The organism is Pseudomonas sp. ok266 (genome assembly GCF_900110195.1).
GTDB classification, from domain to species: domain Bacteria; phylum Pseudomonadota; class Gammaproteobacteria; order Pseudomonadales; family Pseudomonadaceae; genus Aquipseudomonas; species Aquipseudomonas neuropathica.
Map to the genome: position 1 here is coordinate 55,087 of NZ_FOCU01000002.1, position 57,525 is coordinate 112,611.

At 59.4% G+C, this 57,525-nt stretch carries 50 protein-coding genes, 1 tRNA gene and 1 pseudogene (2 of these 52 cut by a window edge); 23 read left to right on the plus strand and 29 right to left on the minus strand.

Features of this window, described 5'->3' with window-relative positions; genetic code table 11:
• Together BMY54_RS03850 and BMY54_RS03855 are read right to left on the minus strand one after the other, a co-directional pair.
• On the minus strand, positions 1-21 hold the 5' end (the start) of the coding sequence (locus BMY54_RS03850; RefSeq protein ID WP_093430019.1) for an alpha/beta hydrolase family protein. Its footprint begins 954 nt before the window's first position; 21 of the gene's 975 nt are visible here — the first part of the coding sequence; the start codon lies at positions 19-21; its stop codon lies off the left edge, out of view.
• Between the two features lie 67 nt (positions 22-88).
• Positions 89-1,147, minus strand: a complete 1,059-nt coding sequence (locus BMY54_RS03855; protein WP_093430020.1) for a PDDEXK nuclease domain-containing protein — start codon at positions 1,145-1,147, stop codon at positions 89-91.
• 261 nt (positions 1,148-1,408) lie between these two features.
• Here BMY54_RS03855 and BMY54_RS03860 point away from each other — a divergent pair, with 261 nt between their 5' ends.
• Both BMY54_RS03860 and BMY54_RS03865 read left to right on the plus strand, forming a co-directional pair.
• Entirely contained in the window at positions 1,409-1,858 is a 450-nt protein-coding gene (locus BMY54_RS03860; RefSeq protein WP_093430021.1) for a hypothetical protein, read from the plus strand.
• 74 nt (positions 1,859-1,932) lie between these two features.
• Positions 1,933-2,223, plus strand: a complete 291-nt coding sequence (locus BMY54_RS03865; protein WP_175559548.1) for a YceK/YidQ family lipoprotein — start codon at positions 1,933-1,935, stop codon at positions 2,221-2,223.
• A gap of 14 nt (positions 2,224-2,237) precedes the next feature.
• On the opposite strand, the gene BMY54_RS03870 is transcribed toward BMY54_RS03865, so the two are convergent.
• The 12 genes from BMY54_RS03870 to BMY54_RS03920 all read right to left on the minus strand — a co-directional run bounded on the left by BMY54_RS03870 (position 2,238) and on the right by BMY54_RS03920 (position 14,600).
• Positions 2,238-2,585 carry a hypothetical protein gene (locus BMY54_RS03870; RefSeq protein ID WP_093430023.1) on the minus strand — a complete coding sequence of 116 codons (348 nt, stop codon included), beginning with the start codon at positions 2,583-2,585 and terminating at the stop codon, positions 2,238-2,240.
• Positions 2,586-2,614: 29 nt separating this feature from the next.
• Complete coding sequence (locus BMY54_RS03875; protein WP_093430024.1) at positions 2,615-4,093, minus strand: aminotransferase-like domain-containing protein; 1,479 nt, start codon at positions 4,091-4,093, stop codon at positions 2,615-2,617.
• Between the two features lie 27 nt (positions 4,094-4,120).
• Entirely contained in the window at positions 4,121-5,545 is a 1,425-nt protein-coding gene (locus tag BMY54_RS03880; RefSeq protein WP_093430025.1) for an L-lactate permease, read from the minus strand.
• Positions 5,546-5,562: 17 nt separating this feature from the next.
• Complete coding sequence (locus BMY54_RS03885) at positions 5,563-6,177, minus strand: glutathione S-transferase family protein (RefSeq protein WP_093430026.1); 615 nt, start codon at positions 6,175-6,177, stop codon at positions 5,563-5,565.
• A complete protein-coding gene (locus BMY54_RS03890; RefSeq protein WP_093430027.1) occupies positions 6,174-7,955 on the minus strand; it encodes an FAD/NAD(P)-binding protein in 1,782 nt (593 codons plus the stop codon). Before BMY54_RS03890 ends, BMY54_RS03885 begins: the two co-directional genes overlap by 4 nt.
• The gene (sbnB, locus tag BMY54_RS31170) at positions 7,949-8,980 is read right to left on the minus strand and encodes a 2,3-diaminopropionate biosynthesis protein SbnB (RefSeq protein ID WP_371914428.1); all 1,032 of its coding nucleotides are present in this window, start codon (positions 8,978-8,980) and stop codon (positions 7,949-7,951) included. Before sbnB ends, BMY54_RS03890 begins: the two co-directional genes overlap by 7 nt.
• Positions 8,981-8,985: 5 nt before the next feature.
• The gene (sbnA, locus tag BMY54_RS31175; protein WP_306674229.1) at positions 8,986-9,960 is read right to left on the minus strand and encodes a 2,3-diaminopropionate biosynthesis protein SbnA; all 975 of its coding nucleotides are present in this window, start codon (positions 9,958-9,960) and stop codon (positions 8,986-8,988) included.
• A 418-nt stretch (positions 9,961-10,378) separates the two neighbouring features.
• Positions 10,379-10,454: transfer RNA gene (locus BMY54_RS03900), tRNA-Phe, on the minus strand.
• 104 nt (positions 10,455-10,558) lie between these two features.
• Positions 10,559-10,831 (minus strand): oxidative damage protection protein, encoded by a 273-nt coding sequence (locus BMY54_RS03905; protein ID WP_016986336.1) that lies wholly within the window; start codon positions 10,829-10,831, stop codon positions 10,559-10,561.
• Positions 10,828-11,895, minus strand: a complete 1,068-nt coding sequence (gene mutY / locus BMY54_RS03910) for an A/G-specific adenine glycosylase (protein ID WP_093430028.1) — start codon at positions 11,893-11,895, stop codon at positions 10,828-10,830. Before mutY ends, BMY54_RS03905 begins: the two co-directional genes overlap by 4 nt.
• Positions 11,892-14,117 carry an AsmA family protein gene (locus BMY54_RS03915; protein ID WP_093430029.1) on the minus strand — a complete coding sequence of 742 codons (2,226 nt, stop codon included), beginning with the start codon at positions 14,115-14,117 and terminating at the stop codon, positions 11,892-11,894. Before BMY54_RS03915 ends, mutY begins: the two co-directional genes overlap by 4 nt.
• Positions 14,118-14,195: 78 nt before the next feature.
• Entirely contained in the window at positions 14,196-14,600 is a 405-nt protein-coding gene (locus BMY54_RS03920; protein ID WP_093430030.1) for an acetyl-CoA sensor PanZ family protein, read from the minus strand.
• Positions 14,601-14,824: 224 nt separating this feature from the next.
• Between BMY54_RS03920 and BMY54_RS03925 the strand changes: the two genes are divergently transcribed.
• The 7 genes from BMY54_RS03925 (at position 14,825) to BMY54_RS03955 (ending at position 20,653) form a co-directional block, all read left to right on the plus strand.
• Positions 14,825-16,489 (plus strand): OFA family MFS transporter, encoded by a 1,665-nt coding sequence (locus BMY54_RS03925; RefSeq protein WP_093430031.1) that lies wholly within the window; start codon positions 14,825-14,827, stop codon positions 16,487-16,489.
• Positions 16,490-16,762: 273 nt separating this feature from the next.
• Entirely contained in the window at positions 16,763-17,356 is a 594-nt protein-coding gene (gene hisB, locus BMY54_RS03930; RefSeq protein WP_007909204.1) for an imidazoleglycerol-phosphate dehydratase HisB, read from the plus strand.
• Entirely contained in the window at positions 17,356-17,994 is a 639-nt protein-coding gene (gene hisH, locus BMY54_RS03935) for an imidazole glycerol phosphate synthase subunit HisH (RefSeq protein ID WP_007909206.1), read from the plus strand. Before hisB ends, hisH begins: the two co-directional genes overlap by 1 nt.
• Positions 17,995-18,255: a DUF2164 domain-containing protein gene (locus BMY54_RS03940; protein ID WP_003220751.1), complete on the plus strand. Its 261-nt coding sequence runs from the start codon at positions 17,995-17,997 to the stop codon at positions 18,253-18,255.
• Positions 18,256-18,297: 42 nt separating this feature from the next.
• On the plus strand, positions 18,298-19,035 hold the full coding sequence (gene hisA, locus BMY54_RS03945) for a 1-(5-phosphoribosyl)-5-[(5-phosphoribosylamino)methylideneamino]imidazole-4-carboxamide isomerase (RefSeq protein ID WP_003220753.1): 738 nt from the start codon (positions 18,298-18,300) through the stop codon (positions 19,033-19,035).
• Positions 19,036-19,044: 9 nt separating this feature from the next.
• Positions 19,045-19,815 (plus strand): imidazole glycerol phosphate synthase subunit HisF, encoded by a 771-nt coding sequence (gene hisF / locus BMY54_RS03950; protein ID WP_007897430.1) that lies wholly within the window; start codon positions 19,045-19,047, stop codon positions 19,813-19,815.
• Between the two features lie 82 nt (positions 19,816-19,897).
• On the plus strand, positions 19,898-20,653 hold the full coding sequence (locus tag BMY54_RS03955; protein WP_093430032.1) for a substrate-binding periplasmic protein: 756 nt from the start codon (positions 19,898-19,900) through the stop codon (positions 20,651-20,653).
• Here BMY54_RS03955 and BMY54_RS03960 read toward each other — a convergent pair.
• From BMY54_RS03960 to gpmI, 5 genes are all read right to left on the minus strand, one after another.
• On the minus strand, positions 20,634-22,010 hold the full coding sequence (locus BMY54_RS03960) for a Vps62-related protein (protein ID WP_093430033.1): 1,377 nt from the start codon (positions 22,008-22,010) through the stop codon (positions 20,634-20,636). The genes BMY54_RS03955 and BMY54_RS03960 overlap by 20 nt on opposite strands.
• Positions 22,011-22,127: 117 nt before the next feature.
• Entirely contained in the window at positions 22,128-22,904 is a 777-nt protein-coding gene (locus tag BMY54_RS03965; protein WP_093430034.1) for a divergent polysaccharide deacetylase family protein, read from the minus strand.
• Between the two features lie 2 nt (positions 22,905-22,906).
• Positions 22,907-24,226, minus strand: coding sequence for a S41 family peptidase (locus BMY54_RS03970; RefSeq protein WP_053116593.1), 1,320 nt, complete (start codon positions 24,224-24,226; stop codon positions 22,907-22,909).
• A 31-nt stretch (positions 24,227-24,257) separates the two neighbouring features.
• Entirely contained in the window at positions 24,258-25,544 is a 1,287-nt protein-coding gene (locus tag BMY54_RS03975; protein WP_038359965.1) for a murein hydrolase activator EnvC family protein, read from the minus strand.
• Positions 25,545-25,774: 230 nt separating this feature from the next.
• Positions 25,775-27,304 carry a 2,3-bisphosphoglycerate-independent phosphoglycerate mutase gene (gpmI, locus tag BMY54_RS03980; RefSeq protein ID WP_093430035.1) on the minus strand — a complete coding sequence of 510 codons (1,530 nt, stop codon included), beginning with the start codon at positions 27,302-27,304 and terminating at the stop codon, positions 25,775-25,777.
• A 153-nt stretch (positions 27,305-27,457) separates the two neighbouring features.
• Between gpmI and BMY54_RS03985 the strand changes: the two genes are divergently transcribed.
• From BMY54_RS03985 to secB, 3 genes are read left to right on the plus strand one after another with little or no spacing between them, the layout of a single operon-like run.
• Entirely contained in the window at positions 27,458-27,871 is a 414-nt protein-coding gene (locus BMY54_RS03985) for a rhodanese-like domain-containing protein (protein ID WP_083367280.1), read from the plus strand.
• A 1-nt stretch (position 27,872) separates the two neighbouring features.
• Positions 27,873-28,127 carry a glutaredoxin 3 gene (gene grxC / locus BMY54_RS03990; RefSeq protein ID WP_038359971.1) on the plus strand — a complete coding sequence of 85 codons (255 nt, stop codon included), beginning with the start codon at positions 27,873-27,875 and terminating at the stop codon, positions 28,125-28,127.
• A gap of 57 nt (positions 28,128-28,184) precedes the next feature.
• On the plus strand, positions 28,185-28,670 hold the full coding sequence (secB, locus tag BMY54_RS03995) for a protein-export chaperone SecB (RefSeq protein ID WP_007909233.1): 486 nt from the start codon (positions 28,185-28,187) through the stop codon (positions 28,668-28,670).
• Between the two features lie 123 nt (positions 28,671-28,793).
• Here secB and BMY54_RS04000 read toward each other — a convergent pair whose 3' ends face one another.
• Positions 28,794-29,249 (minus strand): tRNA (cytidine(34)-2'-O)-methyltransferase, encoded by a 456-nt coding sequence (locus BMY54_RS04000; RefSeq protein ID WP_093430036.1) that lies wholly within the window; start codon positions 29,247-29,249, stop codon positions 28,794-28,796.
• Here BMY54_RS04000 and BMY54_RS04005 point away from each other — a divergent pair.
• Both BMY54_RS04005 and BMY54_RS30545 read left to right on the plus strand, forming a co-directional pair.
• Positions 29,248-29,688 carry a hypothetical protein gene (locus BMY54_RS04005; RefSeq protein WP_093430037.1) on the plus strand — a complete coding sequence of 147 codons (441 nt, stop codon included), beginning with the start codon at positions 29,248-29,250 and terminating at the stop codon, positions 29,686-29,688. The genes BMY54_RS04000 and BMY54_RS04005 overlap by 2 nt on opposite strands.
• A gap of 190 nt (positions 29,689-29,878) precedes the next feature.
• Positions 29,879-33,166 carry a leucine-rich repeat domain-containing protein gene (locus BMY54_RS30545; RefSeq protein ID WP_175559549.1) on the plus strand — a complete coding sequence of 1,096 codons (3,288 nt, stop codon included), beginning with the start codon at positions 29,879-29,881 and terminating at the stop codon, positions 33,164-33,166.
• Positions 33,167-33,792: 626 nt separating this feature from the next.
• Here the strand turns inward: BMY54_RS30545 and ntrC are convergent.
• From ntrC to glnA, 5 genes are all read right to left on the minus strand, one after another.
• Positions 33,793-35,229 (minus strand): nitrogen regulation protein NR(I), encoded by a 1,437-nt coding sequence (ntrC, locus tag BMY54_RS04015; RefSeq protein WP_007909238.1) that lies wholly within the window; start codon positions 35,227-35,229, stop codon positions 33,793-33,795.
• Positions 35,226-36,311: a nitrogen regulation protein NR(II) gene (gene glnL / locus BMY54_RS04020; RefSeq protein WP_093430038.1), complete on the minus strand. Its 1,086-nt coding sequence runs from the start codon at positions 36,309-36,311 to the stop codon at positions 35,226-35,228. The genes ntrC and glnL overlap by 4 nt, the downstream gene beginning before the upstream one ends.
• Positions 36,312-36,542: 231 nt before the next feature.
• A complete protein-coding gene (locus tag BMY54_RS04025; protein WP_093430039.1) occupies positions 36,543-37,166 on the minus strand; it encodes a DUF4124 domain-containing protein in 624 nt (207 codons plus the stop codon).
• A complete protein-coding gene (locus BMY54_RS04030; protein WP_093430040.1) occupies positions 37,163-37,675 on the minus strand; it encodes a DUF4124 domain-containing protein in 513 nt (170 codons plus the stop codon). The genes BMY54_RS04025 and BMY54_RS04030 overlap by 4 nt, the downstream gene beginning before the upstream one ends.
• A 285-nt stretch (positions 37,676-37,960) precedes the next feature.
• Positions 37,961-39,367, minus strand: a complete 1,407-nt coding sequence (glnA, locus tag BMY54_RS04035) for a type I glutamate--ammonia ligase (protein ID WP_007909254.1) — start codon at positions 39,365-39,367, stop codon at positions 37,961-37,963.
• Between the two features lie 328 nt (positions 39,368-39,695).
• On the opposite strand from glnA, the gene thiI reads away from it, so the two are divergent.
• Together thiI and typA are read left to right on the plus strand one after the other, a co-directional pair.
• On the plus strand, positions 39,696-41,150 hold the full coding sequence (thiI, locus tag BMY54_RS04045) for a tRNA uracil 4-sulfurtransferase ThiI (RefSeq protein ID WP_093430041.1): 1,455 nt from the start codon (positions 39,696-39,698) through the stop codon (positions 41,148-41,150).
• Between the two features lie 139 nt (positions 41,151-41,289).
• A complete protein-coding gene (typA, locus tag BMY54_RS04050) occupies positions 41,290-43,110 on the plus strand; it encodes a translational GTPase TypA (RefSeq protein ID WP_034153003.1) in 1,821 nt (606 codons plus the stop codon).
• Between the two features lie 270 nt (positions 43,111-43,380).
• Here typA and BMY54_RS04055 read toward each other — a convergent pair whose 3' ends face one another.
• Entirely contained in the window at positions 43,381-43,818 is a 438-nt protein-coding gene (locus BMY54_RS04055) for a YkgJ family cysteine cluster protein (RefSeq protein ID WP_093430042.1), read from the minus strand.
• Between the two features lie 259 nt (positions 43,819-44,077).
• Between BMY54_RS04055 and BMY54_RS04060 the strand changes: the two genes are divergently transcribed.
• The 5 genes from BMY54_RS04060 to BMY54_RS04080 all read left to right on the plus strand — a co-directional run bounded on the left by BMY54_RS04060 (position 44,078) and on the right by BMY54_RS04080 (position 53,673).
• A complete protein-coding gene (locus BMY54_RS04060; protein ID WP_093430043.1) occupies positions 44,078-46,528 on the plus strand; it encodes a glycogen/starch/alpha-glucan phosphorylase in 2,451 nt (816 codons plus the stop codon).
• 254 nt (positions 46,529-46,782) lie between these two features.
• Positions 46,783-50,367 (plus strand): DUF2339 domain-containing protein, encoded by a 3,585-nt coding sequence (locus tag BMY54_RS04065; RefSeq protein ID WP_093430044.1) that lies wholly within the window; start codon positions 46,783-46,785, stop codon positions 50,365-50,367.
• Positions 50,364-51,728: a DUF3999 domain-containing protein gene (locus tag BMY54_RS04070; protein ID WP_093430045.1), complete on the plus strand. Its 1,365-nt coding sequence runs from the start codon at positions 50,364-50,366 to the stop codon at positions 51,726-51,728. The genes BMY54_RS04065 and BMY54_RS04070 overlap by 4 nt, the downstream gene beginning before the upstream one ends.
• A 328-nt stretch (positions 51,729-52,056) precedes the next feature.
• The gene (locus BMY54_RS04075) at positions 52,057-53,067 is read left to right on the plus strand and encodes a class 1 fructose-bisphosphatase (RefSeq protein ID WP_093430046.1); all 1,011 of its coding nucleotides are present in this window, start codon (positions 52,057-52,059) and stop codon (positions 53,065-53,067) included.
• A 3-nt stretch (positions 53,068-53,070) separates the two neighbouring features.
• Positions 53,071-53,673 carry a DUF924 family protein gene (locus tag BMY54_RS04080; protein ID WP_093430047.1) on the plus strand — a complete coding sequence of 201 codons (603 nt, stop codon included), beginning with the start codon at positions 53,071-53,073 and terminating at the stop codon, positions 53,671-53,673.
• A 183-nt stretch (positions 53,674-53,856) separates the two neighbouring features.
• Here BMY54_RS04080 and BMY54_RS31180 read toward each other — a convergent pair whose 3' ends face one another.
• Together BMY54_RS31180 and BMY54_RS31185 are read right to left on the minus strand one after the other, a co-directional pair.
• Positions 53,857-54,621, minus strand: a complete 765-nt coding sequence (locus tag BMY54_RS31180; protein WP_371748298.1) for a methyl-accepting chemotaxis protein — start codon at positions 54,619-54,621, stop codon at positions 53,857-53,859.
• A gap of 93 nt (positions 54,622-54,714) precedes the next feature.
• Positions 54,715-55,749: pseudogene (locus BMY54_RS31185) on the minus strand (cache domain-containing protein); the annotation flags it as partial.
• A 281-nt stretch (positions 55,750-56,030) separates the two neighbouring features.
• On the opposite strand from BMY54_RS31185, the gene BMY54_RS04090 reads away from it, so the two are divergent.
• Both BMY54_RS04090 and BMY54_RS04095 read left to right on the plus strand, forming a co-directional pair.
• Positions 56,031-56,285, plus strand: coding sequence for a lipoprotein (locus BMY54_RS04090; protein WP_034152995.1), 255 nt, complete (start codon positions 56,031-56,033; stop codon positions 56,283-56,285).
• Positions 56,286-56,315: 30 nt separating this feature from the next.
• Positions 56,316-56,885, plus strand: coding sequence for a lipocalin family protein (locus BMY54_RS04095; protein WP_093430049.1), 570 nt, complete (start codon positions 56,316-56,318; stop codon positions 56,883-56,885).
• A gap of 119 nt (positions 56,886-57,004) precedes the next feature.
• Here BMY54_RS04095 and BMY54_RS04100 read toward each other — a convergent pair whose 3' ends face one another.
• Positions 57,005-57,525 carry the final stretch of a formimidoylglutamate deiminase gene (locus tag BMY54_RS04100; RefSeq protein WP_093430050.1) on the minus strand. The gene runs 844 nt beyond the window's last position, so only the last 521 of its 1,365 coding nucleotides appear in the window; its start codon lies off the right edge, out of view — the gene reads right to left on this strand; its stop codon occupies positions 57,005-57,007.

Consider the following 57,525-nt stretch of genomic DNA (forward strand, 5'->3'; position numbering starts at 1 on the left):
AGGCGTGTCCTGAAAACTCATGGCGCTCGACCTTCGCGGGTAGCTGGCAACAATAGTCTCAGTGCATCCAGCGGACAATCCGCAGCGCTTATTCAGTGGACTCGGTGAGCAAGCGTTCCTCGATCAATACTTGCTCTCTTTGCAGCTCCGCTCGCAGCTCTTCCACACTTGGCAGCACCGTTTTATAGCTGCTGGCAAACAGTTGCTCACTGCCTTTAAGTATTGAGTAGCGCGCGACGGCCTCGTTGTCCTGTGAGCACAGAATGATCCCGACAGTGGGTTTGTCGCCTTCACTGCGCTTGAGTTCGTCGTACATGCGCACGTACATGTCCATCTGTCCGACATCACGCGCACTGAGCTGGCCGCGTTTGAGATCGATGATCACGAAGCATTTGAGCAAGTAGTTGTAAAACACCAGATCGATGTACAGATCCGAGCCACCGGCGCTGATGCGTTGTTGTCGAGCGACAAAGGAAAACCCTTTGCCCAGTTCAAGCAGAAAGCTCTGCAGGTGATCGATGAGTGCTTGTTCAAGTCCGGTTTCGTTGACCTTGCCCGGAGACGGCAAGCCTAGAAACTCGAGAATCACGGGGTCGCGGATGAACTCTCGGGGATTGCAGTTCATCGCTGCGATGTTGGTCGTGGCTTCCTCAGTTACACCCGCCTTGTCTCGACTCATCAGCAGGAGCTCGTAATACATCGTATTGATTTGTCGGTCCAAGGCACGGCTAGACCAGTTGAGGGTGGCGCACTCATCCATGTACCAATGGCGGGCCTTGTCACTTTCAACCCGCAGGAGCCTGCGATAGTGCGTCCAGCTCAATTCGGGACGCAGTGCGTCTCGAATTGGGAAGGTCTGATAGAAAAGGCGCATCTTGCGCAGGTTGGTCTCATCAAATCCCTTCCCGAATTGAACCGTCAGATCCTTCGCCAGTATGGCCAGCAACTGCTTGCCATACCCCGCTCGCCGGGCGCCTCCCTGTTCAAACTCAACAATATGCTGGCCAATCTGCCAACAGGTCTTAACCTGAATCGTATCGACCACACGCAGCACTTGTTGCCGTGCCTGACGGATCAGTTCGCCCAGATCACCCAGCAACGAATCGATTTTCGGGTCTTGCAGGTCAGCAGGTTTCAGCTGGCTCATCGAATTTTCCGCATCATTGAAAACAGAAGAGCCAGCATGCCGAGAACCGCTTGCGAAGGATGTCGGCCGAGCCTTGGAAGCCAGCAGGAAGACGGGATGGGTGTTGCAGGAAGTTGCTGGCCAGGGACGCTTTTGCGGGTTTTAGTCTGTAGTCCATTTCGTACACATCCCAAGTTCGAATCATTCTGAAACGTCACCCTCCTGCACTGAATCCAATACAGGGTAACGATTGGGTTCTGTCAGAGCCCGGGAGTCGCCATCATGAAAAGTGTCCTTTCCTGCCTGCTACCTGTCGTCGCGGTTGCTGCATTGTTATTTGCCGCGACGGCGCAAGCCGCCAGTCTTGAGCCTGTCGACAGCGCAGGCGTGCAAGTTCAACAGCAGCAACAAAACGGTATCAGCTATCTGGCCGGCGGGGTCGGCGAGGATGAAGCAAAAGCCATCCAGCAAACCGTTGGCTACAACCTGCACATGACCTTTTCGGTGGGCATGCAGAACGAGTACACCTCCGACGTCGATGTGACGATTGAAAATGCTGCAGGACAAAATCTGCTGGTTCTCAATCAGACCGGCCCGTTGCTGTACGCAAAATTGCCGACCGGCAAATACACCGTGGTTGCCACACGCAAGGGAGAGGTGCGGCGCGATGTGACCGATGTTGCAAACGGTACTGCGCGCAATCTGGTGTTTCACTGGAGCGACAACGATTAATCACCGGTGCCTGGCGCGGAGGGCGCGGTTGATTGTGCGTACAATCGCGGCCCTCACGCTTTACGGTCAGAAGGATGTTGGAATTGAAAGGGATTTTGCCTTTTGGCTCCGTGGCGAGCCTTGTTGCGCTGTTGGCCGGTTGTGGAACGATGACGGGGCGCTTGAGTGGCGCCTCGCCAGAGCCTTACTACAAGGGTGTCGACGGTAATTTACGCCTGCTCGGCGTGAGGGGTGACGACGGCAAGCCAACAGCGGTGATCTGTTATGTCACGATCGTTTGCCCTTTGATAACTGTCGTATCGCTACCGGTAGATGCCGCCGTGGATACCGTTCTGTTGCCCATCGACTACGTCAATACGCTCTGAAACCGCTCACCTGATTATCGTCGTATGCGCTTGCCTTTGGGCTTCTCCGCCGGCTCCTGCACTTTGCGATAAATCCATAGGCCGAACACCCCGGCAGCCAGCAGAAACACGGTTCCTAGGCTTTGCGAGACAAACTCGATCCAGAACCGTCGTGGTTGCACAGCCAGGTGATAAGTGTGCTTGGGGCCGCGGTTGGTGGTGGTGATGGCGCCGCTGATCCAGCTGTCGATCAATATGTAGATCGATGCACAGAGGGCGAAGGCAATCAGTACGCCGACGAGCACGGTCAGCCAGAAGCTTGTCCGGCTCTGGCGATACGGCGGCGGATGGGGCAGGGGAGTGCGGGTTCTTTTCTGATTCATGAAGTGTTACTGCAAACGTCCTTTTGCGCTCAGGAAACGGCTGGTTCTTGATGTTGCTCAGTCAGGTTTTGCCGTCCGTCAGAGGGTCGCCCGGCGAGGTGTGCGCTTTCGGCAATCACCTTGAGGATCTCGATCACTCCCGGAGTCAGCGCAGTGCCAAGGCAGATGCGCACACCCGTGGTTGCATGCCCGTCGGCGAAGAAGATGCCGTTGCCGGCCACGTGGCAGCCGCGTTCGCTGGCTAAATCCTGCAATGCCGACATGTCGGTGTGTAGCGGCAGTTCAATCCAGTGGATGAACCCTCCACGCGGCGGCACGTATACGGTGCCCGCAGGGAAATCCGTACGCACCAGCGCTTCGACAAAACTGGCCAGCGAAGACAGTTGCGAGCGGAGTCTGGCGCAGTGCTCTTCCATGTAGCCGCGCCCGATAAATTCGTTGAGGACATTTTGCGCAAGGCTGGAAACCGCCAGATTGCGCGAAAACATTTGCGCCAGGATGGCATTGCGGTACTTGCCAGCCAGACACCAGCCGACGCGATAACCCGGCGCGATGGTCTTGGAGAACGACGAGCAGTAAATCGTCTGCCCGCTGGTGTCGTAGCTCTTGATGGCGCGGGGGCGATCGCCTTCCGGCACCAGGTCGAAGAAGATGTCGTCCTCGATAATCGGCACGTCCGCTTCGCGCGCGATCTGTGACAGCCGTGCGCGAGTCTCGTCGGGCATGATGAAACCTCGCGGGTTCTGCAGGGTTGGGTTGAGAAAGATCACCGCGACCTTTTTCAGCTTCAACGCTTCTTCGAGGTGATCGACATCGAGACCGAGTTTACCGTGCGTGCGGATGGGCAAGGCACGCATGCCCAAGCGTTCGATGGTCTGCAGGATGCCGTAATAAGTCGGCGTTTCGATAGCGACCGTAGCGCCTTTCGAGGCGACGGCTTCGAGGGCCAGTTCCAAGGCAATGGTGTCGCCCGACGTCACCAGAATATCGTCCGGCCCGCAGACCACGCCACGGGTCAGCATCAGCCCGGCGATGCGTCGTCGCAGTGCCGGCAGACCGGGCGGTGCGACCAGTCCGGTGAGCGAGTTGTCAGCTTTGCCAGCCAATACCGACAGGCACTTGTTGAGCAGCACGTTGGGTGTGAGGTCGCTGTGCAACACCGCTGAATTCAACGACGCGGTGGTGCGCGAGGCCGCTTGGGAGAGCATCGCGACCACCGCATGATTGACGTTGACGGTGACACTGGAGAAGTCAAAGCCCCTGGCGGGTTTTGCTTGTCCGGAGGCTGAGACGAAGTAGCCGATGCGCGGTTTGGTCGAAACGTAAGCATCGGCTTCCAGATCCGCCAACGCGCGTTGAACGGTGGTGATGCTGGTTTCAAACATTCGCGCCAGCGTACGGATCGAGGGCAGTTTCGCTCCGGCTGCCCATTCACCGCTGTCGATCTGACGAATAATCCAGTCCTTGACTATCCGCCAGCGCTTGTCCGGTAGATCAAACCTGTCCATAAGTTCTCTGTGATGTTTCGAAACAATTCAGAGAAAGTAGAGCAAAACGATCCCCGTTGCAGCAACTATGACGATGTTGAGCGCAACCAGGCCGAAGGCGAATCGGATCAGGTTGTTTTCTTCATGCCGATTGGCGCCCGCCAGCCCGGTGATCAGCGACAGGATCGACAGCGACCCCAGCGCGCCATGCCCGGCGGCACTGTTGACCATCGCGGCCAGCCAGGCACCGTGTTCGCTGCTCAGCGCAGCAATGGACGGCATGACGAGAGTGTTGCCGCCGACGTTGGAACCGGTGACGTAACCGGCAAGCCCCGCCAGCACTGCGATGGTTGGCGCCAGGGAAATCCCCGACAACGATTGCAGTGTGCGCTGTGCTTCGACGAGGAAACCGGCGTTGACCATCACCTGCGATAGCAGCAGGAACAGGAAAATCGTCGTGACCGGAAATTTCGCCCGGTTGAACAGCGCTCGCCACGGGAAACCTGCGGCGGCGCTTTGCTTGATTGCCATCAACAGCGTAACGATCAATAGCGCGAGCCCCGGGGAGGCCAATGGCTTCCACGAAACATGCTCGCCTTTGATGATCCACAGCCCATCCCAGCCCGACAGGACGAACAGCCCGCGTGACGCAACGATTACCCCCAGCAAGGCCAGATAGGGCCAGGCTGCGTTCGGCCAGCGCACCAGTTTCTTCCGTTGTGCATAAGAGATCCCCAGGCCGACGCAAGCCACCGCCAGACCGGCCAGCACACCGGAGACTTCCGGGCCGATCCACAGGTTGATGGAAAACAGCACCGCGACGAACAGCGCCGTCACCACGATCAGTCCAAGCCACGGCGAAACCGTGCGGATGCCACCCTGCCACAGAGCAATCGCCGCCAGGCAGAGGAACACTGGCGCACTGATCAGCGCCGAATGACTGCCAAGGGTTTGTGCCGGCAAGTGCGCCAACAGCGCGCCGATCACGGTGGCCAGACCCAGTGTGCCCCAAGGCATGATGACCATCCCGGCGAGGGCGATTTTCATCCCCGACTGGCGGGTGAACAGCCCCATCAGCAATGGCACGGTTGCGATCAGCGAAACGCCGAAACCGGTCATCGCTTCAAGCAGCGGTGCGAGGCCGAGCACGATGAAGATGACCTGCGCCGGCGGTGTCCAGCCGAGTTCTTTGACCCAGGCGCCGATGGCCTGCGGCGCACCACCGCGCTCGACCAGGATGACGAAGGCCAGCCCCGGGATGATCACGCACGCCGTGCTGAGAAACAGGATGGTGGTGTCCTGAAAGATCGCCGTGCTGATTGCCGCCGACACCGGCCCGGCTGCGCCCAAGGCCCACAGCACGAGCACCAGCACTACGCCGGCCAGTGCCGCTTGCACTGGCGGTCGGCGGACGATCAGGATCAACGCGATCACCAGCGCGATCGGTGACATTTGCAACAAGAGAGAACTCATACCCGGTTTTCCTTAACTTAATCGTGAGTCTGCCCGCTGTACTCGGTCGCCCGCATGGACGCCCGCTCACAAAAAGTCTGATACCACTCGGTCAGGCGTGCTTGAGCGGAAAAGTCCGAGAGTTGGCGAAAGGCGATCCAGTCGAGCGCGGTCGCCAGGGCAATGTGGCCGAGGGTGATCGGGCCATTGAGGTCGACGTGTTCCTCGATGAAGCGGTAAGCCTCCTTGAGTTTGAACGCCTGACCGTCGGCGTAGGCCGGATAGCGCAAGGCCTCGGGGCGGCGCTCGACTTCCCAGCGCAGCTTGATGCCGACATCGCACATGCCCTGCGCCAATGCTTGCAGGCGCAGCGCCTTGTAGCGCTCAGGGCCGTTTGCCGGGATGAGTTTTGGCCCGTCACTCAGGTCGTCGAGGTATTCACAGATCACGATGGAATCGAACAGCGCCGTGTCGTCAGGCAGGATCAGCACCGGCACTTTGCCCAGCGGATTGGCCTTGTAGATGATCTCGTTTGGCGACGTCGGGCTGGTCTCGTGATGGATCACTTCCAGGCTCGACGCGATGCCCAGTTCGTGAGCCAGCACCAGCACCTTGCGGGCGTAGGGTGAATGCGTTTGGTAGAAAAGCTTCATGCTGAAGTCCCTGTCTCAAGGATGGCAGTGGCTGCTCGATGGGCGTCCATGAACAGACGCGAAGGCGCGCCCGCCGAGGTGACGTAGTGGTTGTAGTAGCAAGAACCTTCGGCGAGCGGGCCGAGTACCCAAATGTTGCGCACCGGTTCGCCAGCGCTCGATTTCGGGTGGCACGCGGCGTCGACATCGATGCCGTCGATGCCCGGTTCGTCGGTTCTCGGGCGGATCAGGCCCAGCCGCGCCAGATCACGCACCGGCGCGCAGTCGCTGTTGCTCACGCCGCTGCTCTGGACATAACCGGCGACGCGTTTGAAGTCGTTGATCGCAGGGCGCGAGCCGGGCTTGAGAAATGTCAGCAGACCGGCGTCACACAGGGCGAGCAGGTCGGCGTGGCGCTCTTTTTGAGGGCCCGCAACGAGGCGGTTGATCGCCTTGTGCCAACGGCCATAGAACTGCCGATGCGACGCGTTGGTCAGCCCGTCGAAATCGACGGCCTCACGCAGGCGGTCACGCAGATCGCGCCAGACTTCGATGGCGGCTTTGATCGCCGATCCTCCGCGCCCCAGTCGCGACTCGTGCAAATCGGCTTCGAGGGTGTCGTAGATCCAGGCGTGATAGTTGTAGGTCTGCACGTCGTCCGGCAGTGCATGCCAGATCAGCGCTTGCGGATCGATCGAGCCGCTGGTCGCTTCGTACTCACGCAGTAACGTCTCACAGGCGACAACCCCGGGTTCGCCAGCAACGCTAACGGCCCTGAGTCGCTCCAGCACCTGCTCTGGCGCTGATGGGCTGTGTACGACGGCGACGGCCGCCGCCCGCATCTCCAGCAGCATCAGCGGCAGGATGTCCTGTTCGAAGTCCAACTGTCGGTTATTGCTGCTTGCCCGCAGGGATTCGATGCGCGCACTCGTCAGCAGTACGGCGCGATGGCGCGGGCATTCAATCAGACCGTTGGGCCGGGTGCGAAACGGCAGCCCGTCCCGCGACTGGATAAAAATCACCGGCTCCTGGCCCGAAGGCTGATAGGCGTGACTGCCGTCGGCCATGCGCTTGTAGCTTCCGCCCCTGCCGGAGGTCAGCGCCGCCAGGGTGTCCATCGCACCCAGCCCGAGCCCTTCGACCAGCACGGTTTCGCCGGGCTCGATGGTGGCGAGGCTGCCGGGCAGCGGATAGACATCATCAACGCGGTTGCGATCCGCCGAGCGCAGGCGACCGGTATGGCCGACCGTCAGAATCAGCCGATCCACGGTGACCGCAGCCCCCGAAGCGGTCTGCAGCAGGTATTGCTGACCGGCGTTGCTCTCGACTGCGGTGACGGCCTGCTGATGCAGGTTCACGCTCACCCAGTGCGGTGCCGTCGCGAGGATTTGCGCGAAGGCATCCGCCAGATAGGCGCCGAGCAAATGGCGTGGCAGGAAGTCCTGCGGCTCAACGTCACGGCCGTCGGCGGCGAGCAGTCCGCTGTCCGCGTCGACCTTGATGCGCTGCTCGTGGCACCACGTCAGGAAATCCGCGCCCGGCCGTTCCCGCGCATCCGCCAGGTTTCCGAATGCCGCTGCGTCGGGAAAAACTCCGAGCTGGCCTGCGACGGTGTTGAGCAACAGATAGTCCGGTTGATCCGGCCAATGCGCGCCGCTTCCGAGCACGTTCGGATCGAAAATATCGATGACGACTGGCTGCTCCGCAAGCGTTTCAGCAAGGCTCAACAGGCGTTCGAAAATCGACAGCCCGCGTGAGCCGCAGCCCACCAGGCCGATGTGCAGAGGCGCCTTCACCATCTGCGCTCCTCCCCGAAGAAGGATGGGATGGCGACCGCCGAACCGTCCTTGACCGCGATGTCGTGGATCATCCGGCCAATTGCCAGATCGAGGATGCCCATGCCGAACGGCGAATAGATCAGCGGCTTGTCCGTGGCAACCTGCAGGTCGCCGCGAATCAATTGCCCGACGGTGCCGGTAACGAAATCACGATGCCCGTACTTTTGCTCGGCCAGATGCGGCGAGGTATTGGCTTTCAGGCAATGGGTCACGTCGTCGAAGTAGTTGTAACTTTCTTCGATGATCTCTGCGCCGATATCCCGCAGCGAGATGTTCAGCACGATCTGCCCCGGGCGGAAGGTGCCGCTGCCGTTGACGTAGGGTTCGCCGGCACTGGTGGCGAACACCACGATGTCGGCGCTCAGTGCCTCGTCCAGCGACGACAGTTGTACATCCGGCACCCCGAGCTGTTTGCCGAAGGACGACAGCGCTTGCGCTGACTCTGCGTTGAGGTCGTGAATACCCACGCTGTCGAACGACCAGTCATCGGCAATGAACGTCTCAAGGATGTTCCGCGAAATCACCCCGCCGCCAATGATCGAGAGTTTCTGTGCGCTCTTGCTCTGGCCATTCAGCCACCAGGCACCGAGCACCGCCGACGCTGCGGTGCGCACGGCACTGATCAGCGCGCCTTCAAGCAGCGCGTAGGGATAGCCGGTGTCCGGATCGTTGAGGATCAGCACCGCCGAAGCGCGCGGGATGCCCGACTTGATGTTGTCGGGATAGCTGGCAATCCACTTGATCCCGGAGACGGACTGATCGCCCTCGCTGTCGACGATCGCCGCTGGCAAGGCAATGATCCGGTTCGCCGGTTGCGCCGCAAAACGCAGGAAGTAGCTATCCGGGTTAACGGTTTCGCCGCGCTCGTGGGTCAGGTAGGTCTGGGCAACCATGTCGATGGTTTCGTGACGCAGCCCGTTGAGGATGTCCTTGACGACGGCGCCTGGGATGACATGGAACGGTTGAATCGAGTTGTGTGTAGTCATGGGGATTACGCCGAGAGTGCCAGAGCGATTTCTGGAAAGAGTGATTGCAAAGCGCTTGCGCCGATTCGCTGGGTGACCCAGTCATCGGAGTAGATGGTTTCGAGGTAGCGCTCACCCATGTCGGGGGAGATCGCCACGACGACATCGTCAGGACGGATGTGCGGCGCCCATTGCTGGATGCCCGCCAGGACAGTGCCGGTGGAGCCACCAAAAAGCAGGCCGTAGCGTTGCGCCAGCCAGCGGCAGACCTTGATCGTCTGTTCCTCGGCGATCGATACGAAGTCGTGAATCCCCGACGGCTCGAAGATCTCTGGCAGACGGCTGGTACCCAGCCCCGGGATATGCCGCGTACCGCCCGGCAGACCGAAGGTCACCGAGCCGACCGTATCGACGGCAATCACTTTGGTGTGCGGATGGTGTTCGGCGAAGTAGTTCTTGCAGCCCATCAAAGTACCGGTGGTACCGGCGCCGACGAACAAGTAGTCCACGTGTGGAAACTTATGGGCGATGGACTTCGCGGTCGCTTGATAGTGAGCGAGGGGGTTGGTCGGGTTTTTGTATTGATTGAGCCAGATGTAGTCGGAGTTCCCTGCGACCAGTTGCTCGATCAAACGGATACGCGAATTCAGGTAGCCGCCGTTTTCGTCACGCTGATCGACCATGATCATTTCGGCACCCAGTGCCTGCATGAGTTTTCTGTTCGGCGCAGAAATGTTCGGGTCGATCACACAGACAAACTTGTACCCCTTGGCGGCGCAGACCATGGCCAGCGCGACCCCCAGATTCCCCGAAGAAGACTCGACCAGGCGGGTCTTATGGTGAATCCGGCCCTGGTTTTCCAGATCCGTGATCAGGGCATGTGCGGTTTTGAGCTTGATCGATCCGGCAGGATTCAGTCCTTCGATTTTCAGCTGGATCGTTGCGCTGCACAGATCGCCAATCTGCACATAACTGTCTTCATTGATAAGTTGCTTGATCATACGTCGTCCGTTTCGCTCTTTTGCCGGGCGCGCAGGGGCGCCAGCATTCATCCTGGAATGTTTGAAAAGCAGTAAATGCAGTTCGCCTGTTGGGTTTGTTTTTAGATTTTTTAGCTGGACAGGAAGTGACCTTGCGGTGGACGCCGATCTATTCAAAAAATCAGGTTTTGCGCTCTGAGGGCTTCAGAGGCCCAGAGTGTTGCGGGGCGCAAAGTAGAGCCAGTCATTGGCTCGCCAAGGCTTGGAGGAATACTGGCGAATTTTCCTACACGGGGAGAGATACAGATTTTGGGTATTTTTCAGTACAGGCGGGTTTGAGGTGTATCGAGAGGAGGGCGTTGCGGGGCGCAGAGAGAGGCGTGATCAAATCGCAGGCATAAAAAAACCCTGAATCTTGCGATTCAGGGTTTTCGGTATTTGGTGCCCAGAGACGGAATCGAACCGCCGACACGGGGATTTTCAATCCCCTGCTCTACCGACTGAGCTATCTGGGCAACGGGGCGCATTAAAAGGGTTTTTCGGATTTACGTCAACGACTTTTTTAAAATTTCTTAAATTAATTCCGTCGCTTACGATCCGGCCCCCGATTTTGCAGGGTTTACTCAGCAGGCGGAACGTAGCCTTCGGCCTTGGCGTATTCCTCGCCGGAGAAGTACTTGTCCATTTCGCCCTGAAGATATTTGCGGTCTTCGGCGTTCATCATGTTCAGACGCTTTTCGTTGATCAGCAGGGTTTGGTGTTTCTGCCAGTCAGCCCAGGCCTTGGCTGAGACATGGTCAAAAATATCCTGACCTTTGGCGCCCGGGAAAGGGGCGCGGTCCAGCGCGGGCAATTCTTCTTTGTACTTGCGGCACATTACGGTGCGGGTCATGGCGACTCTCCTGCATTCAAGACGGCGGCCGCGCGTTCGAGCAAGGTTTTGACCGGGGCGGCGAGGCCCAGGCGCGGCGGGGTGGCGAGGTTATACCAGAGCCAGTCGGCCTCGGCCACGTGATGGGCGGCCTCCTGCACCTGAACCAGCCAGGGTTCGATGGACAGCTGGAAATGGCTGAACGTGTGAACGAGGTTCGGCAGCGCCTGCTGCTCGCCCATGGTCAGCGAGTGCTGATCGGCGAGATGTTGCAGGTCATCGAGGTCGTCGAGTTCCGGCAGGCTCCACAGACCGCCCCACAAACCGCTCGAGGGGCGACGGTAAAGCAGAATCGCGCCGTCGTCGTTGGCCAGCATCGGCATCAGCGTGCGCTTCTGCGGAGTGGCTTTGCGCGGCTTGGGAATCGGGTAGCGGGTTTCCAGGCCGAGCATGTGCGCCTCGCAGCCACGCTCCAGCGGACACAGCAGGCAGCTCGGCTTGCTACGCGTGCACAGTGTGGCGCCGAGATCCATCATCGCCTGGGTGTAGGCGTTGACCCGATCGTGCGGCGTAAAGCGTTCAGCGGTGGCCCACAGTTGTTTGGCGACCTTCGGTTCGCCGGGGTAGCCCTCTTGCGCGGTAAAGCGCGCCAGCACGCGTTTGACGTTGCCGTCGAGGATCGGCGCGCGCAGGCCCATGCTGATGCTCGCGATGGCGCCAGCAGTGGACAGACCAATGCCTGGTAGATCGGTAAGCTTTTCAACGTCACGCGGAAACTCGCCAGCGTATTGGCTGACGACGATCTTCGCAGTCTTCTGCAAATTGCGCGCGCGGGTGTAGTAACCCAGCCCGGTCCACAGGTGCAGCACTTCGTCTTCGGGGGCTTCTGCCAGCGCTTCGACCGTCGGCAGCGCGGCCATGAAACGGTCGAAGTAATTGAGCACGGTGCTGACCTGGGTCTGCTGCAACATGATCTCCGACACCCACACCCGATACGGGTTGATGTTCTGCTGCCAAGGCAGATCGTGGCGGCCGTGGCGGTCGAACCAATCCAGCACCGCCGTGGAAAATTGCTCCGCTCTCATCGCTTGAACAGCCCCTTCAATGCGTTTTTCAGTTCCGGGCTGACCTTGTCACCGAGTTTTTCGTCGATTTTTTCGCTGAGCTTGTCGCCGGCCAGTTTAGTTGCGACCTGACCGAGGCGATCGTTGTCGACACGGCAGGCCTTGGCGCCCAATTCCAGCGGGCCACGGCAGCGCAGTGGCCATTCGATGCCGACGAATTTTTCGCCGACCTGACAAGCCGGATCCGGCATGGCGCTGGTGTCGCCCTCGACGATGATGCCGACGCGATAGTCCATGCCGAGCACGCGCAAGTCGATGTCGCCGTCACCGTTGACGGTCATGCCGGGGATGCGCACTTTCAGGTCCGGGTTGCTGGCGATGCCGTTGCGGAAGGTCAGGTTGCCCTTGAGTTCCTGGAATGGCGTGTCTTTACCGCGTGGTTCGCCGCTGAGGGTTTTGCGGTTAAGCGTGGCGATGCCTTTGCACAGTTGCTGTTCAAGATTGGCGTTGAGCAGCACGCCGTTGTTGATCACGAAACTGGCGTTGCCGTTAAGCGTATCGATCAGCGCCTGCTGGCTGTTGCCGCTGCCAGTGACATTGCTGGTGAGGGTTACCAGGCCTTTGACGGGCGGGTTCTTGCCTTGGCTTTCGAGGGTTTTTTCTACAGGCACGCGATTGAGCTTGGTCTGCAGGTTCAGCACAGGCGCGCTCGGGCGTACATCGAGGGTGCCATTGGCGGCGAAACCGCCGTTGTACAGTTCGCCGCTCAGGTTGGTCAGGGTCAGCAAGCCGCCTTGGCCGGTGGCTTTCAGTGCGGCGTTCTGGATCGGCAGTTTGTCGAGGGTCAGTTGGCCGAAGGTCAGATCGGCATCGACGTCGAGTTTGGCCAGGCGCTCAACCGGTAACAGGCGCTCGGTGCTCCAGGCGGTTTTGCTTGGTTTGTCCGGCAGTGGGGTAGAGCCGGCACCGGCCATGGCATCGGCTTCGGTGCTGGCGACTTCGGCCTGACGCACTTGCGTGGCGCTGTTGGCTTGTGCCGATTTCGGCGGCAGGTAGCGGTCAGCGTTGAACGTATCGGCCTTGAGAATTGCCCGCAGCGATTGTTTGGCGAAGTCTTCGACGGCGATGCGGCCGCTGAAGCTGCTGTCGTCGAGTTTCAGGTTGATGTTGTCGAAGGCGATGCTGGTTGGCGTGGCGGCAACGCGGCTGACCAATTCGACTTTGCTCAGACTGCCCTCGGCCATGGCCGGCAGTTTCTGACCGATGCTGTCGACGAATTTCGCCAGATCGAACTGGGCGATGGAGAGCCCGCCAGTGATCTGCGGAGTCTTGTCGAGGTCATTGGCTTTCAGCTCACCCAAGGCGCGCAACTGGTTGGCAGAGATTTTGATACCGGTCCATTCGGCGACGTTCGCCGCTTTATCCAGCGATAACTGGCCCTGAGCTGCGAAGGTCATGGTCTTGCCTTGCAACGGATCGCCGGCCAGTTCGCCGGACAGCTTCATGTCTTCGAATTTGTAGCGCTGCAGTGCGCGCTCGATGCGCAGTTCGCCAGTGAGCTCGGTACGCACGCGCAGGACCGGCTGGTTGGTGCCGAGGAATGCCGTGGCTTTCACCGGAATATTCGTCGAATCGTGTACCGGGCCGGTGCTCAACTGGATGCTCTCGGCGCTGAATTGCTTGCCGGTCAGCTCGTCGTTGTATTCAACGCGGGCGTTGTTGACGGTCAGGCTGTCGATGTCGAGGCGGATCGGCTGTGGCGGTTTTTCCGGTTGGGCAGGGGCTTGTGCAGTGGCTGCGCTAGCAGGTGCCGGGCTGCCGGCAGGTGCGGCGGCTGTCGGTACCTTGCCAATGTCTTCCCAGTTGCCGTGGCCGTTTTTGTCGCGTTTCAGGCGCAGGTTCAGCCCTTCAACGCGGACATCGCTCATTTGCACTTCGCGGCGCAACAGCGGCAGTACCCGCACGGACAGGCCGAGCATCTGCAAATCGGCATACGGTTCAGTCGGATTGATCAGGGTGGCAACGCTGGCCTCGTGCAGTTCCAGGCCGAGCCACGGGAACAGGCTCCAGCCGATGTCGCCATTGAGCGTCAGCTCGATGTGGGCCTTGTCGCGGGCTATCTGGCGAATCTCGTCTTTGTAATCGTTGGGATCGAAGAGGTGGGTCAGGGCAAAACCTGCCGCCACAATGATCAGCAACAATCCGAGAAGTACCAGACCCAGGATTTTGCCGAACGCTTTCATGGGCGAGTCCTTGTAGTTAGTCGAATTCGTAATTTAGCCGGGGAGTATAGCGCTGCAATTGCCCGGTTCGGTGTGGCGTCATGTTGCCAGTACCTCCAGCGGGAGGTGTAACTTCGCTGCAATTGCCAAGGCTTCAGGATGCCCGGCAGGCGCCAGCAGACGCAGTTCAGCCCCCGCTTGCGACGCCATTTTCTGCGCTTGGTTCACCAGCCGTTCAGCAACCCCACGGCGACGGGTAACTTTTCGTACGCATAAATGGGACAAGTACCAAACGTCGTGGTGCCTCTGTAGACGAGCGGCACCGAGCAGGCGGTCGTTGAAACGCCCGGCAATAAAACTTCCCTCGGCGAGCGTGCGGTCGATCAGATTGTTTTCACCGGAAAACGGCGCGAACAGCCAGTCCGGCGCGTCGCGATAAATCTTCCGCAAATCCTCCTGGTCCTGATAATTGGCGGCGTTCAGCGCTTGTACGACGATTGGCATGACGTTTTCCTGAGTGATACGAGATCAGACGACAGAAAAAAGGTGATATCAGTTTGGTTTTTCTGTCACGTGCAAATGGTAACCTTCGCCCGTTCGTCCGTCCTTCTGCGACTTAACGTCGCGCCTTCAAGGAGCTTCACCCAAAAAAACGGTCATGCCTGCGTGCATAAAGGCCGGGGGTGAACAGTGGCTGGCGAACCATACTAATAATTGGGGGATACACAATGAGCACGAGCATCACGGCGGACGGCCTCAAAGCCGATCAGCCCGCGTTCCTGTCCAAGGAACGCATCATCGCCAAGCCCGGTTTCAACCGTTGGCTGGTGCCACCGGCCGCTCTGGCCATCCACCTGTGCATCGGCATGGCCTACGGCTTCTCGGTGTTCTGGTTGCCGCTGTCCAAGGCGCTGGGCGTCACCGCTCCGGTGGCTTGCGCACCGGACATGAGCTTCATCACACAGGTCTTTTCCTCGCAATGCGACTGGCCGATCTCGATGCTCGGCTGGATCTACACGCTGTTCTTCATCTTCCTCGGCTGCTCGGCAGCGATCTGGGGTGGCTGGCTGGAACACGCGGGGCCACGCAAAGCCGGTGTCGTATCTGCACTGTGCTGGTGCGGCGGTCTGCTGATCTCCGCGTTGGGTATTTATACCCACCAGATCTGGCTGATGTGGCTTGGCTCTGGCGTAATCGGCGGTATCGGTCTGGGCCTGGGCTATATCTCGCCGGTCTCGACCCTGATCAAGTGGTTCCCGGACAAGCGCGGCATGGCTACCGGCATGGCAATCATGGGCTTCGGTGGCGGCGCGATGGTTGGTGCACCGCTGGCAACCGCGCTGATGAGCCACTTCGCTTCGCCAACCGGTGTCGGCGTCTGGCAGAGCTTCGTCGCCATGGCCGCGATTTATTTCGTGTTCATGATCGGTGGTGCTCTGGCTTACCGCGTTCCGCCAACCGGCTGGAAACCTGAAGGCTGGACCGCTCCGGCGAAGAAAGCCTCGAACTCGATGATCACCCACCGTCACGTGCACGTGAATGTGGCGTGGAAAACCCCGCAATTCCGTCTGGTCTGGCTGGTGCTGTGCCTGAACGTGTCTGCCGGCATCGGCATCCTCGGCATGGCTTCGCCACTGCTGCAGGAAGTGTTCGGCGGCAAACTGCTGGGTGTCGATGTGCCGTTTGGTCGGCTCGACGCCGGGCAACTGGCTTCGATCGCTGCGATTGCTGCCGGTTTCACCGGTCTGCTCAGCCTGTTCAATATCGGTGGCCGCTTCTTCTGGGCTTCGTTCTCGGACTACCTGGGCCGCAAAAACACCTACTTCGTGTTCTTCGCCCTGGGTTTTGCCCTGTACGCGCTGATCCCGAACATGGGCCATTTGGGCAACGTTGCGCTGTTCGTGGCGGCGTTCTGCATCATTCTGTCGATGTACGGCGGCGGTTTTGCCACGGTGCCGGCGTATCTGGCCGACCTGTTCGGTACGCAGATGGTCGGTGCGATCCACGGTCGTCTGCTGACCGCTTGGGCTGCGGCCGGCGTGCTCGGTCCGGTGCTGGTGAACTACCTGCGTGAGTATCAGTTGAGCATCGGCGTTGAACGCGCTGCCGCTTACGACATCACCCTGTACATCCTCGCAGGCCTGCTGGTGCTGGGCTTCCTGTGCAACCTGCTGGTGCGTCCGGTGGCTGACAAATACTTCATGACCGACGCTGAGCTGGCTGCCGAACAAGCGCTGGGTCACGACAAAGGTGCTGATGCCAGCACGGTCCTGGAGTGGAAAGCCGCCCCGGGCAGCAAGCCGCTGGCGATCGCTGCGTGGCTGGTGGTGGGTATTCCGTTGGCGTGGGGTGTTTGGGTGACCCTGCAGAAAACGGCGGTACTGTTTCACTAAGGTGTTAGCTGGATAAACACCGAACCTGTGGGAGCGAGCCTGCTCGCGAAGACGGAATATCAGTCAACTTAATTGCTGGCTGACCCACCGCATTCGCGAGCAAGCTCGCTCCCACATTTGTTTTTGCGCTGCCTGTAATGGCTTGTATGGACATGTCTACCCGCGACAGCCGGGCGTTCTATCCGTCAGCCATCTCACCTCTCGTGTTTCTGTTTGCGCCTCGCGTGCCTATAATGGCTGCCTTTTTCGCCCAATGATTTTGCGGAGCTGGTGATGGCCGAACGTAAGGCGTCTGTCGAGCGCGACACTCTGGAAACCCAGATCAAAGCCTCGATCAACCTTGATGGCACCGGAAAGGCCCGATTCGATATCGGTGTTCCTTTTCTTGAGCACATGCTGGATCAGATCGCCCGTCACGGGTTGATCGACCTGGATATTGAATGCAAGGGCGATCTGCATATCGACGACCACCATACGGTGGAAGATGTCGGTATCACCCTCGGCCAGGCGTTTGCCAAAGCCATCGGCGATAAAAAAGGCATCCGTCGCTACGGTCATGCCTACGTGCCGCTCGATGAAGCGCTGTCGCGTGTCGTCATCGACTTCTCCGGTCGTCCAGGCCTGCAGATGCACGTGCCGTACACCCGCGCCACCGTCGGCGGCTTCGACGTTGACCTGTTCCAGGAGTTCTTCCAGGGCTTCGTCAACCATGCGCTGGTCAGTCTGCACATCGACAACCTGCGTGGCACCAACACCCACCACCAGATCGAAACCGTGTTCAAGGCTTTCGGCCGCGCGCTGCGCATGGCTGTCGAGCTGGATGAGCGCATGGCCGGGCAAATGCCATCGACCAAAGGCGTTCTGTAATGCAGACGGTTGCAGTTATCGATTACGGCATGGGCAACCTGCACTCGGTGGCCAAGGCCCTCGAGCACGTCGGCGCCGGTAAAGTGCTGATCACCAGCGATGCCGCCGTGATTCGCGAAGCTGACCGCGTGGTGTTTCCCGGTGTTGGCGCGATTCGCGACTGCATGGCGGAGATCCGTCGTCTCGGTTTCGACTCACTGGTGCGTGAAGTCAGTCAGGATCGTCCGTTCCTCGGTATCTGTGTCGGCATGCAAGCGTTGCTCGACACCAGTGAAGAGAACGACGGCGTCGACTGCATCGGCCTGTTCCCGGGCGCGGTGAAGTTCTTCGGCAAAGACCTGCATGAAGACGGCGAACACCTGAAAGTCCCGCACATGGGCTGGAACGAGGTGAAGCAGAAGGTCAGCCACCCGTTGTGGCACGACATTCCGGACATGGCGCGTTTTTACTTCGTGCACAGCTACTACATCGCCGCCGCCAACGCGCGGCAGGTGGTCGGTGGCGGTCATTACGGTGTCGATTTCGCTGCGGCGCTGGCCGATGGCTCGCGTTTCGCCGTGCAGTTCCACCCGGAGAAAAGCCATACCCATGGCCTGCAATTGCTGCAGAACTTCGCTGCGTGGGACGGTCGCTGGTAAATGGCTGCCAAGAAGTCCAAGCCGCCGATTCTGACCCTCACTCCCGAACAGGAGAACGAGGCCAATCGCAAGATTCAGCGGTTCATGGAAGACCGTTTCGAACTGGACCTGGGTTCGTTCGAAGCGGCGGAAATTCTTGAGCTGTTTACCCGCGAAATTGCTCCGCACTATTACAACAGGGCGATTTTCGATGTGCAGACCCACCTCAAAGAGCGGTTTGAAAGCATCGAAAGCGACCTGTGGGCGCTCGAGAAAAACTGATTTCCGAGCCAAGCTGAACATTCAAATTTGAAGGTTTGCCAGATGCTGATTATTCCCGCTATCGATCTTAAAGACGGTGCCTGCGTACGTTTGCGTCAGGGCCGCATGGAAGATTCCACGGTGTTCTCCGATGACCCGGTGAGCATGGCTGCCAAGTGGGTGGAGGGCGGTTGCCGCCGTCTGCATCTGGTCGATCTGAACGGCGCGTTCGAAGGCCAGCCAGTCAACGGCGAAGTGGTTACCGCGATCGCCAAGCGCTATCCGACTTTGCCGATCCAGATCGGTGGCGGCATCCGTTCGCTGGAAACCATCGAGCACTACGTCAAGGCTGGCGTGAGCTACGTGATCATCGGCACCAAAGCCGTGAAAGATCCAGCGTTCGTCGCTGAAGCCTGCCGCGCGTTCCCGGGCAAGATCATCGTCGGTCTGGACGCCAAAGACGGTTTCGTCGCCACCGATGGCTGGGCTGAAATCAGCACCGTGCAGGTCATCGATCTGGCCAAGCAGTTTGAAGCCGACGGCGTCTCCTCGATCGTTTATACCGACATCGCCAAAGACGGCATGATGCAGGGTTGCAACGTGCCGTTCACCGCTGCGCTGGCCGCTGCCACCAAGATCCCGGTGATCGCTTCCGGCGGCATCCACAATCTGGGTGACATCAAGTCGCTGCTCGACGCCAAAGCACCAGGCATCATCGGCGCCATCACCGGCCGGGCGATTTACGAAGGCACCCTCGACGTCGCCGAAGCGCAAGCTTTCTGCGATTCGTACCAAGGCTGAGGACTGACCATGGCGCTGGCCAAACGCATCATCCCTTGCCTGGACGTGGACAACGGCCGGGTCGTCAAAGGTGTGAAGTTCGAAAACATCCGCGACGCCGGTGACCCGGTGGAAATCGCCCGTCGTTACGACGAGCAGGGTGCCGACGAGATTACCTTTCTCGACATCACCGCCAGCGTCGATGGTCGCGACACCACGCTGCATACTGTCGAGCGCATGGCCAGCCAGGTGTTTATCCCGCTGACCGTCGGCGGCGGCGTGCGCACCGTGCAGGACATCCGCAACCTGCTCAATGCCGGTGCGGACAAGGTGTCGATCAACACCGCTGCCGTGTTCAACCCGGAGTTCGTCGGTGAAGCGGCGCAGCATTTCGGCTCGCAGTGCATCGTTGTCGCCATCGACGCGAAGAAAGTCTCCGGCCCGGGCGAAACCCCGCGCTGGGAAATCTTCACCCACGGCGGGCGCAAGCCAACCGGCCTCGACGCGGTCGAGTGGGCGAAGAAAATGGAAGGCCTCGGTGCTGGTGAAATCCTGCTGACCAGCATGGATCAGGACGGCATGAAAAACGGTTTCGATCTCGGCGTGACCCGCGCGATCAGCGATGCGCTGGGCATCCCGGTGATCGCTTCCGGCGGCGTCGGCAATCTGCAGCACTTGGCTGACGGCATTCTCGAGGGCCATGCCAGTGCGGTGCTGGCGGCGAGTATTTTCCACTTCGGCGAATACACCGTGCAGGAAGCCAAGGCCTATATGGCGCATCGCGGGATCGTGATGCGTTAAGCGTCACGATCGATACAGGCCAGTGGACAGCATGGCGCACCCAAGGCACTCTTGGGCACGCCATGGATTCCGGTAGCCCGACATGATCAAACGCCTGCTTCTTGTTCTCGCCAGTGCATCGATGTTGCTCATCAACACCGCCCGCGCCGAAAACAGTCCCGACACCGATCTGGTGCTCCTCACCGAAAATTTCCCGCCGTATAACATGGCGAAGAACGGCAAGAACTTCGCCCAGGGCGAGAACATCAATGGCATCGCCACCGACATCGTGCGCGAAGTGTTCCAGCGTGCCGGCATCACTTACAGCCTGACCCTGCGCTTTCCTTGGGAGCGCGTCTACAAACTGGCTCTGGAAAATCCCGGTTATGGCGCCTTCGTGATGGCGCGTCTGCCGGACCGCGAAAAGCTCTTCAAATGGGTCGGCCCGATCGGTCCGGATGACTGGATCATGTTGGCCAAGGCTGACAGCAAGATCACCCTCGAAACCCTCAATGATGCGCGCAAGTACAAGATCGGTGCCTACAAGGGCGATGCGATTGCCGAGACACTGACCAAACAAGGTCTGAAGCCGATAGTAGTGCTGCGCGATCAGGACAACGCGAAGAAACTGGTCAATGGTCAGATCGACCTGTGGGCCACCGGTGATCCTGCCGGGCGTTATCTGGCGCGGCAGGACGGTGTCACCGGTCTCAAGACCGTGCTGCGCTTCAACAGTGCAGAACTGTATCTGGCGCTGAACAAGGACGTGTCCGACGAAGTGGTCGCCAAGCTTCAGGCTGCGCTGGATCAGTTGCGCAAAGAAGGCGTGGTGGACGAAATCATGGGGCGGTATCTATAACGACATCCAGGCCCGATGATGGCTGCTCTTTAGCGTTAGCGCCATCGGTGCCAGATATTGCCGGGGTGTCTGTCGTCAGCGGCGGACACGCGCTGGCGAGCTCAACGGACTCCGGCGGATATTGCGTCAGCAGAACGCTTGAATCATCGGTATAACCAAAGTCGACCGCCACTTGAGTACCGTCTTCCCGTACCAACTCGTAATGGCTTTGCATCTGATAAACCGCGACGGCTGTTTGCTTCGGCGCCATGGCAACAACCACTTGAGATCGTAGCTCGTTCCAACCGTTGGAAGACGTTTCGGTGCGGGTCAAACTTTTTGGCAGGCAGGCCGAGAATTTTGTCATGCGGATATCGCTGAGAGGCACGGCCGGCCAGGCTTTGACGATTTCCATGGCGGTAAAACTATGGAACATACGCATTGTCACCGCGTTTTGCAGGCGTGGTGCTGTCCATTTAACGGCCCGATACTTGTCTGATTCATTGCGCTCGTGACCAATGAGCACATATTCGTCAGTTCTCTTCAGTTCGTAGTAAGGCGAATTGCGAAACTGTTCGCCGGGATGAGCATGATCTCGCACTGCGAACCAAGGCAGGCGGGCAATCTGGGTGACGGTGGCGGGTTCGTTCACTACGGGCTTCGTGTATCCGGTGAGGGTCGGAATTTGCGGCGATGCGCTGACTTGCAGCGGAATTTGCATGCGCAAGCCATACGCCGTCGAAGGTGCTGCAGGCTTGCTGTAGCCCTGGATGCCCACGAAGGTGCCGGGCGCAAAATGGATGTCGCCTGCGGCGGCAGTCGACGGTTCGATTCCAAAGGCGCTGAAACTGAGCTTGGCACCGCTGCCCTTGTCATTCCAGATCAGATCACCGACGTTCGCTGCTATGACCAGGTCGAGCCTGACGCAGCGCACCGAGTTCAACGAAGGTTTGCAGTGATCGTTGGAGCATACGAGCCCCAGAGCGACGTAACCGACGGGTGCCAGAGGTCGCCAGATCGACATGCGAGTAACACCGGGCGCTCCGGTTTCTTTCCAGACCAGTTCAAAATCGGCAGGGCGGGCCAGTGCCTTTCCTTTAGTGCTTAAGGACCCTGCCATATCTTTCTCGCAGACCACCGCTGCGACCATTTCGCCATTGATATTGGCGTCGCCGGGAAAGAGCACGTCGCCCAGCGGAAAGTAGCCCGGCAATGCATCCGGAGCAGGAGTGGGGCGCCAGAATGTGGCAGGTTTGGCTTTTGAGCCGTTAGTGCTCCAGACCCGGTGAAACTCCGTGGTGAAGTTGATCAGCAGATTGTCCTGCATGATCGGTTCCATTGGCATGGGATGCGCTGCGGTGTTGTCTTCAATAGTCATGATGATTCCTGATAGTTGAAAGCGACGCGAGGGCGTCGCAACCTGTTGCAGGTCGCACTATCGGGAATGGGGACGGTTTCCGGGTGGTAACTATGTATGTGCTAGCGTCACAGGGTATTACCGATAAACCCCGTCTTTACCATGACTGGCCATGGCGCGATTGCTGCGCAGGCTGATCATCTGTTTGATATCGATCCAGTCGATTCCCTGGCCCTTCAACTTCGGCAGTTCGCGCTCGAGCACCGCCAGTGTCTGCGGATAGGGATGGCCGATCATCACCGCCGAACCCTGCTTGCGCGCCAGGCTGATCGCGGTCTGCAACTGCGTGTAGATCGCTGCCTCAGTGCGCTCGTCATCAAGAAACACGTCCCGCGAGACACTGGCCAGATCGATCTTCTGCGCCTGCTGCGCCGCCACGGTCTGGGCGCTGGTGCGGCTGTCGACGAAGAACTTGTGCCGGCGCTGCAGTTCGCCCATCAACCAGGCCATCGCCACCGGTTGCGCAGTCATGCGGCTGCCCATGTGGTTATTGATGCCGGCAGTGTAGGGGACCATTTTGAACGCGGCGTTGAGGCGTTTTTCCAGCTCTTCGATGGGCAGTTCGGGGTGCCAGGCATAGGGACCGGTGGCCGGGTCCATGGGCATGTGCAGGATAACGATCTTGCCGGCGCGATGGGCTTCGCGGGCAAACTCGGTGGCGTGCGGGGTGTCCGGCATGATCGCCGTGGTCACCGGGCCGGGCAGGGCCAGCACGCGGCGATCCCTGGGCAGGTTCTGCCCCAGGTCGTCGATGATCAGTGTCAGATAGGCTTTGTGTGGCTTTGGGCTGGCGGGCTCTGCGTGAGCAGCACCCGCCAGACAGCACAACAGAACGAGGACGAAACGCAGCGACATCCTCAACGGCCGGACGTGATGCTCAGCCCTTTGAGCAGGCTCAGGGCCTGGGCCAATTGATAGTCATCATCCTGCGGCATGGCTTTGGGCTTGGCGCCGGAGCCGGTTGGTTTGTCCGCGCCGCCGTTGCCATTGCCCAGGTGACCTTGCAGGTCGGCTTCCTTGAAGTAATCGCCATCGGCCTCGTTGGTGATCTTGGCCTTGCGCACTTCGATGTCCGGAACGATGCCCTGCGCCTGAATCGAACGACCATTCGGCGTGAAGTACAGCGCGGTAGTGATCTTCAATGCACGGTCATTGTTCAGCGGCAGTACGGTTTGTACCGAGCCTTTGCCGAAACTGGTGGTGCCCATGACCACCGCGCGTTTCTGGTCCTGCAGGGCGCCGGCGACGATTTCCGAAGCCGAGGCACTGCCACCGTTGATCAGCACGACCATCGGCACGGCTTCACTTTCGTCTTTGCCGGTGGCCGAGAAACGCAGTTCGGAATTGGCGATGCGGCCTTTGGTGTAAACGATCAGGCCTTTGGTGATGAAGTGGTCGACCACTTCCACTGCTGCCTGCAACACGCCGCCCGGGTTGTTACGCAGGTCGAGAATGATGCCGTTGAGCTTCTTGCCGTTGTCCTTGCGCAGCTTGGCCAGGGCCTTGGAAACCTCTTCGCCGGTCTTGACCTGGAACTGGGTGATGCGGATGTACGCATAGCCGGTTTCCAGCAACTGCGCCTTGACGCTCTTCACCTGAATCACCGCACGGGCCAGGGTCACGTCGAACGGCGTGCCGCCGTCGCGTACCAGGGTCAGGGTGATTTTCTGGCCGATCTTGCCGCGCATTTTGTCGACAGCTTCGGTCATGGTCTGGCCGCGCGTCGGCTGGCCGTTGATCTTGACGATGAAGTCGCCGGCCTGAATGCCGGCCTTCGACGCCGGGGTGTCATCGATTGGCGAGACGACTTTGATGAAACCGTCTTCGGCGCCGACTTCGATGCCCAGACCACCGAACTCACCGCTGGTGCTTTCCTGCAGTTCGGTGAAGTCTTCAGGGCCGAGGTACGCCGAGTGCGGATCAAGGTTGCTGAGCATGCCCTTGATCGCGTTTTCCAGCAGGGTCTTGTCGTCCACCGGCTCGACGTAAGCGGCTTTGATCCGGTCCATGACCTCGGCAAAGGTGCGCAATTCTTCCAGCGGCAACGGTGCCTTGGAAGTCGCGGCAGTGCCTGCCGGAGCGACGGCCGGGGCCGGTTGAGCGGCGAACGCCAGAGGCGCGCCGATCACCAGGGCGATCGTCAGGGCCAGCGAGGTAAGGCGGGACAAATGCAGCATGTCGAACGAACTCCTGAATTAGGCGGCACGCTTATCCTTGCGCGCGGCACCATTGTGCTGGATCACTCGGGTGACCCTGCTGACGAATTGCGAAATACAGCGCTGATGTGTCCTGGCCGCCACTGTTACCGACAGTGGAGATGGACTCACCGGCTTTAACCACGTCACCGGCTGACTTGAGCAGTGTCTGGTTGTGACCGTAAAGACTCAGAAAACCGTTGCCGTGGTCGAGGATCACCAGCAGCCCGGCGCCGCGCAGCCAGTCGGCGAACACCACGCGACCACCGTGTACGGCATGCACCTGGCTGCCGGCGGAGGCGCTGATCATCACGCCGTCCCACTTGGTGCGGGCGTCGTCGCCACGGGATTCGCCGAAGCGTGCCAACAATCGACCATCAACCGGCCAAGGAAGTTTTCCCCGGGTTGCAGCAAAAGGGCCACCGAAGGTCTCGCCGCTGCTGGAGACCAGCGCGCCGGGAGTGGATCTGGCGGGTTTTCGTGGGGCGTCGCTGTTTTCAGCCTGCGCCTCACGCAAACGCTTTTTTTCCGCTTCCTGCTGGGCGATCAGCGCTTTCTGCCGCGCTTCTTCTGCCTCACGGGCCTGGCGGGCCAGGGTTTCTTCAATGGTTTTAAGGACTTTAGACAGGTCTGCCTGATCCTGCTCGCGGGCGGCGAGTTTCTGGTCGCGGGCCTTCACGTCATCGTTGAGCTTGGCGAGCACTTGCTGGCGTTCCTTGCGGACATTTTCCAGTTCGTCGCGCTGGGTATCGAGGCTGCTTTTCTGTACCAGCAATTGCGCCTGTTGGGCGGCAATGTCTTTTTCGACATTGGCCAGTTGGCGCAGGGTTTCGTTGAAGTTCTTCAGCTGTTCCAGGCGGGCCTGGCTCAGGTAATCGTAATAGGTGAGGGTGCGGGCGAATTTCTCGGGATTCTGCTGGTTGAGCAGCAGCTTGAGGTATTCCTGCCGACCGTTCTGATAGGCCGCGCGGGCCTGAATGGCGATCAGTCGCTGCTGCTCAGTGCGCGCGCTCTGGAGTTTTTTTTTCTCTGCATCGAGTCGCTGCAGCTCGGATTCGCTTTTCTGCAGTTCTTTCTGCAGCGCGTCGACCTGCTTCTGCAGTTTACCCAGCTCGGTTTCAGTGCCCTTGAGCTCTTTCTGTACGCCGGACTTTTCTTCCTGGACTTTGCTCAGCAGCTTTTTCAGCTCGGCAATGTCCTGACGCGTGGCGTCCAACTGTTGTTGGGTTTGCGCGCGCTCGTCAGCGAAGGCCGGTTGGAGCAGGCAGGTCAGAGCGAGGGCGATCAGGACGCGGAGCATAGAGGCGGGCGGCACCAGGGTAATGGACGGCCTAGTATGCCCGCCCGAGGCTGCAAAAAAAACGCCCAATTGGGGCTGTGTGATAACTGGCCTGAAAAACACCACAAACCAATGTAGGAGTGAGCCTGCTCGCGATGGCTTACTGACATTCAACAGAGTAGTTGACTGTCAGATGGCTATCGCGAGCAGGCTCACTCCTACAGGGTTTTGCGGTGTTTTGGTGATTCGGGTCAGACCAGAATCGAAGTGCCAGTCATTTCCGCCGGTTTTTCCAGGCCCAGCAGCTTCAGCATGGTTGGTGCCACGTCCGCCAGCACGCCGCCTTCACGGACCTTGAGGTCGCGCTTGCCGACGTAAATGAACGGTACCGGCTCGGTGGTGTGTGCGGTGTGCGCCTGGCCGGTGGATTCATCGGCCATTTGCTCGACGTTGCCGTGGTCAGCGGTGATCAGCGCTTCGCCGCCAACCTTCTCCAGCGCTTCGACAATGCGCCCGACGCAGGTATCAAGGCATTCCACAGCCTTCACCGCCGCGTCGAACACGCCGCTGTGGCCGACCATGTCGCCGTTGGCGTAGTTGACCACGATCACGTCGTAACGCTGGTTTTCGATGGCGTCGACGATGCGGTCTGTGACTTCCGGCGCGCTCATTTCCGGCTGCAAGTCGTAAGTGGCGACTTTCGGCGACGGGATCAGGATGCGCTCTTCGCCCGGGAACGGTTCTTCACGACCGCCGGAGAAGAAGAAGGTCACGTGGGCGTATTTTTCGGTTTCAGCGATGCGCAGCTGGGTTTTGCCGTTTTTCGCCAGATAGTCGCCGAGGACGTTTTCCAGGCTGCCCGGGGCGAACGCCGAGGGTGCAGGGATGCTCGCTGCGTATTGGGTCAACATCACAAAACCGGCCAGTTTCGGCTGGCGCGCGCGTTCGAAATCCTTGAAGTCGTCTTCGACGAACACGCGAGTCAGCTCGCGGGCGCGGTCGGCGCGGAAGTTCATGAACACCACGGCGTCGCCGTCTTCGACTTTCACCGGCTCACCGATGGTCGTGGCTTTGACGAATTCGTCGCTCTCGCCGCGCGCATAAGCGGCGTCCAGACCTTCCTGCGCAGTGGCGGCGTGGAATTCGCTGTTGCCGTCGACGATCAGGTTGTAGGCCTGAGCCACACGGTCCCAGCGGTTGTCACGGTCCATGGCGAAGTAGCGGCCGATGATGCTGGCGATGCGGCCCTTGCCCAGTGCCTGGAAGGTCGCATCGAGTAGTTCGATGGACGACGCAGCGCTTTTCGGTGGGGTGTCGCGACCGTCAAGGAAAGCGTGCAGGTAGATTTTTTCGGCGCCGCGCTTGAAGGCCAGTTCGGCCATGGCGATCAGGTGATCCTGGTGGCTGTGTACGCCGCCATCGGAGAGCAGACCCATGAAGTGCACGGCTTTGCCGGCGGCCACGGCTTTGTCCACAGCGGCGCAGATGGTCGGGTTCTCGAAGAACTCGCCGTCGCGGATCGCTTTGGTCACGCGGGTAAAGTCCTGATACACCACGCGGCCGGCGCCAAGGTTCATGTGGCCGACTTCGGAGTTGCCCATCTGGCCGTCCGGCAGGCCGACGTCCATGCCGCTGCCCGAAATCAAGCCGTTGGGCACGGTGGCCCACAGGCGATCCAGAACAGGCTTCTTCGCCGCAAAAACGGCGTTGGATTCGGGGCTGTCGCTGTGACCGAAGCCGTCGAGAATCATCAGGACCAAAGGTTTAGGCGTGGTAGTCATGGAATCCACTCGTGGCTAATAAAGAAGAGGGCGATGGAAAAGGGAGTTGGAGTTTAAAGCTAAGTTCCGACCGCGTCACCGCCGGACGGGGTTTGGCCGACCATAGTGGCTGTGTATACTGGCCGACATTTTAACGCCCTGGAACCTCCTTCGATGGTTGCTCACCTGATTGAATTTGCCACTAACCACTACATTCTTGTCGGTATCTTCGTCGTACTGCTGGCTCTGCTGCTGGCGCACACGATGCAGGGCGGCGGTAAAAGCCTGAGCACCGGCGAGCTGACCGCGTTGGTCAACAAAGACGCAGGCGTGGTGGTGGACATCCGTCCGGCCAAGGATTTTGCTGCCGGCCACATCGTTGGCGCGGTGAACATTCCCCAGGACAAACTGGCTGCGCGTATCGGCGAGCTGGAAAAACACAAGGCCAAGACCATCATTCTGGTCGACGCGCTGGGCCAGACCGCTGGCACCCACGCCCGCGAGCTGATGAAATCCGGCTTCACCGCCGCCAAGCTGTCCGGCGGGATCTCCAGCTGGAAAGGCGACAACCTGCCGTTGGTGAAGTGATATGAGCGAAGTCATCGTCTACTCCAGCGATTACTGCCCTTATTGCTCGCGAGCCAAGTACCTGCTCGAGAACAAAGGCGTGGCCTTCAAAGAGATCAAGGTCGATGGCAAGCCGCAAGTGCGCGCTGAAATGACCCAGAAAGCCGGACGTACGTCCGTGCCGCAGATCTGGATCGGCAGCAAGCACATCGGCGGTTGTGACGATTTGTATGCCCTGGAACGCGCCGGCAAGCTCGACGCGCTGCTCAAGGCCTGAACGGCTGCACCCACGTACAGCACTCCCTAAAAGACCCAAGATCGATAAGGATCTGAGATGACTGACCAACAGAACACTGCAGCCAGCGAAGAAGAAACCGCACCGCAATTCTCCTTGCAGCGCATCTACGTACGCGACCTGTCCTTCGAAGCCCCGAAAAGCCCGGCGATCTTCCGCCAGCAGTGGGATCCGGCGGTCGCTCTGGATCTGAACACTCGTCAGAAAGCACTGGAAGGTGATTTCTACGAAGTCGTGCTGACCCTGTCCGTGACCGTGAAAAACGGTGAAGAAGTCGCCTTCATCGCTGAAGTGCAACAGGCCGGTATCTTCCTGATCAAGAACCTGGACGCGGCTTCGATGAGCCACACCCTGGGTGCGTTCTGCCCGAACATCCTGTTCCCGTACGCGCGCGAAACCCTGGACAGCCTGGTGACCCGTGGTTCGTTCCCGGCCCTGATGCTGGCCCCGGTGAACTTCGACGCCCTGTACGCGCAAGAGCTGCAGCGCATGCAGGAAAGCGGCGAGACGCCAACCGTTCAGTAAGACGGTTCAGCAACACCCCATGTGGGAGCGAGCCTGCTCGCGATAGCGGTCTGTCAGACACATCAATGTTGCCTGACACTCCGTAATCGTGAGCAGGCCAGCTCCCACATTTGTTTTGTGGTGTTACTTGAAGTCGTTCTGGCGCCAGGCTTCGTACACGGCCACCGCTACGGTGTTGGACAGGTTCAGGCTGCGACAGCCTTCGCGCATCGGCAGGCGCAGGCGCTGTTCCGGCGGCAGTGCGTCGAGCACTTCCGGCGGCAGGCCACGGCTTTCCGGGCCGAAGATGAACGCATCGCCGGGGACGAACGCGGCATCATGAAACGGCCGTGAGCCCTTGGTGGTGAACGCAAACAACCGCGGGTTGCCCAGGCTTTCCAGGCAAGTGGCCAGGTCCGCGTGACGTTGCAGCGTGGCATATTCGTGGTAATCGAGACCGGCACGGCGCAGGCGCTTGTCGTCCATCTCGAAGCCCAGCGGTTCGATCAAATGCAGGTGGCAGCCGCTGTTGGCGCATAGCCTGATAACGTTGCCGGTATTCGGCGGAATTTCTGGTTGAAAAAGGATGACGTGAAACATGCACGGCTCCGAAGGTAAAGATGAGCGGCATTCTACGCCGCCTGTGGACAACCGTTCGAAACTATTCCCGCGCGTCATCGGTTCGCTGGCGATTGTCGGCTTGATGATCGGCTTGATGATCGGCCGCCTGACCACGCCGGACCCGAGCATATTGCAGCAGGTTGAAATGACCGATGGCGGTTTGGTGGTGTGGTTCAACAACGAACCCAAACTGCACGGCGAAATCATCGATGGCACCGTGGCGTTGCTGTTTCAGGCCGAAGGCCGGGCGCAGAAGGGCCAGTTCAAACTCAACGGCAGGGATGTGAACTGGCGTACACGCATGAGCGATGGCGGGTTGTTGTTGACCATACTGGCAGCGCGGCCGTTGCAGGGTAATTGGGTCGGCAGTGAGGTCGATGACCGCTGGCGGCTGGAGATCCGTTTGCAAACGAATTGATCGTAATCCCGCCGTCCTTCTCGAGTACTCCTACGCTTCTTGACGTCGTTTCCCACTGCGCCTGTCTGCCTTTCCACTCTCCTTGAATACTTGCGCACGCTATCGTGCGCTCCTCTTTTAGACCGGCAGGATGCCGAAAGCCTTCGTCCCTGGCACGACAGCCAGGGCGACTTTTTCAAGGATGAAAAACATGCCAGTAAAACCACCTACCGGTGGCAGCACCCACGTCAAAGTAGATGCTTCTACCAGCCCGACTCGACCGGCCGACGTGGACATTCCGCTCCCTGGCTTATTGAGTCGCAGCGGTTTTGATTCAGGCACCTCTCGCGATGATTCGCAGCCGCGAGCCGGGGCGTCCAGGGCCGTTGAGGCAGATGCCACTCGTGCAACGCCGTCGATCATTGTTCACGCGGCCCCTGTTGAAGCTCGTTTGCTTGCGCCTCAACCGACGCTGGACGATTACGTAATCAATGCCCGGTCGTTACTTCCTGAAACCAACGGCGAAGGCTTAAGGGTTTTTAACAATCGTACCTACGCTGAGGTGGCCGATGGCGCTTTCGTTCTTGTCGCCGTAGATCCGGTGACTGGATTGCATCGTGCCCGACGGCCAAGTGAGCTGCTCCCAGGTCCGGTGATGCTGCGTAATGTCGATAACGGTCTTTGGTACCAGCGTACGCTCGTAAAGCCAACCACCCGAGCGCAGGTCCAAAGATACCTTCCGGAAACGACGGACCTGGACGCTGATGCCTTCATCGCCCGGTTTGGCGACAAGGATGTGGCAGAGGTGGAGCTGAAGCGTATCGAGCGTGGGCTCTCTGAGCTGGAGAGGACGAGCTTTAGTGTCAGTGAGGAAATGGCGAGCAAGCTACGCAGACTTTACATGTGGCAGGGCGAACCCAGTGAGCGCGTCTATCACGAAGGCCGACTAGTGGGTTTCAAGATGGATATCGAGCTTGGGGCTCGGCAATACGGTGTTCCTGTCTCAACAAAATTCAACGCTGTTGTCGCCCTTACTCTGAGAGTGGGTGGAGATCTAAACTCGTATCGTTTATCTGCGCAGTTTCCCAACATTGAAAGTCTGACGGTGGTTGGCTGGCCACCCATTTTCCCTAACGGTAATCCTTTTCGGACTGCCTCGAGGCACAACATTGAGCGAGGTTTCGTTGAAGAATTGGCAAAGCTTCCCCAATTACGCGAGCTGCACCTGCAAAACTGCAATTTGCCAGCCGAGTTCTCGCTGACAGGCATGACCGGCCTGCGAGCTCTGACTCTTGGCAACATTCAGGGGGTGGCGGATCTGAATGCCGTAGTGAATGGCCTGCCAGGGCGGTTGAGCTTGCAGGTCCTCGACCTGCACCAGAATCCGTCCTTGAAAGTGGCACCTGACGTGACGGGGATGACTCAGTTGCGCGTATTGGATCTGACGCAGACCGGTATAGAACAGCTCCCGCTCGGGCTTGATGCTGATAACGGGCCGTTACGATTGGAAATATTGAAGCTCGGCAACAATCCGCTTTCTGTCATGCCTTCACTAAAAGTCAGGACTGCGCTGCAGGAGCTGCACCTTCCCAACACCGGTTTAGACCGGTTTCCGGAGGGCATCACGTCCGAAATTCCCGGAAAAATGCTGAATCTTTCGAACAACCGTATTGCATCGATCCCTGAGTCCGTTGAAATCAGAGCGGGCTTTAATCTCTTTGGCAATCCCATAACAGATCTGGCGACTCTCCGGCGGCTGAGGGACGCGCGGATAAAAACAGGCACTGACGTTTGGCTGGGAGAGCCAAGTACTGATCGCTCGCCAAATGCCTGGTTACGACATTCGCCGCTAGAGGAACTCGCTGAAAATTTGAAGCTCTGGGACAGTGTTGACGTTGACGCATATTGGTTCGTGGCGAGGAGAATCGTCTGGGATCTGGCGCGTGCACCCGAGTTTCACATTGAGCGGCCGCTTTTGCAGCAACGAGTCTGGCGGTTTTTCGAGCACTACCGTAAGGCTGAGCCTGGCGTTCAGGTCAGGCTGAGGGCCATTCAGGATGATGTAATCAGTCCCTTGAACAAGCTGGAAAGGCTGGAGGCAGAAGCAGGGCTGTCAAGCGAATCACTGCCGGCGGGCTTGGTGCTGCGCAGCGATACCGGCAGCGACGTTGGGTCCTTGCTCAATGCCGCTGCGCTAACCACCCGAGCGCAGGTCCGAAAATACTTGCCGCAAGTGACCGATCAACAAGCAGATCACTTTCGCCTGCACTTCGGTGACAAGGATGCGGCAGAGGTGGAGCTCAAACGACTCCAGCTTGGACTTGCTCAACTGGACCAGGACCTCAGCTCTGGGGTCTACGGAAGTGAGTTGGGTTCCACGTTGCGCCGTCTGTACACGTGGCAAGGGGAGCCTGACGAGCTGGTCTTTCACGATAAGCGGCCGGTGGGTTTCAAGCTGTCTTCGAGTCTTTCGATATGGCCAAGCCATCGGCCACTCTCAACACCCTTCAACGCCATCGTTTCCCTTGAGCTAAGGGGGGCAAGCGTGCCTCTTCCGGAAGGTTTTTTTTCAGCTTTCCCCAATCTTGAAAGTCTGAGGGTGGTTAATGGACGTGCATTGCTTTCTGATAATCGCGGGCTGCGGCTCACCGAGGGGCCAGCCAGTGTTGATGAATTGGCAAGGCGTGCGCGATTACGAGAGTTGACGCTGCAAAGGACCAACCTGTCGCCTGATTTTTCGGTGGCCGGCATGACCGGGTTGCGTGTATTGGAGCTGGAGCAGAACGGAATACTCCATCTTCCAGGGCTTGATGCCGATAACGGGCCGTTGCGATTGGAAGTATTGAAACTCAGTAATAACCCACTCACGGTTGCGCCTTCTGTCAAAGGGAGGACCGAGCTGCAGGTGCTGGAGCTTTCCTATGCAGGGTTAGACAGATTTCCGGAGGGCATCACCAACGAGATTCCCGGGAAAGTGCTGGATCTGACGAACAATCGAATTACATCGATTCCCGAATCCATTGAAATCAGAGCCGGATTCAAGCTCAGTGGTAATCCAATTACCGATCCGGCTTCCCTCCGGCGGTTGATACATGCGCGTATAAAAACAGGCACCGACATCTGGCTGGGAGAGGAAAGCACTGATCGGTCGGCAAACCTGTGGCTACGAAATGTGCCGCCCTTGGAAATACCTGAAAAACTTAAGCTCTGGGACAGCTTTGGCGGGGCTGGAAGTGACGTTATCAATGGGATTCGCAAACTGAGTCGCACGCCTGAATTTCACGTCGAGCATCCGCTTTTGCAGCGGCGGGTGTGGTGGTTCCTGGATATCTATGCGAAGGCTGACCCAGGCGATCAGGCAAGGATGAAGGGCATTCTGATCAATGAATCCAGCCCCGGAAAAATGCTGGACAGGCTGGAAGCCGTGATTCGGGAATATGACTCAGGGCGGCAAAATCAGCCCCTGCATCATTTACCCAAACGGCCCAGGCTCAATTGACGTCGGACTCGATGTCTCGGCGAACGGTGTAAAAGCGGGAATCCCTGACCTGCCTGTATCAGGGTTCCCAAAACGGGTGGACTTCGCTGCTAGCGTCGGTCCGGTGTAAAGAGGGAACCCCCGGCCTGCCTGTACCAAGGATCCCAAAAGGGTGGGCTCGTCGCGTTGCGGTATGAGCCCGGTGTAAAGAGGGGAATCCCCGGCCTGCCTGTACCAAGGTCCCCGAAACGGGTGGTGAATCGAATCACCTGTAAGAGGTCTTGCAGGGGGCGTGCCAGGTTTTCATTTGCTGAAACAAAAAAATCTGATCAGAGACATCAAAGCCCCGAAATTCGGGGCTTTGATGTTTATGAAAACGGGTTTATCAGCGTTTTCAGGGTTGAGTTGTGGCGATGCGGCTGTGCGCGATCGCGGGTCATTGTGCATTGATGCGGTGCACGGTGGCCCTCACCCTAACCCTCTCCCAGAGGGAGAGGGGACTGACCAAGTTGCTGGTTCAAGTTGCGCCGACCTGAAATATTGAGCCGAATTCAGGTTTCGAAAACATCCGGGATCTGCGCCCTCTCCCTCTGGGAGAGGGCTGGGATGGATCCTGAGCACGCAGCAATCCTCAAGCGAACAATTCGTTAACCCTCATCCCCCTCATCATCATCCCCGCCATCGACCTTCATCCCCAATTCCTTGATCTTGCGCGTCAGGGTATTGCGCCCCCAGCCCAGCAACACGGCGGCATCGCGACGACGCCCGGCGGTGTGCTTCAAAGCCGTCTCGATCATGATCCGCTCGAACGCCGGTACCGCGCTGTCGAGCAGGCTCGACTGGCCACGCGCCAACGCCTGATCGGCCCACTGACGCAGTGCTTGCTCCCAATTGGTCACTGGCGCCGAGTCCTGCGGCAGGTTCAGCAGTTCTGGCGGCAGGTCGCTGATGTGCACTTCGCGCCCGGACGCCATCACGGTGATCCAGCGGCAGGTGTTCTCCAACTGACGCACGTTGCCGCCCCACGGCAGGTTCTTCAGGTATTCCTCGGTCTCGCTCTTCAGCAGCTTCGGTTCCACCGCCAGTTCTTGCGCAGCGCGGCTGAGGAAGTGCTTGGCCAGGGTCGGGATGTCTTCACGACGATCCGACAGGCGCGGGATGTGGATACGGATTACGTTGAGGCGGTGGAACAAGTCCTCGCGGAACTTGCCGGCGTGCACCAGGGTTTCCAGATTCTGGTGCGTCGCGGCGATGATGCGCACATCGACTTTGACCGGCACGTGGCCGCCCACACGATAGAATTCGCCATCGGCGAGAACCCGGAGCAAGCGGGTTTGGGTGTCGGCCGGCATATCACCGATTTCATCGAGGAACAGTGTGCCGCCGTCGGCCTGTTCGAAACGCCCGCGACGCAAATTTGCTGCGCCGGTGAACGCGCCTTTCTCATGGCCGAACAGTTCGGATTCCATCAGATCCTTGGGGATCGCCGCCATATTCAGCGCGATGAATGGCGAGGCCGCGCGCGGACTGTGGCGGTGAAGGGCGTGGGCCACCAGTTCTTTACCGGTACCGGATTCGCCGTTGATCAACACGGTAATGTTGGAGTGGCTCAAGCGGCCGATGGCGCGAAACACTTCCTGCATCGCCGGCGCTTCGCCGATGATTTCCGGGGTGCGCGTCAGTGCCGGCACCACTTCCAGGCCTTGCTGCTCTTGCGCATGCTGATTCGCGCGCTTGACCAGCGACACCGCTTCATCAACGTCGAACGGCTTCGGCAGGTACTCGAACGCGCCGCCCTGATACGAGGCGACAGCGCTGTCCAGATCGGAGTGAGCGGTCATGATGATGACCGGCAACCGTGGATGCTGTTCGCGGATCCGCGCCAGCAGATCCAGACCGCTGGCACCGGGCATGCGAATGTCGGAAATGATCACGTCCGGCTGCTGACGGGCCAAGCGACTCATCACGCCATCGGCGCTGTCGAAGCTCTGGGTGGTCATGCCTTCCTGCTGCAAGGCTTTTTCCAGAACCCAACGGATAGAACGGTCGTCATCGACGATCCACACGGTTTCACTACGGCTCATGTCGATGTGGCTCCTTGTTCCAGTGGCAGAAAGATCGAGAAGGTGGTGTGGCCTGGATGGCTGTCACACTCGATCAGGCCCTGGTGCTGGCTGATGATGTTCTGGGTAATGGCCAGGCCGAGTCCGGTACCGTCCGGACGACCGCTGACCATGGGAAAGAAAATGGTTTCCTGAAGTTCCGCCGGGATCCCCGGGCCGTTGTCGATGATTTCGATCTTGGTCACCAGACGATGGCGGACGTGGCCGATGGTGAACTGGCGCATGGTCCGGGTGCGCAGGCTGATGCGGCCCAGGCGCAGTTCGTTCTGGCTGCTGATCGCTTGCATCGCGTTGCGTACGATGTTCAACACGGCCTGAATCATTTGTTCGCGGTCGATCAGTACGTCGGGGATGCTTGGGTCGTAATCACGCACCAAGGTGATGCAGCCCTGGCTTTCCGCGTCGACCAGTTGGCAGACGCGCTCCAGCACTTCATGAACGTTGCACATCGCCAGCGACGGCAACTTGTTCGAGCCGAGCATGCGGTCGACCAGATTGCGCAGGCGGTCGGCCTCTTCAATGATCACGTTGGTGTAGTCGCGCAGGCTGTCTTCCGGCAGCTCGCGGGCCAGCAGTTGCGCGGCGCCACGGATGCCGCCGAGCGGATTCTTGATCTCGTGAGCGAGGCCGCGTACCAACATCTTGCTGGTCTCCTGCTTGGACAGCTGCGCCTCCTCCTTGGTGATCCGCAGCAGCCGGTCACGCGGATGGACCTCCAGCAGGAGCATGGTCGCGCCATTGCTGAGGATTGGCGTCACCGCGTAATCCACGGTCAATGTCTGGCCAGTGAGGGCGGTGAGCATCGCCTCGCGCTTGGTGAAGGGATGCGCCTGCTCTACGGCCTGACGCAGTGAATTCAGCGCCTCGGTGGATTCGGTGAACAGCTCGCTGATGAACTGCCCATGGCTGCGCTGCCCGCTGATGGCGAGCAGCATCTCCGCCGCCGGGTTCATGTACTCAAGGCGCAATTCGGCGTCGAGCAGGATGGTGGCGGTGGTCAGGTTGTCGAGCAGCAAACGGTGGATTGCGTCGCTAATAGTCATCGGAGCCTCTTTTGGGGGCGGAGCGTGCGCAACAAGCAAGCGTCGGTGAACGGAAAATGCAAAAACCAAACCAAGGCTCCGAAAAGAAGCGTTCGTCGCCTGAAACAGGCGTTTGACGCTCGTTTGAGTGGCAGGGTGCCAGCTCGAACGGGAAGTTTCGAACCAAAATGGGTTGGAATGTGAGTACGGTGCAGTCCGTTGCACCAATATAGTGCGCAAAGCTGGGCGGAGTTAGAAGAAACGCAGGAAGGGGTTTTTCGGCTCGGGCGGTTTGTCTTTCAGCGGGCATTCCGGGCGCACGCCGTAGTCGTCGGCGACGCAGGGTTTGACTTGGCGTTTCTGCGCTAGGGAAATGCGTAGCATGTGGAAGGGCTGGTTGGCGGTGCGTTCGACGGTGCGTCCTTCCATGTCGAGGATTTCAACCGAGAGATTGTGGCTGCCACGATCGATGTTGCTGAGCGGGAAGACCGGGCTCAGGCCGGGCTCGCCGGTGGCTTGGCCATCCAGCAGCAGTCGATAACGATGACCTTTTTGCAGGCCCGGTTCGCTGGTGACGCTGACGATGATTTCGCCGGCGCTGCTGCGAATCGTTGCATCGGGTTCAGGTACCAGAATGCGCAGCATGTCGTAGTGGAAGGGCGGTTGCTCTGGGGTTTTTTTTGCAGTTGTGATTGGCACGGCGACGGTGGGGTTTGCGGACATGCGATTGCTGTTCGCGATCGGTACGCGCTTGGCATTGCCACGCGGCTGGTCGGTGTAGACGCGATTGCCTTGGGCATCGATATAAGTGAACACCTCAGCCGATGCTTGCAGCGTGAGCAGCGCCAGCCCCGCAATCAGCCACGCACGAATCATGGCTTGTGCACCCGCTGTACGCTGAGAGGGACTGGCGCGCTCTGCTGGATGACCGTCTGCCCGTCAATCACCTGCACCGCTAGACGATGTTCGCCGCGATCAACGTTCACTAATTGCAGGATCGGCACGTTGCTCGGCTGGCCGTAAGGCTCATCGTCCAATACCAGCCTTAACTGATGCGGCGGTTGCAGACGCGGCTTGATCAGCACTTGGACGGTGAACGTGCCGTTATTGGCGCGCAGGGCCTCTTCGGTGGGCAGGCCAGCGAGTTCAAGAATGTCGTAGGCGTTGCGTACAGGCTCACGGGTTTCGGTGCTGGATGCGGGCGGTGTGCTCGGTGTTTGCGGCTCGACCCTGTTAAGCGGCGGCAACTCCACTGGCTGTGCTTGCACGCCGTCTGGCGAGTGATCGCTGTACACCGTGTTGCCGTTGGCGTCGGTGTACTTGTAGATCTGCGCGACGGCGGGCAGGGCGATCAGCAGCAGTATGTAGAGAAAGGTGCGACCCATGAAATCGACCGGGATTGAAAGCGATGGGGTGCAGCATAGGCCAGACGCGGCGGTTGGCCCAACCCGGCACACATCCGGAGATCATTCAGACACCACAATTCCCCTGTAGGAGTGAGCCTGCTCGCGATGGCGTCGTGTCAGTCAGCATTACCTCCAATGATCCACCGCTATCGCGAGCAGGCTCACTCCTACAGGGATCCTGGTCGACCTTAAAATCCGGGCAATAAAAAAGGCCTCCCGAAGGAGGCCTCTTTCACTCACGCCACTTAACGCAGCGCTACCGGATCAGCAGCTGTAGTACAGCTCATATTCCAGTGGGTGTACGAAGGTGCGAACCTTGATTTCTTCTTCCGATTTCAGCGCGATGTAAGCGTCGATGAAGTCGTCGGAGAACACGCCGCCCTTGGTCAGGAACGCGCGGCCCTTGTCCAGCTCTTCCAGGGCTTCTTTCAGGCTGCCGCAAACTTGCGGGATCTCTTTCGCCTCTTCAGGCGGCAGGTCGTACAGGTTTTTGTCAGCTGCGTCGCCTGGGTGGATCTTGTTCTGGATACCGTCCAGACCGGCCATCAGCAGAGCTGCGAAGGCCAGGTACGGGTTGGCAGCCGGATCCGGGAAGCGTGCTTCGATACGGCGGGCTTTCGGGCTCGACACGTAAGGAATACGGATCGAAGCGGAACGGTTGCGGGCCGAGTAGGCCAGCATTACCGGAGCTTCGAAGCCTGGTACCAGACGCTTGTAGGAGTTGGTCGCCGGGTTGGTGAAGCCGTTCAGGGCCTTACCGTGTTTGATGATGCCGCCGATGAAGTACAGAGCGGTATCGGACAGGCCGGCATAGCCTTCACCGGCGAAGGTGTTCTTGCCGTCTTTCCAGATCGACATGTGTACGTGCATGCCCGAACCGTTGTCGCCGTACAGTGGCTTCGGCATGAAGGTCGCAGTGCGGCCGTAAGCGTCAGCAACGTTGTGCACAACATACTTCAGGGTTTGGGTTTCGTCGGCTTTCTTCACCAGGGTGTTGAACTTGACGCCGATTTCGTTCTGGCCGGCAGTCGCCACTTCGTGGTGGTGAACTTCGACGGTCAGGCCCATTTCTTCCAGTGCGTTGCACATGGAGGTACGGATTTCGTGGTCGTGGTCGAACGGCGGAACCGGGAAGTAGCCGCCTTTGACGCCTGGACGGTGACCTTTGTTGCCGCCTTCGATGTCCTGGTCGGACATCCACGAACCTTGCTCGGAGTAGATCTTGAACATCGAGCCGGAGATGTCCGACTTGAATTTCACCGAGTCAAAGATGAAGAACTCAGGCTCCGGACCGGCGAACACGGTGTCACCGATACCGGTGGCTTTCAGGTGTTCTTCGGCGCGCTTGGCGATCGCACGTGGGTCGCGGTCGTAGCCTTGCATGCTCGAAGGTTCGATGATGTCGCACACCAGGATCAGGGTGGCGTCTTCGGTGAACGGGTCGAGAACGGCAGTTTCGTCAACCGGCATCAGGATCATGTCGGAGGCTTCGATGCCTTTCCAGCCAGCAATGGAGGAACCGTCGAACATCTTGCCGACTTCGAAGAAGTCTTCATCCAGCGCATCGCGAGCCGGCATGGTCACGTGGTGCTGAGTGCCTTTGGTGTCCGTGAAGCGCAGATCAATCCACTTGACGTCATGATCTTTGATGAGTTGAACCGTCTTCGACATATGTCCTCCGGGTGGCTTCGGGCTTGGTAGTGGATGCCCTTGAATTTGGGTGATGCCGGCGCGAATACTCTGCCAAGGCAACCTGCCTCACAAGGGAGCAAATTGCATGCCAGTGCCCCAGCATGGGTTTTTTGCCCCAAATTCACGCTTATAAAGGTGCAAAGCACCTGATTGTGGAAAATCTCGCCCTCTAATGTAGCGTCTTGAGTCAGAAATGACCTGTTTTGGTGCGTGCTAAACCTTCTGCACATTAACTGGTTAAACCTTGAGCAATTTCCGCTATAATCCGCGCCCCCCTTTTTCGGCTGGCCGTTCGCGCGCTGTTTTCATGAAACTAATCGTAAAAGTCTTCCCCGAGATCACCATCAAAAGCCGACCTGTCCGGACGAAGTTCATCCGCCAGTTGGCCAAGAACATCCGCACCGTGCTCCGTGACCTGGACCCGGCCGTGGTGGTGAACGGTGTATGGGACAATCTCGAGCTGGAAACCCGCGTTACCGACCCCAAAGCCTTGAAAGAGATGGGTGAGCGCCTGACCTGCATGCCGGGCATCGCGCACTTTCTGCAGATCGACGAGTACCCGCTGGGCGACTTCGACGACATCACCGAGAAGTGCAAACAGCACTACGGCGATGCACTGGCCGGGAAGATTTTCTCGGTGCGCTGCAAGCGCGCGGGCAAGCACACCTTCAGCTCGATGGACGTCGAAAAATACGTCGGCAGCAAGCTGCGCCGTGAGTGCGGTGCCGCTGGTATCGACCTGAAAGCACCGGAAATCGAAGTCCGCATCGAAGTTCGCGACAAACGGTTGTTTGTCATTCACAGCCAGCACAACGGCATCGGCGGTTACCCGCTCGGTGCGTTGGAGCAGACGCTGGTATTGATGTCCGGCGGCTTTGACTCAACCGTTGCGGCGTACCAGATCATTCGTCGCGGCCTGATGACGCACTTCTGCTTCTTCAATCTGGGCGGTCGTGCCCATGAATTGGGCGTGATGGAAGTCGCGCATTTCATCTGGAAGAAGTACGGCAGCTCGCAACGCGTGCTATTTGTCAGTGTTCCGTTCGAAGAAGTGTTGGGCGAAATTCTCGGCAAAGTCGATAACAGTCATATGGGCGTCGTATTGAAGCGTATGATGTTGCGCGCGGCTTCCAACATCGCTGATCGCCTGCACATCGACGCGCTGGTCACCGGCGAGGCGATCTCCCAGGTGTCGAGCCAGACCCTGCCGAATCTGTCGGTGATCGACTGCGTGACCGACAAACTGGTCCTGCGTCCGCTGATCGTGGCGCACAAGCAGGACATCATCGACACGGCCAATGAGATCGGCACCGCCGATTTCGCCCGGCACATGCCGGAGTACTGCGGGGTCATTTCGGTCAATCCGAAGACGGCCGCCAAACGCGGTCGCGTTGAGCACGAAGAGAAAGAATTCGACATGGCGGTGCTCGAGCGTGCGCTCGAAAACGCCAAACTGGTGCCGATCGATCGGGTGATCGACGAATTGGGCCAGGACGTACAGATTGAAGAAGTCAGCGAAGCACTGGCCGGTCAGATCGTGATCGACATCCGTCACCCGGATGCCGCCGAGGATGAGCCGCTGGAACTCGCTGGCGTAGAAGTACAGACGATGCCGTTCTACGCAGTGAACGCTCGTTTCAAGGAGCTGGATCCGACTCGCCAGTACCTGCTGTATTGCGACAAAGGCGTGATGAGTCGCCTGCATGCTCACCATTTGCTCAGTGAGGGGCATGCCAATGTGCGCGTTTATCGACCGAGCTAAGTGCCCGGGGCTGTTTGCCTGTGGCCTGCGTCACCGGCCCCCCGACACCGCCGTCAAGCTGTAACGGCCATGCCGGACACTACTGCTAATCGCTGCCAAGACTTGTCAGCAAACCGAATCCTCTGATCGAGATACACAAGTGATCGAAAATCTACGCAACATCGCCATCATTGCCCACGTTGACCATGGTAAGACCACCCTGGTAGACAAACTCCTGCGTCAATCCGGCACCCTGGAGCGCAACGAGCTCAACGACGAGCGCGTGATGGACTCCAACGACCAGGAAAAAGAGCGCGGTATTACCATTCTGGCGAAAAACACCGCCATCAACTGGAACGGCTACCACATCAACATCGTGGACACCCCGGGCCACGCCGACTTCGGCGGCGAAGTTGAACGCGTAATGTCGATGGTCGACTCCGTTCTGCTGCTGGTTGACGCTCAAGACGGCCCTATGCCGCAAACCCGTTTCGTGACCAAGAAGGCTTTCGAAGCCGGCCTGCGTCCAATCGTGGTAATCAACAAGGTTGACCGTCCAGGCGCACGTCCGGACTGGGTTCTGGACCAGATCTTCGACCTGTTCGACAACCTCGGTGCGACCGAAGAACAACTGGACTTCCAGGTTGTTTACGCTTCGGCCCTGAACGGCATTGCCGGTCTGGATCACACCGCCATGGCGGAAGACATGACTCCGCTGTACCAAGCGGTAGTCGACCACGTTCCGCCTCCGGCCGTTGACCGTGACGGCGCGTTCCAGATGCAGATCTCCGCTCTGGACTACAACAGCTTCCTGGGTGTTATCGGCGTTGGCCGTATCGCTCGTGGCCGCGTCAAGCCGAACACCCCGGTTGTGGCGATCGGTGCCGACGGCAAGCGCCGTAACGGCCGTATCCTGAAACTGATGGGTCACCACGGTCTGCACCGCATCGACGTTGAAGAAGCTGCAGCAGGCGATATCGTTTGCATCAGCGGTATGGACTCGCTGTTCATCTCCGACACCCTGTGCCACCCGGACACTGTCGAGGCGATGAAGCCTCTGACCGTTGACGAGCCAACCGTTTCGATGACCTTCCAGGTAAACGACTCGCCATTCTGCGGTAAAGAAGGCAAGTTCGTGACGTCCCGCAACATCAAGGACCGTCTGGACAAAGAGCTGCTGTACAACGTTGCACTGCGCGTTGAAGAAGGCGACACCGCTGACAAGTTCAAGGTTTCCGGCCGTGGTGAGCTGCACCTCTCGGTACTGATCGAAACCATGCGTCGCGAAGGCTTCGAGCTGGCCCTGGGCCGTCCTGAAGTGATCATTCGTGAAGTGAACGGCGTTAAACAAGAACCGTTCGAAAACGTGACCATCGACATCCCTGAAGAAGCTCAGGGCAAGGTCATGGAAGAGATGGGTCTGCGTAAAGGCGACCTGAGCAACATGGTGCCGGATGGCAAGGGCCGTGTTCGTCTGGAGTACAACATCCCTGCTCGCGGTCTGATCGGTTTCCGTAACCAGTTCCTGACCCTGACCAACGGTGCTGGCATCCTGACCTCGATCTTCGATCGCTACGACACCGTCAAGTCGGGCCACATGTCCGGCCGTCAGAACGGCGTTCTGGTTTCGGTTGAAACCGGCAAGGCACTGACCTACTCGCTGGAAACCCTGCAGGCTCGTGGCAAGCTGTTCGTAGAACACGGCCAGGAGATCTACAACGGTCAAATCGTTGGTCAGAACAGCCGCGACAACGACCTGGGTGTAAACCCGACCAAAGGCAAGAAGCTCGACAACATGCGTGCTTCGGGTAAAGACGAAACCATCGCTCTGGTACCACCTGTTCGCTTCACTCTGGAACAGGCTCTGGAATACATCCAGGAAGACGAGCTGTGCGAAGTTACTCCTAAGTCCATCCGTCTTCGCAAGAAGATCCTGGACGAAAGCGAGCGTACCCGCGCTGCCAAGAAAGCCAAGGCGTAATTTAGCCTGAGCTTGAAAAAACGCCCCCGGTCGCGAGACCGGGGGCGTTTTTGTTTGTTTGGGATAAGTGTGTTGAAGCTGAAAAGCCCCTCACCCTAGCCCTCTCCCAGAGGGAGAGGGGACTGACCGAGTTGTTCTTTGGCTTTGCATCGACCTGAGTAATCGAGTCGACCTCAGGTTTGGAAGCGACAGAGATCGGCTCCCTCTCCCTCGGGAGAGGGCTGGGGTGAGGGGCTGGGGTTTAACGGCTACCGAAGAACTCAGCGTCGTTCAGAAGCGCTCTATCGCGCGGAAATTCTGCACGCGCTCAACTTCCTTTGGCTTATACGCGCAATACCCCGGACGCGGTCCGATCTTCGGGTGATTGCGGCAGGTATCCGGGCGCTTGTCATAAATGGTGCACAAGCGGCTCTTACGATCCAGGTAGTAGCAATCGTTGTTGCTCATGCGCTGCAGGGTAAAGATGCCGGACTTCTGGTTGAAGCGCTCGACCAGGCCTTCCTTTTGCAGACGCTTGGCGATGTTCTTCGGCGGATCGCCCAGTTCGAATTCGTCGACCACGCCGATGCGCACCAGATCCTTGATCTTTACTTCGACCGGCAGCGTGCAGCAGCTGGACATGCAGGAACCGCACATCGGGGCCGAATATTTCGCCCACGTATCGAGACGATCGATCTCGGCGGCGGCAATCAGGTTGGGCTTCATCATCGGGAGTTACCAGGCGTGTGTGCATCAGGGCGCGCGATCATACCGGGACTGGTGGATTTTTGAACAACCTTTCGCCAGATTTTTTCTTCATGCAGGCACATTGCCGGACAATTCGGCACGGCCCCTGCATTCATTAGCCCATCCGCCAGGGTAATGCCGGGCCATCGCACCGTCTCAGGAAAAACTGCCGAACCAGCGCCGCGACCGTCGGTCAGACCGTCTAGGCTCAGACAATTCCCGCTCGCTCGAGGTCCTATTGATGACTCAAGAACCACTAGTTCGCGAAGCAGAGGTGGCCGCATTCCGCGACGCCGTCCTGACCAAGCTCACCTACGCGGTGGGCAAAGACCCCGACCACGCCTTCGACCATGACTGGTTCGAAGCCATCGCTTTGGCGGCGCGTGATCATATGGTCGAGCACTGGATGGACCACACCCGGCAGATCTACCGCAAAGGTCAGAAACGGGTGTATTACCTCTCGCTGGAATTCCTCATCGGCCGCTTGCTCTACGACAGCCTGAGCAATCTTGGCTTGCTCGACGTCGCCCGTGAAGCGCTGACTGAACTCGGTGTCGACCTGGAGCGTATCCGTTTGCTGGAACCTGATGCAGCGCTCGGTAACGGTGGCCTCGGTCGTCTGGCCGCGTGCTTCATGGAAAGCATGTCGACCCTCGGCATCGCCGGCCACGGTTATGGCATTCGGTATGAGCACGGCTTGTTCCGCCAGGCCATCGTCGACGGCTGGCAGCAGGAACAGACCGAGCACTGGCTGGATTTCGGCAACCCGTGGGAGTTCGAGCGGCCAGAGGTCGTCTACTCCATCGGCTTCGGCGGCAGCGTCGAAACCGTCACCGACATCTCCGGCAAGTCCAAACAAGTCTGGTCGCCGGCAGAAACTGTCCGCGCGATCGCTTATGACACGCCGGTCGTTGGCTGGCGCGGGGCGAGCGTCAATACACTGCGCCTCTGGCGTGCGCGCGCCATGGAAGATTTGCACCTGGAGCGTTTTAACGCCGGTGACCACTTGGGCGCTGTCGCCGAAGTGGCCCGGGCCGAAAGTATCTCCCGCGTGCTCTACCCGGCGGACAGCACCGAAGCGGGGCAGGAACTGCGCCTGCGTCAGGAATACTTCTTTGTCGCCGCTTCGCTTCAGGATCTGCTGCGCCGTCATCGCAACATGCACACCTCGGTGCTGACCCTGGGTGATCACGCGGCGATTCAGCTCAACGACACGCACCCCTCGATTGCTGTCGCCGAATTGATGCGCCAACTAGTCGACGTCTACGACGTGGCTTGGGATGCGGCGTGGCAAGTCACCGTCGACACGCTGTCGTATACCAACCACACGTTGCTGCCGGAAGCGCTGGAAACCTGGCCGGTGGGCTTGATGGAGCGCATGCTGCCGCGACATATGCAGATCATTTATCTGATCAATGCTCAGCACATCGACTCGCTGCGCGCCAAAGGCATTCACGATTTCGACGTGCTGCGCGCGGTGTCGCTGATCGAAGAAGACAACGGTCGCCGTGTGCGCATGGGTAACCTCGCGTTCCTCGGTTCGCACAGCGTCAACGGCGTGTCCGGGCTGCACACGCAACTGATGCGCAAAACCGTGTTCGCTGAACTGCACAAGCTCTACCCGGAGCGGATCAACAACAAAACCAACGGCATTACCTTCCGCCGTTGGCTGTTCCAGGCCAACGCTGAACTGACCTCGATGCTGGTCGACTCGCTGGGTCCCGAGGTGCTGGATAACCCCGAAGAGCGCCTGCTCGATCTCGAACCGTTCGCCGAGAAAACCGCATTCCGCAAAGCCTTTGCCGAGCAACGGCTGCACAGCAAGAAAGCCCTGGCGTATCTGATTCACGAACGCTTGGGCATCGCGGTCAATCCGGCGGCGATGTTCGATGTACAGGTCAAACGCATCCACGAATATAAACGTCAGTTGCTCAACCTGATGCACACCGTGGCGCTGTATCAGGCGATCCGCGCCGAGCCGGAAGTCGACTGGGTGCCGAGGGTGAAAATCTTCGCCGGTAAAGCGGCGGCGAGTTATCACCAGGCCAAACTGATCATCAAACTGACGAACGATATCGCTCGGGTGGTGAACAACGATCCGACCGTGCGCGGCCTGCTGAAAGTGGTGTTCCTGCCCAACTACAACGTCAGCCTGGCGGAGAGCATCATTCCGGCGGCGGACTTGTCCGAGCAGATTTCCACTGCCGGCTTCGAAGCATCAGGCACCAGTAACATGAAGTTCGGCCTCAACGGCGCGCTGACCATTGGCACACTGGACGGCGCCAACGTGGAAATGTGCGAACGCATCGGGGCCGAGCACATGTTTATCTTCGGTCTCAGCGCGCAGCAGGTGGAAGCGCGTAAACAGAATCACGAGTTCAGTGCGTTGCCAGACATTGCTGCATCCCATCGCTTGAACGATGTGCTGCAAGCGATTCGCGGCGGGGTGTTTTCGCCGGATGACACCTCGCGCTATACCGGGCTGATCGATTCGCTGGTGGATTACGACCGCTTCCTGGTCTGCGCCGACTTCGACTCCTACTGGGAAGCGCAGAAACGCGTTGAGGCGCACTGGCACGACTCCAACAACTGGTGGCGTTCAGCAGTACTCAACACGGCGCGGATGGGCTGGTTCTCGTCTGACCGGACGATTCGTGAGTACGCCACGGATATCTGGAAAGCGTTGGAGTAACTTTCCGCAACAAATCTGCGCAAGGCCCAACGTTTGTTGGGCCGGATCGATATACTGAGCGCCGGTTACCGGTAGCTCCAGTCACCACCAATCCAATGTGGGAGCGAGCCTGCTCGCGAAGCGGTTGTCTTGTTAAACAGAAATGTTGGCTGACAAACCGCTTTCGCGAGCAGGCTCGCTCCCACAGGGTTTGTGCCTAGACTGAAGCAATCGCCGGACTCGCCCCGTCTTGGGGCTGCTTAGGGATATCGACCATGCAATGGATGTTCATGTTGATCGGGCTGGTGCTCGGCTGGCTGCTCGACGAGTCGTTCAGTGATGCGCTATTGGGCGCGTTGCTGGGGCTGGTGATCGGGCAGACGATCCGCATCGCGCGGCTAGGCTCGTTGGCGGCGGCGCAACAGCAGCAACTTGAGCAGGCGAAGGTCGCTTTGCAAGGCGTCGAGCAACGTCTGTTTTTGCTCGAAGGCGCGCCCCTTCATGCTGCGCCGCCACCGACTTCGGCGCCGGCCGCCGAACCTGTCGTCGAACCCCTCAAAGCAGTCGAAGAAGCCCCGGCCCCCGAACTGATCTGGGAGCTGCCGCCCGAACTCGAACCGATTTCCGCCGTCGCCAGCGAAACCAGCCAACCGCTGCCCGCTGATGTCTGGCGCCTCGACGCCGTTACGCCCGAACCGCAAACACCTGCCGAACCCCGTGGCCCGAACCTTGTCGAGCGCGGTATCAGGGCCGCGCGCAACTGGCTGTTCGGCGGCAACACCGTGCTGCGGGTCGGCGTGGTGTTGCTGTTCTTCGGTCTCGCATTCCTGCTGCGCTACGCCACCGAAGGCATGGTCGTGCCGATCGAGTTGCGTTACGCCGGTGTCGCGGCGGCCGCGTTGGGCCTGCTCGCGCTGGGTTGGTGGTTGCGCCGGCGCAACAGTAATTACGCGTTGATGCTGCAAGGCACCGGGATCGCGGTGCTGTATTTGACGGTGTTTGCGGCCATGCGTCTGCATCCGTTGCTTGATCCATCGGCCGCGCTCGGCCTGCTGGTGGCGGTCACCGTTTTCTCGGCGATTCTCGCCATCACTCAAGATGCTTTAGGGCTTGCCGCAGCGGCGGCATTGGGCGGTTTCGCCGCGCCGATCCTGACCTCGGCCGGCGCCGGCAACCACGTCGCGCTGTTCAGCTATTTCGCGCTACTCAATGCTGGCATTCTTGCCATCGCCTGGTTCAAGGCCTGGCGTCTACTCAACCTGATCGGCTTCGTCGGCACCTTTGGCATCGGCTTCGCCTGGGGCCTTCGTTCGTATGCGCCAGAACTGTTGTGGAGTACCGAGCCGTTCCTGATCCTGTTCTTCCTGATGTATCTCGCCATCGGCCTGCTATTCGCCCGCCGCAAGTTGCTCGACATGCCCGACGCACCTGCGGATGGCGATCGCGAAGCGTTGCTGCACTGGTCGGCGCGCAAGGGCGATTACGTTGACGGCACGATGCTCTTCGGACCGCCGATCATTGGCTTCGGATTGCAGTTTGCGTTGGTGCAGCATATGGAATTTGCCGCAGCGTTCAGTGCGCTGGCGCTAGGCATGATCTACATGGCACTGGCCAAGGTGTTGATGGGTGGCCGGGCGGTTCTGCTGGGCGAAACCTGTCTGGCGCTCGGAGTGATTTTTGCCAGTCTGGCGATCCCGCTGGGACTCGATGCGCGCTGGACCTCGGCGGCATGGGCAGTGGAAGGCGCGGGGATTTTCTGGCTCGGTTTGCGTCAGCATCGACCGTTCGCTCGGGCGTTTGCCTTGCTGCTGCAACTGGGGTCGGCACTAGCGTTTCTCAGTCAGTTGCGCGTCGGCGAGAGCAGTCTGCTTGACGGTGCTCCGCTGGGTGCGCTGATGCTCGGCATTGCGTTGCTGTTCAGTTTCTATCAATTGCGCAAGGCCACGCCGGAACAAGCCTCGCCTTGGGAGCGTCAAGGCTTGCCGGTGTTGGCGTGTCTGGGCCTGACCTTCCTCTATCTGCTGGCGCCGCTGTTCTTCTTCGTTCAAGCCACGGCGATCAGTTGGGCGCTGGCCGGGCTGGCAACTCTGTTGGTCGGTCTGCGCATTCAATCGCGCACGTTCCTGTTCAGCGCGTTTGCCGTGCAGTTGCTCGGCGGTGCGTTATTCCTGTTGCGTCTGCAAGGCGCGGGCGAGGATTCGGCGGCGGTGTTCAGCGCCGGCTGGAGCGGATTGCTCAGCGCGTCGTTGATCGGGCTGGCGTTGATCGCCGGCATGCTGTTGGCGGCTCGCGATGAAATGGTGCGTGGCGATGTGCGTCTGTTGCGCGGTTTGTCGGTGGTGCTGCTGGCCGGTCTGGTGCTGATCAATCTGGCAGTGCTGTTCGTGCTGCCATGGCAAACGGCGAGTGCGGTGTGGGCCGCGAGTGGTTTGCTGATCATCTGGCTCAGCCTGTACCTCAAGCAGCGCGTAAGTTTTGTCTTTGGTCTGCTGTTGCAGTTGATTGGTGGCGCGGCGTTTTTGCTGGCCGGCCCCGAGTTGCTTGGGCCACTGTCCAGCGAAGGCCTGAAACCGTTGGCCCATGGCGGATTCTGGACACCGCTGGTACTGGGCTTGGCTGCGATGATCGGTGCCTGGCGACTGCAACTGGGCAATCACGCCTCGGCATTCGATGCGTTGAGTTTGCAGCGCTTGTCAGAAGTGTTGCTGCTGTGGGGTGCCGGTTGGTGGGCGTTGGCGTGGGTCAGCGAGGTGCTGCGTTTTGCTGCGCCGAATCTGCAAGGCCCGTTGTTACTGCTGGTCGCCGCTTTGAGCGTGGCGCTGTGGACGCTGTTGTCGCTGCGCTTGAAATGGCCGGCGCTGGGCCTGCTTTGCACCTTGTTGATTCCGGCTGCGGCGCTGGTGCTGCTCGGGGCCTGGCATTCGCGTTATCACCCGGCGGCCGATTTCGGTTGGCTGGCGTGGGCAGCAGTGTTCCCCGTGCATTTCTTCAGCTTGCGACGTTTGGCGCCGATGTTGCCGGCGCGCGCCTTGAGCGCGGCGCATGTGCTCGGCTGCTGGCTGCTGATTGGCGTGCTGGCGTTGGAGTTGCGCTACGGTCTGCTGCTGTTGTCCGAGCAATACAACGCCTGGCGTTGGCTGGGCTGGGCGATTCTGCCGAGCCTGTATCTGCTGCTGGCGGCGGCACCGCGCAGTTGGCCGTGGCCGGTGGCGGCATTCCCTCGCGAGTACCGTTTGTACGCCGCTGCGCCGTTGGCGGTGTTGATGCTCGCATGGTTCTGGCTGGCGAATGGTGTCAGCGATGGCAACGCCGAGCCGCTGCCATACGTGCCGCTGCTCAATCCATTGGAGCTGGGTTTGTTGTTCGCATTGTTCGGTGTTTACGTCTGGTCGCGCAGCGCGGTTTCGCAGCTGTCGATTCGCCAGGACTACGCCGATTACGCGACGCAACTGGTCGCCGGGGTTTCGCTGTTCGCCTTTTGCACCGCGTTGGTCACCCGCGCGGCGCACCATTGGGCCGGCATCCCGTTCGAGCTGGATACGTTGCTCGCCTCAATGCTGGTGCAGGCCGGGTTGTCGATCGTCTGGACGCTGATGGCGCTGGGGTTGATGATCGGCGGCCATCTGCGCCATCGCCGCGAAGTGTGGCTGATCGGCGCGGCGCTGATTGCGTTGGTGGTGGCCAAACTGATTTTTGTCGAATTGAGCAACCGTGGCGGTCTCGCCCGGATCGTCTCGTTTATCGGTGTCGGCGTGTTGCTGCTGGTGGTCGGCTATTTCGCGCCACTGCCGCCCAAACGCGTCGACGCTGAACCGGCGGCGGACAAACCGGCCCCGGACACCGAAGGAGTTTCATCTTGAGTCGCATGCGAAATCTGGGTTGGTTGGCGTTGGGCGTGGTGATGGCGGCCGACGCTCAGGAAAAACCGGCGGACTTCGCCACGCAGGTGTCGCTGTCAGTCTCTGGCAACGGTCCGTGGTACCGCCTCGAATTGCCGTTGAGCGTGCAATTGCAGGCACGCCAGACCGATCTCAGTGATCTGCGTGTGTTCAACGCTGCCGGCGAAGCGCAGGCCTACGCCTTGGCGCGCGAATCAGCGCAGACCCGCGACGACGGCCGCTTGCATGAGGTGAAATGGTTCCCGCTGTACAACGCCGCCGACGCCAGCGAACGCGCGCCGAATGTGCGTGTGCAATCGACCACCAACGGCACGCTGGTCGAGGTGCAGCCGTCCAGTCAGTTGGAAGCGGGTGAAGAGGTGCTGCGTGGCTGGCTGCTGGATGCCAGCGCGATCAAGGCGCCGTTGCAGCAGTTGATCCTCGACTGGACCAGCGAGCGCGACGGCTTCCAGCGCTTCAGCATTGAAGCCAGCGACGATCTGCAACACTGGCAAGCGTGGGGCGAGGGGCAGGTCGCGCGGCTGACCTTTTCCGATGAGCGCATCGAGCAGCACGAAGTGACGCTGCCGGGGCAGTCGGCGCGTTATGTGCGGTTGTTATGGGAGTCGCCGAACTCGGCGCCGATCCTGACGTCGGCGCAGCTGAAAAGCAGTGATCCGCGCAATGTGCCGCTGCCTTTGGTCTGGTCGCCGGCATTGGCCGGCAGCAGCTCCAAGGCCGGGGAGTACGCCTGGCAGTTGCCGATGGGGCTGAATGTCGAGCGCGTGCAGGTCGAGCTGAAACAGCCGAACAGCCTGGCGCCGGTGACGCTGGCGGGGCGTCGCGAAAGCAGCTTGCCGTGGCAGACGTTGGGCAATGGCTTGCTCTATCGCCTGAGCCAGAATGGTCAGGATGTGGTGCAGAACGAATTGCCGCTCTACGGGCAGACCGTGCAGCAGTTGAAACTGAGCGTGGATGAGCGTGGCGGTGGTTTGGGTGAGCAGGCGCCGAGTCTGAAATATGCGGTGCGGGCGACGCAGGTGGTTTTCCTCGCGCGGGGCGAGGGGCCGTACAGTCTGGCGGTGGGCAATGCGACGGTGAAGACGGCGAACTTGCCGTTGGCGACGCTGATTCCGGATTTCAAACCGGAGAAGCTGGCGGGGTTGGGTAAGGCTGTGGTTCAGGGTGAGGTGGTGGCTACGCAGACTTCTACGGCGACTACGGCGGCGGTGGCTGAGACCAATTGGAAGAAGATCGGCTTGTGGGCTGTGTTGTTGTTGAGTGTGGTGTTTTTGGGGGCAATGGCGTTTAGTTTGTTGCGCAAGCCTCCAACCAATTCCTGAGAATGGCTGGCGCTGCGCGCCATTCGCTAGCAGGCTAGCTCCCACAGTGGATCTGCAGTGGACGCCAATTGTGTGTTCACTCAAATCCCCCTGTGGGAGCGAGCCTGCTCGCGAACGCGGTATCTCAATCAATACATATCCCAAACCGATCGGCCTTCGTCGGATTTCGGACTACGCTAAATCCGCTACCTGAACTCTCCACCGACAATCACGTCTCATACAGGCAAATACACCCCAACGCACGTTACCGGGCGTCTTCGCTCGCTACGTTTTCAGACTCCCTGTAAACTGCGCGGGTTTTTAGCCCCCCATTCCACCGGAGCCGTCCATGTCCCGCGTTACCCTGAGTCGCTATTTGATTGAGCAGACCCGCAGCAATAACACTCCTGCCGATCTGCGTTTCCTGATCGAAGTGGTCGCGCGTGCTTGCAAAGAAATCAGCCACGCCGTGTCCAAAGGCGCCCTGGGTGGTGTTCTGGGCAGCATGGGCACTGAAAACGTCCAAGGCGAAGTGCAGAAGAAGCTCGACGTGATCTCCAACGAGATCCTGCTCGAAGCCAACGAATGGGGCGGTCACCTGGCCGGCATGGCGTCCGAAGAAATGGACAACGCCTACCAGATCCCGGGCAAATACCCGAAAGGCGCATACCTGCTGGTATTCGACCCACTGGACGGCTCGTCGAACATCGACATCAACGCCCCGGTCGGCACCATCTTCTCGGTACTGCGTTGCCCGAACGAATACCTGAGCCAGAACGAGCCGCTGAACGAAAAAGCCTTCCTGCAGCCAGGCACCCAGCAGGTTGCTGCCGGTTACGCGATCTACGGCCCGCAAACCATGCTGGTACTGACCTTGGGCGACGGCGTGAAGGGCTTCACCCTCGATCGTGAAATGGGCAGCTTCGTGCTGACCCACGAAGACATCACCATTCCTGAATCGACCCAGGAATTCGCGATCAACATGTCCAACCAGCGTCACTGGGAAGCCCCGGTACAACGTTACGTTGGCGAGTTGCTGGCCGGCGAAGAAGGTCCGCTGAAAAAGAACTACAACATGCGTTGGGTCGCGGCGATGGTTGCCGACGTACACCGCATCCTGACCCGTGGCGGTCTGTTCATGTACCCGCGCGACAGCCGCGAGCCATCCAAACCAGGCAAACTGCGTCTGATGTACGAAGCCAACCCGATGTCGTTCCTGGTGGAACAAGCGGGCGGCGCGTCCACTGACGGTCACCAGCGCATCCTCGACATTCAGCCGGACGGTCTGCACCAGCGTGTAGCGGTGTTCCTCGGTTCGAAAGAAGAAGTCGCCCGCGCTACGGCCTACCACAAGGAATAAACCATGACCGCGCCCTGGCAGCCGTTGCTCGATTGGTGGTTCGGACATGCCGAATCCCCCGACGAGATAGCGGCTGACAAGGGCAAGTTGTGGTTCGGTAAGCGAGACAGCCAAGACCTCGAAGCGCGTGAGCGTTTCGGGGTCTTTGTCGATCAGGCCCTGGCCGGCGAATTGACCGCGTGGACGCAACGTCCCGAAGGTTGGCTGGCGGTGGTGTTATTGCTCGATCAACTGCCGCGAATGATCTTTCGCGACACCCCAAAAGCGTTTTCCGGCGATCTGCGCGCGCAGAAACTCGTTGCGCAAGGCATTGCGGCGGATTTTGATCGGCAGTTGAAACCGATTCAGCGTGTGTTTATTTATCTTGTGTTTGAGCACTGCGAGAATCTTGCGGTGCAGAACGAGGCGGTTTCCAGGTTTATCGAACTGGTGGCTGAACAGCCGGAAGCGGAGCGGGCGGTGTTTGCGGATAATCTGGATTATGCCGAGCGGCATCGGAAAGTGATTGCGCGGTTTGGCCGGTTTCCGCATCGCAATGCGGTGTTGGGGCGGGAGTCTACGGCGGAGGAGTTGGTGTTTCTTTCCGAGCCGGGTTCACGGTTTTAAGAGCTTTCCCTCACCCTAGCCCTCTCCCGGAGGGAGAGGGGACTGACCGAGTTGTCTGGTCTTGATACATCGACCTGCAATTTCTGAGTCGAACTCAGGTCTGGAAAATCCCCCGATCGGCTCCCTTTCCCCCTCGCCCCCCTTGGGGGAGAGGGCTGGGGTGAGGGGGTAAAGCCCTTGATCTTAAATGCGGAAACTACCCACCAATTGCTTCAGCCGCGCCGCCTGCTGCTCCAGATCCGAGCACGCCCGCAACGTCGCCTGCAAGTTCTCCACACCTTCCTGATTCAGCGTGTTGATCTCGTTGATATCGACATTGATCGACTCGACCACCGCCGTCTGCTCTTCAGTCGCCGTCGCTACCGACTGGTTCATCCCGTCGATCTCACCGATACGCTGAGTCACGCTACCCAATCGCTCACCGGCCTGATTGGCGATGCCAACGCTGCTTTCACTCTCACGCTGGCTCTCGGTCATGATGCTTACCGCCTGACGCGCGCCGACCTGCAGCTCTTCGATCATCTTTTGCACTTGCTGCGCCGAATCCTGGGTGCGGTGGGCGAGGTTGCGCACTTCATCTGCGACCACGGCGAAACCACGCCCAGCTTCACCGGCACGCGCTGCTTCGATCGCGGCGTTGAGCGCGAGCAGATTGGTCTGCTGGGAAATGCTGGTGATCACTTCGAGAATCTGGCCGATGTTCACCGTGTTGCTGTTCAGGGTTTCGATGTTGCCGCAGGAATCGCTGATCTTCGCCGACAGCTGTTGCATGGCCTGGATGGTTTTATCCACAACCTGCTGACCGTCGACCGCGAGGCTGCGGGCATCGCTGGAGTGCTGCGAGGCGAGGGCGGCGTTCTGGGCGATTTCCTGGGCGGCGGCGCCGAGTTGGTTGATCGCGGCGGCGACGCTGTTGGTACGGCTGGACTGCTGATCGGAGTTGTACATCGACGAGTTCGACGCCGCGACTACGCGCAGGGCGACTTCGTTGACCTGGCCGGTGGCCGAAGACACTTCACGGATCGAGGTGTGAATGCGCTCGACGAAACGGTTGAACGAGGTGCCTAGCGCGCCGAACTCGTCGTTGCCGTGGATCACCAGACGTTTAGTCAGGTCGCCTTCACCTTCGGCGATGTCGTGCATCGCGCGGCCCATGGTCAGCAACGGTTGCATCAGCACGCGAATGAGCATGCCGAGCAGGGCGATGATGATCACCACGGCAATAACCATGGCGATCAGCGCCGAGGTGCGGAATTCGCTGAGCATTGCGAACGCGGTGTCTTTATCGAGTACCAGCGCCACGTACCAGTCGGCCGACGGCACGCCGTTGATGTGGGTGAAGGAGATCAGTTGGGTCTTGCCGTCGAACTCGACTTCTTTCAGACCCGGGCTGACTTTCGGCGCACCATTGGGATAGGCCTCGGCAAGGGTCTTGAGTACCAGTTTGCTGTCCGGGTGGATCAGGATCTTGCCGTCGGCACTGACGATGAATGCGTGACCGTGGCCACCGAAGTTCAGCGAGTTGATGATCGCGCTGACGCTGGTCAGGTCGATGTCGGCACCGGCGACGCCGAGCATCTGGCCCTGGCGCTGAACAGGTGTTGCGACAGTGATCACCAGTTTGCCCGAGGACGCGGCGATGTACGGTTCGGTGACAATGGTCTGTTGCGCGCTGTTTGCCGCTTTGTACCAGCCACGGGCGCGTGGATCGTAGTCCGGTGCGCGGTTGCCGGCAGGCACCGAGAACATCACGCCGTCAGCGCCGCCGAAATAGCTGAGCTGAAAATTGCCGGTGTAGGCGGGCAGGTCGATGATGCGTTTCAGGCTGGCGGGAGCGTTACCGTCGACGGCGACTTGCTGCGACAGCGATTGCAGCAATTGAATGCGGCTTTCCAGCCAGGTCTGGATGTTGCTGGTGGTCAGGCTGCCCAGCTCCTGCATCGAGGCTTCGGTGCTGCTGTTCAAGGCTTCGCGCTGTCGATAGTCGTTGAAGAAAATGAAACAGGCGAACGCAATGGCCACCACGAGGGCGGCAGCCAACAAGATCTTGTGGCTGAATTTCATGTTTCTGGTCATCGAATGAACTACCGCGAAGGGGCTGGTCAAGAAAGGGCGGCAATTTGCCACACTCTGGGGCTTTGCGCTGCTTTTATGTCGACCGCGTTGCGCCAAAGATTAGGCGTCTTTGGCGAAATGCGACGAAATGCTCAATAGCGTTAAAAAGTGGCTGATTTATCGGCAAATGCCGGACGAGCGGGCTAATAAATAGCCGTCCAGCCACGGAACCAGATGAGGGTTTTCTCTTCTAAGCTTCTGGTTGGCACCATGCCATCCCCCCTCGTTCCAGGAGTTACACCATGTCGCTGCGATCTCTCGCCCTTCTGTCGTTTTGCGTGCTGTTGGCCGCATGCAGCAAGGTCAATCAGGAAAACTATTCGAAGCTCTCGGCCGGTATGGCCAAGGCCGAAGTCGAGACTCTGCTCGGCAAGCCCACCGATTGCTCGGGCGCGCTCGGCATGTCCAGTTGCACTTGGGGCGACAAGAACAGCTTTATCAGCGTGCAGTACGCCGGTGACAAAGTGCTGATGTTTTCCGGCCAAGGCCTGAAGTAAACCGGGGCTTCGCGCCCACGGAGAAGAAAAATGAAGCGGTTATTGCTGATCCTTTTTGCCGGCCTGGTACTGGCCGGCTGCGCCACTTCCGGCGTCGACCCGTTGGCGCCGAAAACCGTCAACAGCGTCAATCTCAAGCGTTATCAGGGCACCTGGTATGAACTGGCGCGCTTGCCGATGTATTTCCAGCGCAATTGCGCGCAGTCCGAAGCCCATTACACCCTCAAGCCGGACGGCAATGTCGCGGTGCTCAATCGCTGCCTGACACCGGACTGGCAATGGGAAGAAGCCAAGGGCACGGCTTATCCACAGGTGCCGGGCAAGACCGACAAGCTGTGGGTCGAATTCGATACCTGGTTCTCGCGTCTGATTCCGGGTGTGGCGAAAGGTGAATACTGGGTGTTGTACGTCAGCGATGACTACAAGACCGCCATCGTCGGCGACCCGAGTCGCAAGTACATGTGGTTGCTGTCGCGCACACCGACCGTCAACGGGGTGGTCCGTGAAGAGCTGCTGAGCAAGGCGCGTCAGCAGGGTTATGACACCACGCGATTGATCTGGCGAGCGTCGGATCGGCAGATGGCCAAGACCTCAAACTAAAGAACACCACAAAACCAATGTAGGAGTGAGCCTGCTCGCGATAGCGTTGTGTCAGAGCACCAATAAGTGACTGACACACTGCGATCGCGAGCAGGCTCACTCCTACATTTGGTTATGCGTCAGCCGAGGAGGTCGCGCAGGACTTGGGTGAACGCTCGCGCACTGGCTTCTTCCCCGGCATGTCGACCATCGCGCACCACCCACTGACCATTGACCAACACGTCGCGCACCTGCCGATCGCCACCGGCAAACAACCAGCGATTCAAAATCCCGTCGCCATTGGCCGTCGCCAGATACGGGTCATTGCCATCGAGCACGATCCAGTCTGCACGCTTGCCCACTTCCAGCGCCCCGATCGGCTGCCCCAACGCCTGCGCACCGCCATCCAGCGCCGCGTCATACAACGTGCGCCCGACCATCGGCTGATCTGCACCGTACAAACGGTTACGCCGCTGATCGCGCAGACGCTGACCATATTCCAGCCAACGCAATTCCTCCACCACGCTGAGCGACACATGGCTGTCGGAACCGATACCCATGCGCCCACCCTGAGCGAGGAAATCCACCGCCGGGAAGATCCCGTCGCCCAGATTTGCTTCGGTGGTCAGACACAGACCGGCAATGGCGCGACTCTTGGCCA

Coding starts and splice junctions, on each gene's coding strand:
- BMY54_RS03855 (WP_093430020.1), bottom strand. CDS start 1,147: ATGAGCCAGCTGAAACCTGCTGACCTGCAAGACCCGAAAATCGATTCG.
- BMY54_RS03860 (WP_093430021.1), top strand. CDS start 1,409: ATGAAAAGTGTCCTTTCCTGCCTGCTACCTGTCGTCGCGGTTGCTGCA.
- BMY54_RS03865 (WP_175559548.1), top strand. CDS start 1,933: ATGTTGGAATTGAAAGGGATTTTGCCTTTTGGCTCCGTGGCGAGCCTT.
- BMY54_RS03870 (WP_093430023.1), bottom strand. CDS start 2,585: ATGAATCAGAAAAGAACCCGCACTCCCCTGCCCCATCCGCCGCCGTAT.
- BMY54_RS03875 (WP_093430024.1), bottom strand. CDS start 4,093: ATGGACAGGTTTGATCTACCGGACAAGCGCTGGCGGATAGTCAAGGAC.
- BMY54_RS03880 (WP_093430025.1), bottom strand. CDS start 5,545: ATGAGTTCTCTCTTGTTGCAAATGTCACCGATCGCGCTGGTGATCGCG.
- BMY54_RS03885 (WP_093430026.1), bottom strand. CDS start 6,177: ATGAAGCTTTTCTACCAAACGCATTCACCCTACGCCCGCAAGGTGCTG.
- BMY54_RS03890 (WP_093430027.1), bottom strand. CDS start 7,955: ATGGTGAAGGCGCCTCTGCACATCGGCCTGGTGGGCTGCGGCTCACGC.
- sbnB (WP_371914428.1), bottom strand. CDS start 8,980: ATGACTACACACAACTCGATTCAACCGTTCCATGTCATCCCAGGCGCC.
- sbnA (WP_306674229.1), bottom strand. CDS start 9,960: ATGATCAAGCAACTTATCAATGAAGACAGTTATGTGCAGATTGGCGAT.
- BMY54_RS03905 (WP_016986336.1), bottom strand. CDS start 10,831: ATGACCCGCACCGTAATGTGCCGCAAGTACAAAGAAGAATTGCCCGCG.
- mutY (WP_093430028.1), bottom strand. CDS start 11,895: ATGAGAGCGGAGCAATTTTCCACGGCGGTGCTGGATTGGTTCGACCGC.
- BMY54_RS03915 (WP_093430029.1), bottom strand. CDS start 14,117: ATGAAAGCGTTCGGCAAAATCCTGGGTCTGGTACTTCTCGGATTGTTG.
- BMY54_RS03920 (WP_093430030.1), bottom strand. CDS start 14,600: ATGCCAATCGTCGTACAAGCGCTGAACGCCGCCAATTATCAGGACCAG.
- BMY54_RS03925 (WP_093430031.1), top strand. CDS start 14,825: ATGAGCACGAGCATCACGGCGGACGGCCTCAAAGCCGATCAGCCCGCG.
- hisB (WP_007909204.1), top strand. CDS start 16,763: ATGGCCGAACGTAAGGCGTCTGTCGAGCGCGACACTCTGGAAACCCAG.
- hisH (WP_007909206.1), top strand. CDS start 17,356: ATGCAGACGGTTGCAGTTATCGATTACGGCATGGGCAACCTGCACTCG.
- BMY54_RS03940 (WP_003220751.1), top strand. CDS start 17,995: ATGGCTGCCAAGAAGTCCAAGCCGCCGATTCTGACCCTCACTCCCGAA.
- hisA (WP_003220753.1), top strand. CDS start 18,298: ATGCTGATTATTCCCGCTATCGATCTTAAAGACGGTGCCTGCGTACGT.
- hisF (WP_007897430.1), top strand. CDS start 19,045: ATGGCGCTGGCCAAACGCATCATCCCTTGCCTGGACGTGGACAACGGC.
- BMY54_RS03955 (WP_093430032.1), top strand. CDS start 19,898: ATGATCAAACGCCTGCTTCTTGTTCTCGCCAGTGCATCGATGTTGCTC.
- BMY54_RS03960 (WP_093430033.1), bottom strand. CDS start 22,010: ATGACTATTGAAGACAACACCGCAGCGCATCCCATGCCAATGGAACCG.
- BMY54_RS03965 (WP_093430034.1), bottom strand. CDS start 22,904: ATGTCGCTGCGTTTCGTCCTCGTTCTGTTGTGCTGTCTGGCGGGTGCT.
- BMY54_RS03970 (WP_053116593.1), bottom strand. CDS start 24,226: ATGCTGCATTTGTCCCGCCTTACCTCGCTGGCCCTGACGATCGCCCTG.
- BMY54_RS03975 (WP_038359965.1), bottom strand. CDS start 25,544: ATGCTCCGCGTCCTGATCGCCCTCGCTCTGACCTGCCTGCTCCAACCG.
- gpmI (WP_093430035.1), bottom strand. CDS start 27,304: ATGACTACCACGCCTAAACCTTTGGTCCTGATGATTCTCGACGGCTTC.
- BMY54_RS03985 (WP_083367280.1), top strand. CDS start 27,458: ATGGTTGCTCACCTGATTGAATTTGCCACTAACCACTACATTCTTGTC.
- grxC (WP_038359971.1), top strand. CDS start 27,873: ATGAGCGAAGTCATCGTCTACTCCAGCGATTACTGCCCTTATTGCTCG.
- secB (WP_007909233.1), top strand. CDS start 28,185: ATGACTGACCAACAGAACACTGCAGCCAGCGAAGAAGAAACCGCACCG.
- BMY54_RS04005 (WP_093430037.1), top strand. CDS start 29,248: ATGCACGGCTCCGAAGGTAAAGATGAGCGGCATTCTACGCCGCCTGTG.
- BMY54_RS04000 (WP_093430036.1), bottom strand. CDS start 29,249: ATGTTTCACGTCATCCTTTTTCAACCAGAAATTCCGCCGAATACCGGC.
- BMY54_RS30545 (WP_175559549.1), top strand. CDS start 29,879: ATGCCAGTAAAACCACCTACCGGTGGCAGCACCCACGTCAAAGTAGAT.
- ntrC (WP_007909238.1), bottom strand. CDS start 35,229: ATGAGCCGTAGTGAAACCGTGTGGATCGTCGATGACGACCGTTCTATC.
- glnL (WP_093430038.1), bottom strand. CDS start 36,311: ATGACTATTAGCGACGCAATCCACCGTTTGCTGCTCGACAACCTGACC.
- BMY54_RS04025 (WP_093430039.1), bottom strand. CDS start 37,166: ATGATTCGTGCGTGGCTGATTGCGGGGCTGGCGCTGCTCACGCTGCAA.
- BMY54_RS04030 (WP_093430040.1), bottom strand. CDS start 37,675: ATGGGTCGCACCTTTCTCTACATACTGCTGCTGATCGCCCTGCCCGCC.
- glnA (WP_007909254.1), bottom strand. CDS start 39,367: ATGTCGAAGACGGTTCAACTCATCAAAGATCATGACGTCAAGTGGATT.
- thiI (WP_093430041.1), top strand. CDS start 39,696: ATGAAACTAATCGTAAAAGTCTTCCCCGAGATCACCATCAAAAGCCGA.
- BMY54_RS04055 (WP_093430042.1), bottom strand. CDS start 43,818: ATGATGAAGCCCAACCTGATTGCCGCCGCCGAGATCGATCGTCTCGAT.
- BMY54_RS04060 (WP_093430043.1), top strand. CDS start 44,078: ATGACTCAAGAACCACTAGTTCGCGAAGCAGAGGTGGCCGCATTCCGC.
- BMY54_RS04065 (WP_093430044.1), top strand. CDS start 46,783: ATGCAATGGATGTTCATGTTGATCGGGCTGGTGCTCGGCTGGCTGCTC.
- BMY54_RS04075 (WP_093430046.1), top strand. CDS start 52,057: ATGTCCCGCGTTACCCTGAGTCGCTATTTGATTGAGCAGACCCGCAGC.
- BMY54_RS04080 (WP_093430047.1), top strand. CDS start 53,071: ATGACCGCGCCCTGGCAGCCGTTGCTCGATTGGTGGTTCGGACATGCC.
- BMY54_RS31180 (WP_371748298.1), bottom strand. CDS start 54,621: ATGTACAACTCCGATCAGCAGTCCAGCCGTACCAACAGCGTCGCCGCC.
- BMY54_RS04090 (WP_034152995.1), top strand. CDS start 56,031: ATGTCGCTGCGATCTCTCGCCCTTCTGTCGTTTTGCGTGCTGTTGGCC.
- BMY54_RS04095 (WP_093430049.1), top strand. CDS start 56,316: ATGAAGCGGTTATTGCTGATCCTTTTTGCCGGCCTGGTACTGGCCGGC.